Origin of the sequence: Bacteroides sp. 1_1_14, from assembly GCF_000162515.1 — a bacterium.
Classification (GTDB): domain Bacteria; phylum Bacteroidota; class Bacteroidia; order Bacteroidales; family Bacteroidaceae; genus Bacteroides; species Bacteroides thetaiotaomicron.
In genome coordinates, this window is the sequence record NZ_GG774708.1 from 197,943 (window position 1) to 255,613 (window position 57,671).

Annotated in this window: 30 protein-coding genes and 3 pseudogenes (1 of these 33 only partly in view); 25 read left to right on the forward strand and 8 right to left on the reverse strand. The window is 42.8% G+C overall.

Features of this window, described 5'->3' with window-relative positions:
- The 6 genes from HMPREF9007_RS27830 to HMPREF9007_RS07450 form a co-directional block, all read left to right on the forward strand.
- On the forward strand, positions 1 to 181 hold a 181-nt coding region (locus HMPREF9007_RS27830; RefSeq protein WP_277754691.1), incomplete at its 5' end, for a hypothetical protein.
- Between the two features lie 178 nt (positions 182 to 359).
- Positions 360 to 830, forward strand: a complete 471-nt coding sequence (locus tag HMPREF9007_RS07470) for a hypothetical protein (RefSeq protein WP_277754692.1) — start codon at positions 360 to 362, stop codon at positions 828 to 830.
- 296 nt (positions 831 to 1,126) lie between these two features.
- A complete protein-coding gene (locus tag HMPREF9007_RS07465; RefSeq protein WP_008762599.1) occupies positions 1,127 to 3,463 on the forward strand; it encodes a beta-galactosidase in 2,337 nt (778 codons plus the stop codon).
- 21 nt (positions 3,464 to 3,484) lie between these two features.
- Positions 3,485 to 4,456 (forward strand): glycoside hydrolase family 43 protein, encoded by a 972-nt coding sequence (locus tag HMPREF9007_RS07460; RefSeq protein WP_008762600.1) that lies wholly within the window; start codon positions 3,485 to 3,487, stop codon positions 4,454 to 4,456.
- A 40-nt stretch (positions 4,457 to 4,496) separates the two neighbouring features.
- Entirely contained in the window at positions 4,497 to 6,932 is a 2,436-nt protein-coding gene (locus HMPREF9007_RS07455; RefSeq protein ID WP_008762601.1) for a family 43 glycosylhydrolase, read from the forward strand.
- Between the two features lie 70 nt (positions 6,933 to 7,002).
- Entirely contained in the window at positions 7,003 to 9,480 is a 2,478-nt protein-coding gene (locus HMPREF9007_RS07450) for an alpha-L-arabinofuranosidase C-terminal domain-containing protein (protein ID WP_008762602.1), read from the forward strand.
- 906 nt (positions 9,481 to 10,386) lie between these two features.
- On the opposite strand, the gene HMPREF9007_RS07440 is transcribed toward HMPREF9007_RS07450, so the two are convergent.
- Entirely contained in the window at positions 10,387 to 12,855 is a 2,469-nt protein-coding gene (locus HMPREF9007_RS07440) for a glycoside hydrolase family 31 protein (protein ID WP_032850598.1), read from the reverse strand.
- A 90-nt stretch (positions 12,856 to 12,945) separates the two neighbouring features.
- Positions 12,946 to 15,660 carry a two-component regulator propeller domain-containing protein gene (locus tag HMPREF9007_RS07435; protein WP_032850580.1) on the reverse strand — a complete coding sequence of 905 codons (2,715 nt, stop codon included), beginning with the start codon at positions 15,658 to 15,660 and terminating at the stop codon, positions 12,946 to 12,948.
- 227 nt (positions 15,661 to 15,887) lie between these two features.
- Between HMPREF9007_RS07435 and HMPREF9007_RS07430 the strand changes: the two genes are divergently transcribed.
- The 4 genes and pseudogenes from HMPREF9007_RS07430 to HMPREF9007_RS07415 all read left to right on the forward strand — a co-directional run bounded on the left by HMPREF9007_RS07430 (position 15,888) and on the right by HMPREF9007_RS07415 (position 21,601).
- Complete coding sequence (locus HMPREF9007_RS07430) at positions 15,888 to 17,831, forward strand: glycoside hydrolase family 97 protein (RefSeq protein WP_008762607.1); 1,944 nt, start codon at positions 15,888 to 15,890, stop codon at positions 17,829 to 17,831.
- Between the two features lie 171 nt (positions 17,832 to 18,002).
- Positions 18,003 to 19,388, forward strand: a complete 1,386-nt coding sequence (locus HMPREF9007_RS07425) for a family 43 glycosylhydrolase (protein WP_008762608.1) — start codon at positions 18,003 to 18,005, stop codon at positions 19,386 to 19,388.
- Between the two features lie 169 nt (positions 19,389 to 19,557).
- Positions 19,558 to 21,200, forward strand: a pseudogene (locus HMPREF9007_RS07420) (alpha-L-fucosidase).
- Between the two features lie 11 nt (positions 21,201 to 21,211).
- Positions 21,212 to 21,601 (forward strand): L-rhamnose mutarotase, encoded by a 390-nt coding sequence (locus tag HMPREF9007_RS07415; protein ID WP_008762609.1) that lies wholly within the window; start codon positions 21,212 to 21,214, stop codon positions 21,599 to 21,601.
- Positions 21,602 to 21,674: 73 nt separating this feature from the next.
- Here HMPREF9007_RS07415 and HMPREF9007_RS07410 read toward each other — a convergent pair.
- Positions 21,675 to 22,536 (reverse strand): annotated as a pseudogene (locus tag HMPREF9007_RS07410) (AraC family transcriptional regulator).
- A 270-nt stretch (positions 22,537 to 22,806) separates the two neighbouring features.
- On the opposite strand from HMPREF9007_RS07410, the gene HMPREF9007_RS07405 reads away from it, so the two are divergent.
- The 3 genes from HMPREF9007_RS07405 to HMPREF9007_RS07395 all read left to right on the forward strand — a co-directional run bounded on the left by HMPREF9007_RS07405 (position 22,807) and on the right by HMPREF9007_RS07395 (position 27,278).
- Positions 22,807 to 24,390 carry a glycoside hydrolase 43 family protein gene (locus HMPREF9007_RS07405; protein ID WP_032850601.1) on the forward strand — a complete coding sequence of 528 codons (1,584 nt, stop codon included), beginning with the start codon at positions 22,807 to 22,809 and terminating at the stop codon, positions 24,388 to 24,390.
- Between the two features lie 11 nt (positions 24,391 to 24,401).
- Positions 24,402 to 26,318 (forward strand): glycoside hydrolase family 97 protein, encoded by a 1,917-nt coding sequence (locus HMPREF9007_RS07400; protein WP_008762611.1) that lies wholly within the window; start codon positions 24,402 to 24,404, stop codon positions 26,316 to 26,318.
- A gap of 108 nt (positions 26,319 to 26,426) precedes the next feature.
- Entirely contained in the window at positions 26,427 to 27,278 is an 852-nt protein-coding gene (locus HMPREF9007_RS07395) for a TonB family protein (protein ID WP_008762612.1), read from the forward strand.
- Positions 27,279 to 27,395: 117 nt separating this feature from the next.
- Here the strand turns inward: HMPREF9007_RS07395 and HMPREF9007_RS07390 are convergent, their stop codons facing one another.
- On the reverse strand, positions 27,396 to 29,402 hold the full coding sequence (locus tag HMPREF9007_RS07390; protein WP_008762613.1) for a glycoside hydrolase family 127 protein: 2,007 nt from the start codon (positions 29,400 to 29,402) through the stop codon (positions 27,396 to 27,398).
- A 36-nt stretch (positions 29,403 to 29,438) separates the two neighbouring features.
- Positions 29,439 to 30,440 (reverse strand): family 43 glycosylhydrolase, encoded by a 1,002-nt coding sequence (locus HMPREF9007_RS07385; RefSeq protein ID WP_008762614.1) that lies wholly within the window; start codon positions 30,438 to 30,440, stop codon positions 29,439 to 29,441.
- Between the two features lie 386 nt (positions 30,441 to 30,826).
- Between HMPREF9007_RS07385 and HMPREF9007_RS07380 the strand changes: the two genes are divergently transcribed.
- The 12 genes and pseudogenes from HMPREF9007_RS07380 to HMPREF9007_RS07320 all read left to right on the forward strand — a co-directional run bounded on the left by HMPREF9007_RS07380 (position 30,827) and on the right by HMPREF9007_RS07320 (position 55,064).
- On the forward strand, positions 30,827 to 32,242 hold the full coding sequence (locus tag HMPREF9007_RS07380; protein WP_129593475.1) for a DUF4419 domain-containing protein: 1,416 nt from the start codon (positions 30,827 to 30,829) through the stop codon (positions 32,240 to 32,242).
- A complete protein-coding gene (locus HMPREF9007_RS07375) occupies positions 32,239 to 34,263 on the forward strand; it encodes a DUF2264 domain-containing protein (protein WP_022472057.1) in 2,025 nt (674 codons plus the stop codon). The genes HMPREF9007_RS07380 and HMPREF9007_RS07375 overlap by 4 nt, the downstream gene beginning before the upstream one ends.
- A gap of 37 nt (positions 34,264 to 34,300) precedes the next feature.
- Positions 34,301 to 36,024 (forward strand): annotated as a pseudogene (locus tag HMPREF9007_RS07370) (BNR repeat-containing protein).
- Positions 36,025 to 36,262: 238 nt separating this feature from the next.
- A complete protein-coding gene (locus HMPREF9007_RS07365) occupies positions 36,263 to 40,411 on the forward strand; it encodes a hybrid sensor histidine kinase/response regulator transcription factor (RefSeq protein ID WP_008762617.1) in 4,149 nt (1,382 codons plus the stop codon).
- Between the two features lie 1,371 nt (positions 40,412 to 41,782).
- The gene (locus tag HMPREF9007_RS07360; protein ID WP_008762618.1) at positions 41,783 to 43,072 is read left to right on the forward strand and encodes an IPT/TIG domain-containing protein; all 1,290 of its coding nucleotides are present in this window, start codon (positions 41,783 to 41,785) and stop codon (positions 43,070 to 43,072) included.
- Between the two features lie 20 nt (positions 43,073 to 43,092).
- Positions 43,093 to 46,179 carry a TonB-dependent receptor gene (locus HMPREF9007_RS07355; RefSeq protein ID WP_008762619.1) on the forward strand — a complete coding sequence of 1,029 codons (3,087 nt, stop codon included), beginning with the start codon at positions 43,093 to 43,095 and terminating at the stop codon, positions 46,177 to 46,179.
- Between the two features lie 12 nt (positions 46,180 to 46,191).
- Complete coding sequence (locus HMPREF9007_RS07350; protein WP_055300757.1) at positions 46,192 to 48,222, forward strand: RagB/SusD family nutrient uptake outer membrane protein; 2,031 nt, start codon at positions 46,192 to 46,194, stop codon at positions 48,220 to 48,222.
- A gap of 22 nt (positions 48,223 to 48,244) precedes the next feature.
- The gene (locus HMPREF9007_RS07345) at positions 48,245 to 49,123 is read left to right on the forward strand and encodes a DUF4361 domain-containing protein (RefSeq protein ID WP_008762621.1); all 879 of its coding nucleotides are present in this window, start codon (positions 48,245 to 48,247) and stop codon (positions 49,121 to 49,123) included.
- Positions 49,124 to 49,416: 293 nt separating this feature from the next.
- Positions 49,417 to 51,312, forward strand: a complete 1,896-nt coding sequence (locus tag HMPREF9007_RS07340) for a family 16 glycosylhydrolase (protein ID WP_016269785.1) — start codon at positions 49,417 to 49,419, stop codon at positions 51,310 to 51,312.
- 253 nt (positions 51,313 to 51,565) lie between these two features.
- A complete protein-coding gene (locus tag HMPREF9007_RS07330; RefSeq protein ID WP_016269786.1) occupies positions 51,566 to 52,615 on the forward strand; it encodes a glycoside hydrolase family 43 protein in 1,050 nt (349 codons plus the stop codon).
- Between the two features lie 3 nt (positions 52,616 to 52,618).
- Positions 52,619 to 53,914, forward strand: coding sequence for a BNR repeat-containing protein (locus HMPREF9007_RS07325; RefSeq protein ID WP_008762625.1), 1,296 nt, complete (start codon positions 52,619 to 52,621; stop codon positions 53,912 to 53,914).
- Between the two features lie 4 nt (positions 53,915 to 53,918).
- Complete coding sequence (locus HMPREF9007_RS07320) at positions 53,919 to 55,064, forward strand: glycoside hydrolase family 88 protein (protein ID WP_008762626.1); 1,146 nt, start codon at positions 53,919 to 53,921, stop codon at positions 55,062 to 55,064.
- Here the strand turns inward: HMPREF9007_RS07320 and HMPREF9007_RS07315 are convergent.
- The 3 genes in view from HMPREF9007_RS07315 to HMPREF9007_RS07305 are tightly spaced (at most 55 nt apart) and all read right to left on the reverse strand, a layout consistent with a single transcriptional unit that may run on beyond the window.
- A complete protein-coding gene (locus tag HMPREF9007_RS07315) occupies positions 55,047 to 56,066 on the reverse strand; it encodes a GNAT family N-acetyltransferase (RefSeq protein ID WP_008762627.1) in 1,020 nt (339 codons plus the stop codon). The two genes, HMPREF9007_RS07320 and HMPREF9007_RS07315, sit on opposite strands and share 18 nt — an antisense overlap.
- Positions 56,067 to 56,079: 13 nt before the next feature.
- Complete coding sequence (locus HMPREF9007_RS07310; protein WP_008762628.1) at positions 56,080 to 56,997, reverse strand: DUF2156 domain-containing protein; 918 nt, start codon at positions 56,995 to 56,997, stop codon at positions 56,080 to 56,082.
- A gap of 55 nt (positions 56,998 to 57,052) precedes the next feature.
- Positions 57,053 to 57,671, reverse strand: partial view of an LrgB family protein gene (locus HMPREF9007_RS07305; protein WP_008762629.1) — the 3' portion only. Its footprint extends 77 nt past the window's final position; 619 of the gene's 696 nt are visible here — the last part of the coding sequence; its start codon lies beyond the right edge, outside the window; its stop codon occupies positions 57,053 to 57,055.

Here is a 57,671-nt window from a genome sequence, read left to right on the forward strand (position 1 = left end):
GCCGGCAGTGCTGTGTCCGTGTAACCCCAACATGGGCAAGGGTTATCCGACTGCTTACCTTTTGGTGAGAGCTAAAGTATCTTGCGCTCCTTCAAACCTTACGACGGCTAAAGTCAGTTCACTTACGTTAACCATGCTATCCAGCCTCGCCACTCAACGGTATGATACTAACCGTCCTTGACATTCCCTCACGGTTCAGTCTTGTCCTTTCGGAAAGTGTACTTTGTCCTATAAGCTTGGCACAACCCATCACTGGAGATGCACCTTATAGTAGGCTACCGCTGACGGAACAGCGGGTTAAATCATGCAATTAATATCACTGTCTAACAATCAATTACGTGACTTTACAGGTCACACCTGTGTTATATTTAGGTTTGGCCGTGGTAGGAGCCGTTCTGGCTATTTTTCCCGGTTTGCTTCCATTGGCAGGCTGGTTGGTGCGTACAGCCGGAATCATCATGACACTGGTTTGCCTGATAGCTGCCTATCTGAATAACTTTGATATATACAACTTTCAAAGTGGAGGAAAAGTCAAGAGTATGGGAGTCAAGAAGTTTAAGCGTGATGAGACAAACCCTGCGAAGATAGTGGAAGCTTTCTTATCCAGGAACTTTGAATATCTGGCAGACCTTCCCGGAGGAAGAAGTGAACCGGTACAACTTCATATTGAAGAAGACGCCACAGGACGTGAAATGTACTGTTTGCTGACCACTTATGATTCAGATTCGAATATTGTAGGTTTGGCAGATGTCATCACTTTATCGGGTAATGATTATGATGATAATATTGATCTAATTAAACAAATGTTTAAAGACGAAGAAGATAATTGATTCATCGGGGCTGGATTATAAAACAGCTCTGAGGAGAAGAAAACTCTTCTAAATGGAAGAAAAAACACAAGAAAGAAAAACATTCATACTATAAAGGAAATCGACCGGAGGGGCGGGTACAGACACAAGTAACCTGTCAACAAAAGGTCGTATTTCCTTTAAAAATAATCTGTCTCAGGGGATTTTGCTTTATTTCTAACCTTTTTTGAATGATAATTGGTACCTGCGGTTTAGGTGAATCGCCTATCTTTGCCGTATACTATATATAATTATAATTCTATATTGAGATAAAAGCCATGAGACACAGATTTATTGCTTTACTAGTACTTTTTACAGTCATCTTTTTCAGTAGTGCAGAGGCGCAGACTACTGCCCGTAAGTTTGAGGCAGGCAAGAATACTTTCTTGCTGGACGGGAAGCCGTTCGTAGTAAAAGCTGCCGAACTGCACTATACCCGTATTCCGCAAGCCTATTGGGATCATCGTATTGAGATGTGTAAGGCGTTGGGAATGAACACTATTTGTATTTATATCTTCTGGAATATACACGAACAGGAAGAAGGCAAGTTTGACTTTACAGGTCAGAATGATATCGCTGCCTTCTGTCGTGCCGCTCAGAAACACGGAATGTATGTCATCGTCCGCCCCGGTCCGTATGTGTGTGCGGAATGGGAAATGGGCGGCCTGCCCTGGTGGTTGTTGAAGAAGAAAGATGTGGCACTGCGCACGCTCGATCCTTATTATATGGAACGGGTAGGCATCTTCATGAAAGAAGTCGGTAAGCAACTGGCGCCGCTACAGGTAAATAAGGGCGGAAATATTATCATGGTGCAGGTGGAGAACGAATACGGTTCTTACGGCACTGACAAGCCTTATGTTTCTGCCGTACGCGACTTGGTGCGCGAATCCGGTTTTACCGATGTGCCTCTCTTCCAATGCGACTGGAGCAGTAACTTTACACGGAATGCACTTGACGACCTGATCTGGACCATCAACTTCGGAACAGGCGCCAATATAGACCAGCAATTCAAGAAACTGAAAGAACTTCGTCCGGAAACTCCGTTGATGTGCAGCGAGTTCTGGAGCGGATGGTTCGACCACTGGGGACGGAAACATGAAACACGTCCTGCCAAAGATATGGTACAGGGCATCAAAGAAATGCTCGACCGCAACATCTCCTTCAGCCTTTATATGACTCACGGAGGAACGACTTTCGGACATTGGGGTGGTGCCAACAATCCTGCCTACTCCGCTATGTGCAGTTCTTACGACTACGATGCCCCGATCAGCGAAGCCGGATGGACGACAGAGAAATACTATCTCCTCCGCGACCTGCTGAAAACGTATCTTCCTGCCGGTGAAGCACTGCCGGAAGTCCCTGCTGCAATGCCGGTCATTGAAGTACCCGAATTTCATTTTACCAAAGTAGCTCCGCTTTTCTCCAACTTGCCGGATGCCAAGCAGTCGGTGGATATCCAGCCGATGGAGCAATTCAACCAAGGGTGGGGAACAATCCTGTACCGTACCACATTGCCCGAAGCAGTAACCTCAGGCACTACATTGAAAATCACCGAAGTGCACGACTGGGCACAAATCTACGCTGATGGCAAGCTGCTGGCCCGTCTCGACCGCCGCAAAGGAGAATTTACCACTATCTTGCCGGCCTTGAAGAAAGGTACGCAACTGGATATTCTGGTAGAGGCAATGGGACGTGTCAACTTTGATAAGTCCATCCACGACCGGAAGGGAATCACCGAAAAGGTAGAACTCCTTTCGGGCAATCAGGTGAAAGAACTGAAGAACTGGACTGTATATAACTTCCCCGTAGACTACTCATTTATCAAGAACAAGAACTACAAGGATACGAAGATATTACCGACTATGCCCGCTTACTATCGATCATCTTTCAAACTCGATAAAGTAGGCGACACTTTCCTCGACATGAGCACATGGGGCAAAGGTATGGTATGGGTGAACGGTCATGCGATGGGACGTTTCTGGGAAATCGGTCCCCAACAGACACTTTTCATACCGGGCTGCTGGCTGAAAGAAGGCGAGAATGAAATCCTCGTCCTCGACCTGAAAGGTCCGACGAAATCATCAATCAAAGGTCTGAAGAAACCGATCCTCGACGTACTCCGCGAGAAAGCGCCGGAAACACACCGCAAGGATGGAGAAAAGTTGAAGCTGACAGGAGAAAAGGTTGCGCACGAAGGAGCCTTCACTCCGGGCAACGGCTGGCAGGAAGTACGTTTCGCCGCTCCGGTGAAAGGACGTTTCTTCTGTCTGGAAGCACTCTCTCCGCAAGCCAATAACAATATTGCCGCTATTGCAGAGTTCGATGTGCTGGGAGCCGACGGCAAACCCGTATCCCGCGAACATTGGAAAATCCGTTATGCCGATAGCGAAGAGACACGCAGCGGAAACCGTACGGCGGATAAGATATTCGACTTGCAGGAATCCACTTTCTGGATGACTGTTGACAATGTCGCTTATCCCCACCAACTGGTAATCGACCTGAGCAAAGTGGAAACAGTAACCGGCTTCCGTTATCTGCCCCGTGCCGAGAAGGACTATCCGGGCATGATCCGTGAATACCGCGTCTATGTGAAACCGTCTGATTTCAAGTATTAATAAATAAGCATTCGCTCTCAAATGAATATGAAAAAGTATACTTTACTCCTGGCATTCCTTTTAGTAGGAGTGCTGACAGGATACAGCCAGCAATCTGCCTACCTGTTTGTCTATTTCACCGGAAACAGGATGAGTGAGGAAGCCATCCGGATGGCTGTCAGCCCCGATGGATACAACTACTATGCATTAAACGGAAACCAACCGGTCATCGATTCCCGTGAAATCAGTTCTACGGGTGGAGTGCGTGACCCGCACATTCTTCGTTGTGAAGACGGAAAGACATTTTACATGGTCGTAACCGACATGGTCTCCGGCAACGGATGGAGTTCCAACCGTGCCATGGTACTGTTGAAATCGAAAGATCTCGTCAACTGGACCTCCAACATCGTGAATATCCAGAAGAAATACCCGAATCAGGAAGATTTGAAGCGGGTATGGGCACCGCAAACTATTTATGATAAAGAAGCGAAGAAATACATGGTCTACTGGTCAATGCAGCATGGTAATGGCCCGGACATTATTTATTACGCATACGCTAACAAAGATTTCACCGATATAGAAGGAGAACCCAAAACTTTGTTCCTCCCGAAGAATGGCAAATCCTGTATTGACGGAGACATCATTTATAAAGACGGACTTTACCACCTGTTCTATAAAACGGAAGGAGACGGCAATGGAATTAAAAAAGCAACCACCGCCTCCCTGACTTCCGGACAATGGACAGAATCGGAAGATTATAAGCAACAGACGAAAGAAGCTGTAGAAGGTGCCGGCATCTTCCCGCTGATAGGTACGGACAAGTACATCCTGATGTACGATGTATATATGAAAGGCAAGTATCAGTTTACGGAAAGCACCGATTTGGAGAATTTCAAAGTCATAGACAATGCCATTAGCATGGACTTCCATCCGCGCCACGGCACTGTAATGCCAATTACTGACAAGGAACTGAAACGCTTGTACAAGGCCTACGGCAAGCCCGACAAGATGTAAAGCCGTCAATGCACCATCTAATATCCCATAAATAAATACCATGAAAAAACTCCTGTTGTTCATTTTGCTTGTCTGTGCAACAGTACAGGCCTATTCGCAAGAATACCCGAAAGTCGTTTTATCGGGTGACTATCCGGACCCTTCTGTCATGCGCGATGGCGAGGATTATTACATGACTCATTCTCCTTTTTACTACGCTCCCGGATTCCTCATCTGGCACTCCCGTGACTTGATGAACTGGGAAACCGTCTGCCGCGTAATGCCCGAATACGAAGGCTCTGCAATGGCACCCGACTTATTGAAGTACAAAGGAAAATACTACATCTATTATCCGGCCAAAGGAACAAACTGGGTGATCTGGGCAAATGACATCAAGGGCCCGTGGAGCAAACCCATCGACCTGAAAGTGAGTGGCATCGACCCCGGACACATAGCCGATCAGGAGGGGAACAGATATTTATATGTTGACAAAGGAGAAGTCATCCGACTGACGGACGACGGACTGGCCACCATCGGCCAAAAACAGAAAGTGTACGAAGGCTGGCGATATCCCAATCACTGGGAAACGGAATGTATGTGTCTGGAATCGCCGAAACTGAATTACCATAACGGTTATTATTACCTGACTTCCGCACAGGGAGGAACGGCCGGTCCGGCAACAAGCCACATGGCAGTTGCCGCCCGTTCGAAGAGTGTCACCGGACCGTGGGAAAATTCTCCCTATAATCCGGTAGTGCATACCTATAGCGCTCATGACAACTGGTGGTCGAAAGGACACGGCACACTGATCGACGATGTGAACGGCAACTGGTGGATCGTATATCATGCCTATGCCAAAGACTATCACACCCTGGGACGCTCCACCCTCATCGAACCGATTGAATGGACCGCCGATGGATGGTATCGTACCAAATCCACCGCCACTCCCATCAAGACCGATCCGTCCATCAAACACGGACTCAGCCTCTCGGATGACTTCGAAGGACCGGAACCGGGACTCCAATGGACTTTCTGGAAAGAATATGCCCCTCAGTCGCTCAGCTTCAAGAAACAGACCTTATGGATAGATGCGAAAGGAAGTACCCCTTCCGATGCCCGCTTACTGCTGGCCACCGCCGAAGACAAGAATTACGAAACACAGGTGGAAGTCAACGTAGGCAAGGGTAACACAGCCGGACTTCTTCTATATTACAGCGAAAAGGCATACGCTGGAGTCGTGTCCGATGGAAAGAACTTCACTATCTACAGAAACGCGGAAAACAGCTTTACCCTCCCTAACAAGTTGGGCAAACGCTTCCTCGTCAAGATACAGAATCAGGGAAACAGTGTCCGGATGGCAGTCAGCAAGGACGGCAAGGAATGGACTACGCTGGTAGAAAACATGGATGTATCTCAGCTGCACCATAACAACTACGGCGGCTTCTACGCTTTACGCATCGGACTGCTTTCCTCCGGAAAAGGCAGCGCCGGCTTCCGTCAGTTTCGTTACCGTAACGCCATCCCGCAGGAAAAGGACATGGGGGCTTACTTGATGGTCTTCCATAAAGACGAGACGCACAGCCTTTATATGGCCGTCAGTGACGACGGATATACATTTACTGCCTTGAACGACGGCAAACCGGTGATCGCCGGAGATACCATCGCCCTGCAAAAAGGTATCCGTGACCCGCACATCTTCCGCGGACCGGACGGAGCTTTCTACCTTTCCATGACCGACCTGCACATCTATGCGCAGAAAGACGGCTTCCGTGATACCGAATGGGAACGTGACGGAAAAGAATACGGCTGGGGAAACAACCGCGGACTCGTACTGATGAAATCGTGGGACCTGATCAATTGGAAACGTACCAATGCCCGTTTCGACCTGTTATCGGCGGGTTTGGGTGAAATCGGCTGCGTATGGGCGCCCGAAGTGACTTACGATGACAAGAAAGGCAAACTGATGATTTACTTCACCATGCGTTTCAAGAACGAGGCGAACAAACTGTACTATGTCTATGTCAATGATGACTTCGACCGGATAGAGACACTCCCGCAAATCCTCTTCGAGTATCCCAACGAGAAAATATCGGCTATCGACGGTGACATCACCAAGGTAGGCGACCGGTATCGCATGTTCTACGTTTCGCACGACGGAGGCGCCGGAATCAAACAGGCCGTGTCAGACCGCATCAACGGTGATTACGAATATGACCCTCGCTGGTACGACTTCGAACCCAGGGCCTGCGAAGCTCCCAACCTCTGGAAGCGTATCGGCGAAGACAAATGGGTATTGATGTACGACGTCTACGGCATCAACCCCCATAACTTCGCTTTCATCGAGACTTCCGACTTCGTGAATTTCAAGAACCTGGGACGTTTCAACGAAGGAGTGATGAAGACGACTAATTTCTCGTCGCCCAAACACGGCGCGGTGATCCATTTGACAAAAGAAGAAGCCGCCAAACTGAGAAGTCATTGGGAAAACAGGAAATAACAGAGTATCAGATCTTTTTTAGTGAATACATACTCTTTTTTTGCAGAGATCTTATATTATAATTTATACCATGAAACATTTACTTCTAATATTTAGTGTATTATTACTATCATTGCAGCCGGCCGCATTTGCCGCAACGCATGAAACGACTGCTACTCCCGATTCAGTATCCCTTTTTGCCTACGCCACCCGAGGTGACGACGGCCGTAGCGGACTCCGCTTTGCATGGAGCATGGACGGAAAACATTGGTTTGAAATAGGACGAAACTACGGCTATCTTCGTTGCGATTACAGCCGTTGGGGATCGCAGAAGAAGATGCTCGACCCGAATCTGAAACAACTCCCCGGCGGGGAATGGCTCTGTGTCTGGAAGTTGAACGACCACGATGGATACGGTCAGGCCAGATCAAAAGACCTGATTTACTGGGAAGCCCAGCAATATCCCCGTACGACTTCCGATTTTGAAGGAACAAGAGTCAAAGCAAAGATTGCCGGACACGAAGAAACGGGAACTGTCAGCCAAGTGCCCTGGTCGGTAGTGGACGGACTGACCCAAACCTACGAACGGAACCAATACCGTAACTCCCTGTATGGCGAACGCCCTGTACAGGATAAAGAACGCTTTGCCGGACTGAAACCGGTCAAAGCCACCGTCACAGCACAACCGGAAGAAACAAAAGAAATCAGCGACTTATTGATGGGTATCTTCTTCGAAGACATCAACTACTCCGCCGACGGCGGCCTGTATGCCGAACTGATCCAGAACCGGGACTTCGAATACGAGCCGTCCGACCGTGAAGGGGACAAGAACTGGAACAGCACCCATTCATGGAAGCTGGAAGGAGAAAACGCCACCTTTACCATATCGACTTCGGACCCTATCCATCCGAACAACCCGCATTATGCCGTCTTGAAGACGAACCAGCCGGGAGCTGCCCTGACCAACACCGGTTTTGACGGAATCGCCTTGAAAGCAGGCGAGAAGTATGATTTCTCCTTGTTTGCCCGTATTCCGGAAGGCAGCAAGTCCGGAAAACTACTCGTACACCTCGTAGATGCTGACGGCACCGTACAGGGTGAAACGACAGTTACCGTCTCTTCCCGTTCGTGGAAAACGTATAAAGCAGTGCTGACAGCAAAAGCGTCCGCCGATACCCGTCTGGAACTTCGTCCGCAATCGGCAGGTGAAATCGAACTGGATATGATTTCTCTCTTCCCGCAGAATACATTCAAAGGCAGAAAGAACGGTTTGCGTCCCGACCTTGCCCAGACACTTGCCGATATGCACCCGCGCTTTGTCCGTTTCCCCGGAGGCTGCGTGGCTCATGGAGACGGTTTGAAGAACATCTATCAATGGAAAAATACTATCGGACCGCTGGAAGCCCGTAAACCTGCCCGTAACCTTTGGGGATATCATCAGAGCATGGGACTGGGTTATTATGAATACTTCCAGTTCTGCGAAGATATAGGTGCGGAACCGCTTCCGGTGCTGGCGGCAGGTGTACCTTGTCAGAATTCCGCCTGTCATGGCGATTTGAGAGGCGGTCAGCAAGGCGGTATCCCGATGAGCGAGATGGGTGCTTACATTCAGGATATCCTCGACCTGATAGAATGGGCGAACGGTGATGCAAAGAAAACCAAATGGGGCAAGATACGTGCCGAATCCGGTCATCCGAAGCCTTTCAATCTGAAATATATCGGCATCGGCAATGAAGACTTGATCACCGATGTCTTCGAAGAACGCTTCACGATGATATACCTTGCTATCAAAGAGAAATATCCGGAGATAATCGTTGTCGGCACAGTAGGTCCTTTCAATGAGGGAACAGACTATGTGGAAGGCTGGAAACTGGCGGACAAACTCGGTGTTCCGATGGTAGACGAACATTATTATCAGTCTCCGGGATGGTTCCTGCACAATCAGGACTTCTATGACAAGTACGACCGCTCTAAAAAGACGAAAGTATATCTGGGCGAATATGCCACTCACATCCCCGGACGCAGAGCGAATATGGAAACAGCTTTGACCGAAGCACTTTATCTGGCTGCTTTGGAACGGAATGGAGATGTAGTGCACATGAGTTCTTATGCTCCTCTGCTGGCAAAAGACGGACGGGCGCAGTGGAATCCGGACCTGATCTACTTCAACAATCGGGAAGTAAGACCGACAACGGGATACTATGTGCAGAAACTGTACGGTCAGAACGCAGGCGACCATTACATCCCTTCACAGATAAACCTTGATAATCAGGACGGTCGCGTAAAACTCCGTGTTGGTTCTTCCATCGTTCGTGACAGTAAGACGGGGGATGTGATTGTGAAACTGGTGAATCTGTTGCCCGTCAGCATAGAGACCGATGTCCGGTTGCCGGGAATGGATGGTATCCAGTCTTCCGCTACGCGGACTGTATTGGCAGGTGCACCCGAGGCAACTCCGCTTCCGGTGACGGATACGATAGAGGCAGGAACCAGCTTCAAACAGGAACTGCCGGCTTATTCGTTCACGGTCATCCGCTTGAAGACACAAAAGGGAAAAAATAAGCAATAAACAGGTTTTCAATAGGGGTTAGTTTATTTTGGGGAGGGGTGCTCACCTATCATCTCCCCCTGTGGGTAGGGGCTGACTAAAAAGTCAATAGTATCCTAAATCTCCTCCTTCGGGAAGGAAGAGTACCCGTAGGGGGAGGTGGTAGGTGAATACATAATCCTGTCATTTACAAAGAAATAGGAACAAACATTATTTTTCCTACCACCTCGGTCTTCGACCACTCCTCCTTCCCGAAGGAGGAGATTCGAGATAGAATCGACTTTTTAGTCAGTCCAGGTTTAGGTATTATTGACTTTTGTACCTTCTCTTTTCTTCTTCATAATAGAAAAGATGGTTTTCATCTTTCACCGAATGGGTAGTTCGTTTGCTGTCTATAGTGTAATCAGCCGTAAGATAGTACTAAAGTTCTCTTTAACCTCTTGCATCTTTGCTTTTTCCTATAGGGAAAGTAGGAATAAGACACCGATATCTTTAGTTGTTCACGGCCGTGAACAGGTCTGATCACATCCGTGAAGAGCATTGCTCACGGTCGTGATCAACTCTTGCCACGGCCGTGAACAACTAACAATATCAGTGTCTTAATGGAAGAATAAAGGCACTATAAGTGAAAGATACCGGTAGTATATGGTATTTGTTGTATAAGGTTAGGGGCTGGATATAGGGGAACGTAATAAGTAACAAGTAATAGGATGGGGAAAGGTGACAATAAAATGTGTGATGTATGGCTATTGTCACCCTATTATCACCACTTATTATCACCCAATGATGGCTAATAATCAGTAGGTTATCCTCAAAAGGTGATAAGTGACAATAAGAAGTATGTTTTTTACTAAGGAACACGAGTTCGATATACTCCAATAAGATGGACCATATCGAACTCGTGTTAGTTATCTGATTATCGTCAGTTTATAGCTTAGCAATCACTTTCTTACCTCTATAGGAGATGGATTTGTCAAAGGTGGTTGAGTCTCCGTCGCCACAGCCTTTTCCCGGTTCTACAACTATGAGGTTGAACTTGCGGCTTTTCAGCATTCCTTTGTAGCTGCCTTTCCGGTCGTCGATGGTCAGTGTACGGTCTTGGTCGTTCCATTTCAAGGTGATGGTGGAGTAAGCTCCCTTTTCGTAGTTATAATTGTCGAACTCATCTTCGTAAAGGGTAAATTCCGTGTTCGCTCCCGGATAGATACGGATGGTCAGATTGTCCCATTTCTTTTCCGTAGAGTATTGCACGGCGGGCCCCCAGGGGAGAATAGAGCCGGCACGGACGTAGATCGGCATAATGTCAATCGGGACTTCACGTTGCAGGGTCTGTCCGCCTTCCAGTGTTTGCCCGGTCCAGAAGTCGATCCAGCGGGCACCTTGGGGAAGGTAAACATCGGTCTTTCCGATTTTGCTCATGTCTTTCTGATGACCGTTTTGCTTCTTGTCTTGCCATGTATACAATGAGTCCGTCACCGGGCGAACCAGGAAGTTGCGTCCGAACATATATTCGGTGTCCATATCGAGCACTTTCTTGTCTTTCGGGAAGTCCATCATGAGAGGGCGCATGATGCTGCCTGCTTTGCTGGTCACTTCCCAGGAAGTGCTGTAGATGTATGGCAACAGGCGGTAACGTAAGTGAGTGTATTTCTCCAGTGCATCGTATGACCAGTCGCCTTTCTTGCCGAACTGGTAGATTTCTACGGCTACCGGACTAGAATTGTGTGAACGCATGATCGGCTGGAATACTCCCCACTGATACCAGCGGACGTGCAGTTCATGATAGGCGATGTTGTTTACGTTATTGTTATATCTCCATGCGAAGAAGCCACCTAGGTCTGTGTTCCAGTACGGGATGCCGCATAACGCATAGTTCAGTCCTGCCGCTAGTTGCTTGCGCATGACGGACCATTCGGAAGTTACGTCTCCGCTCCATGAATGGGAAGCATACCGTTGCTGTCCGAGGAAGGAGGAACGGGTAAGCAGGAATACGCGCTTGTCGGAAGTAGTGGCGCGTTGGTGTTCATATACGCCTTTGTTGGACATTAAGGGGAAGGCGTTGTGTACCCTGCGGAAAGAACCCAGATAGGTCTGCGTGTTGAAGTCCTGGTCTTTGATATCCATGTGGTCCGGTTCGGTGGAGTCGAGCCACCAGGCATCCATACCCAGGTCGAAGATGTTCTTTTTCATTGCTTCCCAGTAGATATCCCGTGCTGCCGGATTATACGGGTCGTAAGGTTTGACTCCGGCTTTGGGCGGCCACGTTTCGAAATGGAGCAGTGCTTTCAGACTGTCCATCTTCTGATACATTTCTGTCCACGGACCGAAGGAGGCCCATACGGAGATCATGATGTGGGCGTTCTGCTTGTGCACGTAGTCGATCATTTCTTTGGGGCTTTTGATGCGGGGAGTGCCGTAGTCGGCATTCTTGTCTTCTCCGTTCGGGAGGAATTTCATGTATTCCGGGTCACCCATCTTGTTGATGTAGCGTGGATTCTGGAATTTCATGGAGTTCCAGTTCTCGTTGCAGCCCCAGTATTGCCAGTCTTGGATGATTCCATCCAAAGGAACTTTCAGTTCCCGGTATTTGTCTACGACTTCGCACAGTTCGTCCGGACTTTTGTAGCGTTCACGGCATTGCCAGAAGCCCAGTGTCCAGAGAGGATACAACGGGGCTTGTCCGGTCAGATCGCGTACTCCGGCTATGACTCCGTCGGCGTTGCCGCCGTAGATGAAGTAGTAGTCGGCACAGTCGCCTACTTCCGAGTCGAAGGAGGTTTCTTGCGGATTGTCGAGGAAGGTGGTAGGAGAGTAATTGTCCCAGTAGAGGGCATAGCCTTTGATGGAGTGGATGAAGGGGATGCAGATACTCATGTTCTGGTTGCGGAGAAAGAGTTTCTGATTGCGTTGGTTCACTTTGCCGGTCTGCTGTTGCCCCAGACCGTAGATTACTTCGTCCTTATCCAGCAGGAAAGCCTGACGGACATTGTAGGAGGGGACGCCTGCGTCATTGAAAGGGGTAAACTGTGTACCGTAGTCTTTGTCGGTCAGCAGCCGTTGCCCTAGTTTGTCGAAGAAGTGGATGCCGCCTGTTTCGGGGTTCACTTCCACTTGTATCATCTGACTGCTCAATGTTACATTTTTCCCGTTTTCACCGAAGGAAACCGGGGTTTGTTCCGGTGCTTTGATGACAACGAGGCTTTCTTTGTCGGAAGCTGTCTCGCCGGGCGTTTTATATACCCGGATGATGGAAGGCGAATAAAATTCTACACTGACGTTCATCCCTTGTGCTGCATACTTGATGCCTTGAGAAGTGCGTTGTACGTTTTGTGCCGTACCGTTTGCGGCAATGATCATGGCCCATGCCAACAGGATGCCTGTTTTTCTTAGATTCATTTTCATGGTTTCTTTAAGTGCTTTATGATACGACAAAGGTAGGATGGAAGGACGTTTTGCGGACAATAGCTATGTTGAAACAAACAACAATCAGGTTGATTTCTTCGCTTTCTCCGTATATTCCGAGGGACGGCATCCATACATTTCTTGAAAACATTTGCTTAGGTAGCTGGAACTGCTGAAGCCGGTACGTTCCGCTATTTCGGTTACGCTCAGTTTGCCTTCGGCAAGTAGTTGCGCTGCCCGTTGGAGGCGGATGTTGCGGATAAAGAGGCTGGGGGACTGGTCGAGCAAAGTCACCAGCTTGCGGTAGAGTCCGGTACGTTCCATACAGAGGTCACGGCTTAGTTGCTCTACGGAGTAGCCGTTGACGTCAAGGTTCTTTTCTACCAGTTCTATCGCTTGCACTAAAAAGGCGGATTCTGCACTGTCCGGTTCTATGCCGTTTGGCTTTTCATTATCATCTGCCGTTTCGTTCCTGTCGCAGACGGAAGGGGGGCTTTTCTTCTCCGAACGGGCTTTCTGTTCGGCTTCATAGCTGTTGCATTGCTCTATCAGGTTGCGGATGCGGAGCAGCAGGATTTCTTCTTTATGCTGCTGTTTCATCTTTTTCTTGGTCTGATAGATATAGAGGCGGATGCTTGCTAAGACAATAAGTAACACGATGATCGTATACAGAACGTAGGCGGTAGTCGTTTTCCACCAGGGAGCGTGGATGATGACGTGTATCTTTGTGATGTTATCGTTCCATTGTAACTGGTTGTCGGATGCAGCGACTTTGAATGTATATTCTCCCGGCGGTAAATTGGTATAGGAGGCCTGTAGGATGCCGTTGCCGACTGTTGCATTCCCTTGTCCGCTGGCGAAAGCGTTCATCCATTGTTTGTCGATGCCTTCCAGTTGGTAGCGGTAGTAGGTGCGTTCGCTGTTCACGTAGTTCAGTGCCGAACATTCGAAGGTCAGAAAGTTCTGGTTATAGTCCAGTTCTAGCTCCTTTGTGTAAGGGGCGGCTTGTGGCAGGATGATGCGGTTTCCGTACTTTTCTCCCGTGTTTACTTTTTCACCGTAGAGATGTAAGTTGGTGAAAACCGGTTTGTAAGGCAGGCCCGGAGTGGCGGATTCATGGTCGGGACGGAAAATGGTAAAGCCGTCGATGCCTCCGAAATAGAGTGTACCATCCGAAGATTCAAAGATAGCTCCCTGTATATATTCCTCTTCTAAAGCCCCGTCCAGTTGATTGAAGTTGGTAAAGCCGATTTCCTGATTCTCCGGATTGATATGGATGCGTGAAATGCCATTGCTGGTAGTTACCCAGATATAGTTGTTTCTGTCTTCGATGATTGATTGTACGAAGTTATTGCTCAGTCCGTCTTCACGATAGAAAATGCGGTGGGCTTGGGTATTGGATGAGGCGGGGTGATTATCTGCTGTTTGTGTGGTCGGTTTGCTATCCGGTGTTTGCTCTTGATCGGTGAAGAGTTCCAGTCCGTCGGCTGTCCCTGCCCATGTCCAGCCACGTGTGTCGGTGCATAGAGCGGTGTATGATTGCCTTCTGTAATATTTGTTTCCACCTCTTTGATCTAATTCCTTTGCCAATTCTGCAGAGACCGATAAGGCTGGTACAGGTAGCAGAGTCCGTGAACCGTCCTGATTGACAGCTAGCTGATAGATTGTGGAATGGCTTTTCAGATAGATATTGCCGTTATCATCTTCTGCAAAAGCTTTGACGGCGATGTCCTCTTCCGGTGATGCGGGGAAAGCAGTGCGGCTGACGTGAATCAGTTTGTGTGTGGCAGGATGATGATAGAGTAATCCCCGATTGAGTGTGCCTACCCATAATCCGCCCTGGGCATCCTGAAAGATGGTGCTGACTTCGGTCGAAACGAGCTTTCCCTTCTTTGTTTCCAGTACGGGGATGTATTGCTGTTCCCTGCTTTGGAGGTCGATGATCCAGAAACCGTGAACACAACTGATATAAGCTTTATCGCCCTGTGGAGTGATGATCAGGGTGTTGAGCGTGTAGTTCTGTTCGAACAGCTTCTCCCATGTCCGGTTTTGGGGATTAAAGTAGAAGAATCCTCCTTTGCGGCCGTTGCGTAACTGGTAGAATCCTTTTGGGCTTTTGACAACGAGAGAAGTACGGTTGAAGTCCTCCTGTTCCGAGGCGGGATAAGCAGCTCTGTCATACAACTGCTTTCCGGCTTTCGGGTCGTAGCAAACGACTTCACCGGTATGATAGAATAGGTAAACCGCAAGTTCATCCGAATGTATGTCCTGTAGCTTTCGATGCTCATTTTCCGGCAGGGCGAGGCGGATGCCCGTTTCCAGTTCCCGCAACTCCTGAGAAGTAAGTAGCCAGATACGTCCCGAATTGTCGACGAAAAGGTCTTCTACCGGTTCGTGTATCTCTTTTCCCCGGAAATAGGAGTCAAGGTGAGGTATGTATTTTTCTTGATGGAGATCGATGCACATCAGTTTATGATAATCTTTAATCCATAGGAGTGAATCTCCGCATTGATAGATGCGGTAACATCCTTCATACTGTTTCAGCGGGGAAATGTCTTCTGCCGTGCGGTGAAGGTAGCTGAAATGTACACCGTCATACAGATTGACATTCCCGTTGGTGGTGAATACCATTCTTCCGTCGGGGAGTTGGAGTATGTAGCGTATCTGGTTGTCGCTCAATCCTTGTGCCGTGTTGATCGATGTAAACAGGAAGTCGTTGGCGTCCACCGTCAGTGTCATCCTGATACACAGGAGGAGGAATAGTAGTATTCGGGTGATTTTCTGGTTATTTGCCGCCATTGGGATAAGGATTATGATGTTCGATGATGCAAAGATAAAAAAAGTCGGGGTTATACTTGGATAAACTGTTCTTTTTGTAAAGGGTTTCGGGAGGGAATGTCTGCATATCAATCAAAAAAGGGGGGAAATCATGCAAACGATGAAAGTTTGTATGCGAATATAATTATATTCCCTATTTTTGCTTTTGTTACAATGAGGACATTTAATCATAAAAGAAAAATAATATTATGAAGAAACTTGTAAGCACTTTGACAGCGATTCTTGGTATAAGCACTCTTGCAGCACAGGATGTGGTTGTAAAAGGACCGGACGAAAAGTTGCAGTTGGCGGTATTTGTGCAGAACGAGACGAAGCCTTGTTATTCTGTGAGTTACAACGGAAAGACGATGTTGGAAAAGTCTCCTTTAGGCATGAATACCAATATCGGTGATTTTACGAAGAATCTTAAACTGACCGGACATTCCGTCGACAAGATCGATACTGTTTATCAACAGACACGTATCAAAGTTTCCAACGTACATTACCGTGCCAATGAACTGACTTGTCATTTAGAGAATGAGCAGGGACAAAAGCTGGGAGTTATTTTTCGGGTGAGTGATAATGATGTGGCTTTCCGCTATACTTTGCCGCATCAGGGAGGAAAAGCGAGTGTGACGGTGAAGGAAGAACAAACAGGTTTCCGCTTTCCGGAGCAGACTACTACTTTCTTGTGTCCGCAGAGCGATGCGATGATTGGCTGGAAACGTACGAAACCCAGTTATGAAGAAGAATATAAAGCGGATGCGCCGATGAGCGACCGTTCGCAGTACGGACATGGGTATACGTTCCCTTGTTTGTTTCGTATAGGAAATGACGGTTGGGTGCTGGTCAGCGAGACGGGTGTGGACAGTCGTTATTGCGGTTCACGTTTGAGTGATGTGAGTGAAGGGAATTTATATACGGTCGCCTTTCCGATGGCGGAAGAAAATAATGGAAACGGAACGGTCGCTCCTGCTTTTGCACTGCCCGGCGCTACTCCGTGGCGTACCATCACAGTGGGAGATCATCTGAAGCCGATTGTAGAAACAACCATTCCGTGGGATGTGGTAAGCCCGCTTTATGAAACAAAACATGATTATCGTTTCGGGCGTGGCACGTGGAGCTGGATTCTTTGGCAGGACGGTAGTATCAACTATGATGATCAGGTACGTTACATTGATTTTGCTTCGGCTATGGGATATGAGTATGCGTTGATCGATAACTGGTGGGATACCAGAATCGGGCATCAGCGTATGAAGTCGCTGGTTGAGTATGCACGCGATAAAGGTGTCGAGTTGTTCTTGTGGTATAGTTCTTCCGGCTATTGGAATGACATTGAACAGGGACCGGTGAACCGAATGGATAATGCAATCATTCGTAAACGTGAAATGAAATGGCTGCAAAGTCTCGGTGTGAAGGGAATCAAGGTTGATTTCTTCGGCGGTGACAAGCAGGAGACAATGCGGCTGTATGAAGATATTCTGAGTGATGCGGACGATCACGGATTGATGGTGATTTTCCACGGTTGCACATTACCTCGCGGATGGGAGCGTATGTATCCGAATTATGTGGGCAGTGAAGCAGTGCTGGCTTCGGAAAATATGGTGTTCAATCAGCATTTCTGTGATGAGGAAGCGTTCAATACTTGCCTGCATCCGTTTATCCGCAATACGGTGGGATCGATGGAGTTTGGCGGCTGCTTTCTGAATAAGCGCCTGAACCGTAATAACGACGGCGGTACGACACGCCGGACTACGGACGTGTTCCAGTTGGCGACTACCGTTCTCTTTCAGAATCCGGTTCAGAACTTTGCACTGGCTCCTAACAATCTGAAAGATGTTCCGGCTGTTTGCATGGACTTTATGAAGCGGGTGCCCACAACGTGGGATGAGACACGGTTTGTCGATGGCTATCCGGGGAAGTATGTGGTGTTGGCCCGTCGTCAGGGAGATACCTGGTATCTGGCGGCTGTAAATGCCGGCAAAGAACCGCTGAAACTAAAACTGGATTTGGAAATGTTTGCCGGAAAGACGGTGGCTCTTTATAAGGATGATAAAAAGGGAGAACCGGAGTTAACGTCACTGAAAGTGAAGGAAAACGGTAAGGTGCAGTTGGAAATCCGCCCTCAAGGAGGTATTCTTTGTATAAAGTAGCCTGTCAATATGGTTTATTTGTAAATGCTGTTACTTTAAATATCGGTATTGTCTTATCGTAAATCGTATTTATCCTATTAAACTTACCAGAAAAAAAGTACGTTTGCATTGTCTTATTCAACTGTAATTTTTGTATGAATCAGGCATTAACTTTGGATAATAGATAATAGTATGCAAAAACAGATCTTTTTTAGTTTTGTGCTGGTAATGATGTTGTTAGGGAAAGTGAAAGCTCAGCACAATAATCCTTTTGGCAATGCATTGATTCCGGATATGATTGCCGATGCGAGTATTCAGGAAATTAATGGTGTCTTTTATTGCTATGCCACTACTGATGGCTATGGGCAGGGACTTAAAACATCAGGCCCTCCGGTAGTATGGAAATCAAAAGACTTTGTACACTGGAGTTTTGATGGAACTTACTTCCCTTCGGCTGCAAAGGAGAAGTATTGGGCTCCTAGTAAAGCAATTTTTGCTAATGGTAAATATTATATATATCCCACTATCAATGGGTATATGTATCCTGCTGTAGCTGATAAGCCTGAAGGACCGTTTAAACTGGCACGTGGGAAAGACGAATTCTATAAGCCTTTTACTCCTTCTACTTTATTGCAGAGTAAGAATCCGGGCGGGATTGATGCTGAAATCTTTGTTGACGACGATGGGCAGGCTTATGTGTTTTGGGGACGAAGGCATGTAGCCAAACTCAACGAGGATATGATTACGGTGGATTCTGTAGTACAGGTAATTTCTACTCCTCGCAAGGAGTACTCTGAGGGACCTATCTTTTTCAAACGTAAAGGAATATATTATTATTTGTACACTATCGGAGGGGATGAGAAATATCAATATGCGTATGTAATGAGCCGGGTTTCCCCTATGGGACCTTTTGAAGCTCCTGAACAGGATATAATATCTACTACCAATTATGAACGGGGAATCTTCGGACCGGGACATGGTTGTGTCTTTCATCCTGAGGGTACGGATAATTATTATTTCGCATATTTAGAGTTTGGCAGGCGAAGTACAAACCGTCAGACATATGTGAATCAACTGAAATTTAATGAAGACGGTACGATTCGCCCTGTCGAACTAACAATGGATGGAGTGGGGGCATTGAAGAAGGTGAAATCAGATAAAAAAATGAAAATAGATACAGTTTATGCGTCTAGTATTGAAGTGCCGTTGAAGATTGAACCGATGAAAGACCCGACATGTCTGCGGACAGAATATTTTGTTCCTTCTTTTGCGGTGGACGGGGCAAATGGTTCCCGATGGATGGCTGCTGCCGAAGATAGTATTAATCCATGGATTGTGGCAGATTTGGGTACTGTAAAGAAGGTCAGACGCAGTGAAATTTATTTTGTACGCCCTACTGCCGGACATGCTTATGTTATTGAAGCATCGATAGATGGAAAAGTCTGGCAAGAGTTCGCTGTCCATCAAGATAGGAAGATGTGTTCACCACATACCGATGTCTTGAATAAAAGGTTCCGTTATCTGAGAATTAAAATCCTAAAAGGAGTCCCCGGTATCTGGGAATGGAATATTTATTAATAAGCCAAAGAGGAAGATGGCAATATGAGAACTGTATGGACAGTAATCAGCTATATGCTTTCCTGATTACGATAGATGTCGATATTGTCTTATCGTAGATCGTATTCATCCTATTAATGTCTACTAAAAAAGCAGTACGTTTGTAATCAATAATTCAATCGTAATATTTATGAAAACAAAAAAACTACTGTTACTGTCTTTATTGTTCGTGGCGGGGACTTTATCTGCTCAAAATTATCAAGTTCCTGTCTCGGAACAAGATGAACCTATGATGCAAGGAAAATTCCAACCTACTTGGGAGTCATTGTCTAATTATAAAGTACCGGAATGGTTCAGAAATGTAAAGTTTGGTATTTGGGCTCATTGGGGACCTCAATGCGTGGAAGGAAGCGGTGATTGGATGGCTCGTCATTTGTATATGGAAAATTCACGAGAATATCGGCATCATGTAGCGAATTACGGTCATCCTTCTGAATTTGGCTTTAAAGATATTATTCCGTTATGGAAGGCTGAAAAATGGAATCCTGATAAGTTGGTTGCATTCTATAAAAAAATAGGTGCTCAGTATTTTTTGCTTTGGGTAACCATCATGATAACATGGACCTTTGGGATAGTAAATACCAACCATGGAACTCTGTCAATATGGGACCAGAAAAAGATATATTGAAAGGATGGGAGAAAGCAGCGCGTAAACATGGACTTTATTTTGGCGTCAGCCTGCATGCTGATCATGCCTGGAGTTGGTATGAAACAGCTCAAAGACATGATACTCAAGGACCTAAAAAAGGTGTCCCATATGATGGGAAATTAACGAAAGCTGATGGCAAGGGAAAATGGTGGGAAGGATATGATCCTCAGGATTTGTATGCTCAGAATCATCCGTTGAGTCAGAATAGTTGGGATAATGGTGCAATTCACAGGCAATGGGCATGGGGAAATGGAGTTTGTTTGCCGACACAGGAGTATTGTACTAATTTCTATAACCGTACACTTGATGTAATAAACCGCTATAATCCGGATTTATTATATTTTGATGTAACAGTGGCACCTTTTTATCCTATAAGTGATGCAGGTTTAAAGATTGCTGCTCATTTCTATAATCATAATATGTCTACGCAAAAGGGTAAATTGAATGCTGTAATGTTTGGTAAGATGCTTGATGCTGATCAACGTAAAGCCTTGGTATGGGATGTAGAACGTGGAGCTCCAAATAAAATAATAGATGAATCCTGGCAGTCATGTTCGTGCCTTGGCGGATGGCACTACAGTACGTCTGTATATGATAATAACCAATATAAGTCAGCATCTGACGTTGTAAAATTATTAGTTGATATTGTCAGCAAAAATGGTAACTTGCTCTTAAGTGTTCCGTTGCGTGCAGATGGAACTTTTGATGAAAAAGAAGAAAAAATATTGAATGAATTTGGTGCTTGGATGAACATTAATAAAGAAGCAATCTATGATACACGTCCTTGGAAAGTATTTGGAGAGGGACCTATAGCGGAAGGAAATGTTCAACTTAAAGCACAGGGATTTAACGAAGGGGCCTATAGTAAAGCCGATGCAAAAGAAATACGTTTTACACAGACAGAGAAAAATCTGTATGCTACAGTCTTGGAATGGCCCGAAGATGGGAAAATATTAATTAAATCTTTAGCGGAAGGGAATGAACTATATCCCAATAAGATAAGTAAAGTTGAATTGCTTGGTTACGGAAAAGTACCTTTCTCACGTACAGATAAGGGACTTATTGTCAATATTCCAAATAAGTCATTGAAAAATATAGCTCCTGTTTTTAAGATTAGAAAATAGAAAGCACTGTCATGCCGCATATTCAGGGATACAAAATGAAAGAGTATGACATACCGACGAAGAGGTATTGCCAAACTTTAAGCTTGAAAAATGATCCGATGCTGATTGAAGAGTATCGTAAGATACATAGTGAAGAAAAAGCTTGGCCGGAAATTAGAGCGGGAATTCGTGCTGTAGGCATTTTGGAAATGGAAATTTATATATTGGGATCACAACTCTTTATGATTATAGAAACTCCGCTTGACTTTGACTGGGAGATAGCTATGGATAAATTATCTCATCTTCCGCGACAGGCTGACTGGGAAAAGTATGTATCCAGATTTCAAGAATGTTCGCCTTTGAACTCGTCTGCGGAGAAATGGAAATTGATGGAACGTATGTTTTATCTTTATGAAGATTAGTTGAGACTATGTAATCGTTTACTATTTGTTAATGAAAAAAGGAATAGCACCTTCTACGCTATTCCTTTTTTCATTAAGAATGATAAGAGGTACGATATTCTTGGGGAGTAACGCCGGTGATTTTTTTGAATAACCTGTTGAAGTATGAATAATCTTCAAATGCTAGATTTAATGCAACATTTTTGATTGACATATCATCGGTTATTAATATGAGCTGAGCTTTCTCTATTTTTTTTGCGGATAATATATCTTAAAGGTGTATCTCCTGTCTCTTTTTTGAATAGGCGAATAAAATGGTCTTTTGATAAGCCGGATTTCTCTGCTAATACTCCTAATTCAATAGTTTCATTTATGTGCTTACGGATGTAGTGGATGGCTTCTTCTATCCGGTTATCTTTTAATACCATTTTTATTTGAGCTCTTTGTAGAAATCGTGCTAGCAATTGGTATACAATACCTCTTGACTCTACTTTTTCGGATAATGTTCGTTGTTTGTTTTTTAGCAGATTCTGTATAAGTGTGTAATTGTTATCGTAAGAAGTAGGGTCTGACTTCTGTAAGGTCATATGTGGATTTATAGCGCAGAGCCGCTGAAATAATGCCAAATCTAGTTCGGTAGCAGGTATTTCTATTGGAAAATCCCAATTGTCCAGTAAGTTGTTGTCTGACTGGTGTTCTTCATAGATATGCAGATAATAGTGGGAGAAATAAGAGTTGCAGATATAGCTATGTTTGGTAAACGCTGGAATAAAATACATGTGGTTGGCTTTTAAAATCTGGATTTTACCTGATATTAAGATTTGTGCCGTACCTTCTGTCACATAGTATAAACGTGTGAAAGGACTACTGACATTTTTCCAGTTCCAGTCGGCATTATGAATAGCCAAACCTATGTTCAATACAAGCGGGTGCAATTTATCGACGAATGATGCCATAGTATACAGGTTTTATTAATGTAGAGATAAAGATAAATAAAAATAGATATTACTCTTTTGATATCGATAATTTTAAATAAAATGTCGATATTGTTTTATGATTAATTCCGCTATAGCTGTTTATGTCGATATTATATTATTCTAAATCGTATTAATCCTATAATATAAGCTATTGATTTGCTACATTTGTGGTATATTATTTGAAAGAGATTGAGAATAAAAAGAATTCAGGATAATCCTGTAACACAGTGTATGAATATAAGAAAGAATATGAAAACCAACACATGTATTGTAGTATTGATTTTTACTTTATTAACAGTAAATGTATTTGCACAGAATGATTACAAGTGGGGAGAATGGACAACTTGGGGCGATCAGGAAGATGGCACCTATTGTAATCCTGTCCTTCCTTCCGATTACAGTGACATTGATTGTATTCGTGTGGGGGATGATTATTATGCTATTTCTTCTACCTTTCAATATTCCCCAGGTATGGTGATCATACATTCCAAGGATTTGGTGAACTGGACGATTAAAGGTCATGTGGTTTCTGATCTGAGACAGATCAGTGAAGAAATGAACTGGACGCGTATGAATCGTTATGGCCGAGGTATTTGGGCAGGGGCAATTCGTTATTATCAGGGAAAATTCTATGTGTATTTCGGTACACCGGATGAAGGTTATTTTATGTCGACAGCTACCGATCCTGCGGGACCGTGGGAACCGTTGCACTGTGTAAAAGCAGAAAAGGGATGGGATGACTGTTGTCCTTTCTTTGACGATGACGGGCAACTATATTTTGTAGGTACCTATTTTGCTGATAAATACAAAACTTACCTGTATCGGATGACACCTGATGGGAAGACCTTGATCGAAAACTCTAAAATATTAATTAATGAGGGGTATGGTCGCGAGGCAAGTAAACTTTATAAAATCAACGGAACATATTATCATTTTTTCAGTGAAGTTAAAAATGGCGGTAGATATATCATGATGCAACGTTCTTCTTCAATTACAGGACCGTATCTTGAAAGGAAACAATTAAGTCATGTACAGCGTGAATATAATGAGCCTAATCAAGGCGGACTTGTTGAAGGTCCTGACAGGAAGTGGTATTTCTTTACCCACCATGGTACGGGTGACTGGGCAGGTCGGATTGCTAGTCTGCTACCGGTATATTGGGTCGATGGTTGGCCGATTATTGGTGAGGTTGGGCAGGATGGCATTGGCACAATGGTATGGCAAGCGGCCAAGCCTTCCAATGAGTATCCGGTTCGGACTCCACAATCATCTGATGATTTTAGCAAGTCGGTACTTTCTCCTCAATGGGAATGGAACTACCAGCCCCGGGACGAGATGTGGTCATTGACGGAAAGACCAGGCTATTTGCGGTTAAAAGCTTTTCGTCCATTAGTCACGGATAATTTGCTGAAAGCGGGAAATACCTTGACTCAGCGTTGTTTTCGTACAAACAAAAATGAAGTTATTGTAAAAATGAACATTGAGGGCATGGTTGACGGACAGAAAGCCGGACTGTGTCATTACTCTAAGAGTTATGCCATGGTGGGGGTACGCCAGTCCGGCAAAGACCGGAATCTGGAATTCCAGACCAATAAAGAGAAAATCACAGGTCCTGCGATAAAGGGAAACAAGGTGTGGATTAAATCTGTATGGGGGCTGGATGGAAAAAGCCAATTTTCATATAGTACAGATGGCAGGAAGTTTACCCCGTTCGGAGAGGTATATCAACTTGAATGGGGATATTACCGGGGAAGCCGCATTGGGATTTACTGTTTTAATAATATAGCGGATGCGGGGTATATCGATGTGGATGAGTTTATTTATTTATATTAACTGTTTAGTGTATGAAACATTCCTTTAATTGTTTAAGTTATGAATTACTGCTTTATGTGCTCATTTGTATTCCATTCTGTTCTTGTTCTCAAAAAGATACAGGTGTGATTTCTCCTAATGGGAAGATATGTCTTTCTGTTGAAATAAAGGAAGATACTGAAAAAGACGGTTTTGGCAAAGTCTTTTTTAATGTAGAGTACAAAGATGGTAAAACTTCCAGAAGGGTTCTATCTGATACCCGAATTGGCTTGGAAACCCAGCTTATGTCATTTACCGATAACATCAGGTTGAAATCTGTGTCCGGTACTAAACTAATTGAAGATGATTATGTGATGCTTACCGGTAAAAGAAGTCATTGTCAGAATAGAGGAAATGAAAGGATATTTCGGTTTGAGAATGAGAAGGCAGAAACCTTAGATATCGTTTTCAGGGCTTACGATGACGGGATTGTATTTCGATATAGCTTACCATCTGTTCAAGATAAGGATAGTCTGACATCTGAACATACAGCTTACTATATTCCAGAAGGAACGAAAAGATGGATACAGAATTATTCTGTTGGTTATGAAGGTTTCTATCCATTGAAAACCAGAGCAGAAAGAGGCAAAGACAATATGTGGGGCTATCCATTACTTTTGGAACCAGCCGATTCATTGTTTGTGTTGATAACTGAGGCCAATATACTTCGTGGACATAGTGGTTCCAGATTGTATAATGGAAATGATATGAATCAATATCAAGTGCGGATGACAGATGATAAATTAGCCTTGGGTGATTCATTCACATCGCCATGGAGAGTTCTTATGATAGGTTCTTTGTCTGATGTTGTAGAATCTACTTTAGTGACAGATGTCTCTGAACCTAACAAAATTTCTGATACAAGTTGGATTATGCCGGGCTCTGCATCATGGGTATACTGGGCGCATAATCATGGTTCCAAAAATTTCAAGATTGTAAAAGACTACATTGACTTGGCTGTTGATATGAAGTGGCCATATAGTCTGATAGATGCGGAATGGAATGAAATGTCAAACGGTGGAGATATTGAAGATTTGATAACCTATTCTCTTAGTCGAAATATAAAGCCTATGATTTGGTATAATTCGTCAACTGCTTGGATGGGGCCGGGTCCTCTTTACCGCTTGAATAGTAAGGAAAACAGAATAAAGGAATATACTTGGCTTCAAAAGTCAGGTGTAGTAGGGGTTAAGATTGATTTTTTTCCTGATGATTATTCGTCTAATATGGATTATTATATTGATTTGCTGGAAGATGCAGCTAAATATAAATTAATGGTCAATTTTCATGGAGCTACTATTCCTCGTGGATGGCAAAGGACTTATCCTCATCTGATGACTATGGAAGCCGTTTATGGGGCAGAGTGGTATAACAATAAGCCAATACTTACAGATCGTGCTGCTGAACATAATGTAACATTGCCATTTACCAGAAATGTCATTGGCTCAATGGATTATACACCTGGTACATTCTCTAATTCCCAACATCCTCATATCACTACTTGTGGGCATGAACTAGCTTTGTCTGTTGTGTTTGAGTCAGCATTGCAGCATATGCCTGATAGGCCGGAGGTGTACAGTTCATTACCTCGAAAAGTAAGAGAATTCCTTTCGGGATTACCTACTGCTTGGGATGATACAAAACTGTTGTGTGGCTATCCGGGTACTGACATCGTACTGGCACGACGTAAGGGAGATGTATGGTATATTGGAGGATTGAACGGAACTAACGAGAATAAAACTCTTTCTTTTTCATTGGTTCCTCTGCAAGTTGAAGGAAAAACGATGGATGTATTTAAGGATGGGGTGGACGATAAGAGTTTTGCCATCGAAGAAAACATCCAGTTATCAAACGATAAAATGGATATGTCATGTCTTCCTCGTGGAGGATTTGTGGCAGTAATAAAGTAAGGATAATAAGTAAATAGACATCTGTGAAAAAGAAATAGACAAATCATGCTGTGTTTCAATAAAAATGCACTATCTTGCGGTATTGTTTAACCTTAAAATATGATAGCCATGAACACAAAATTATTCGGTTTGTTTATCGCATTGTTGGTATGCCTGCCTTCGCTTGCCCAACAAAAGCCTGTAGAGAAGGTAGATAGTGATGGAGTTTATCTGATGCCCGATCAAATGCCGGAGTTTCCGGGCGGGATGCAGGCGATGATGAAGTTTTTGACTACAAATATTAAGTATCCTGTAGAAGCACAGAAGAAAGGCGTTTCCGGTCGTGTGATCGTACAGTTTGTCATAATGGAAGACGGAACATTGGATCAGGCTAAAGTTGTAAGAGGAGTCGATCCCTTGCTGGACGAAGAAGCCTTGCGCGTAGTGAAATTAATGCCGAAATGGAAACCGGGAATAGATAGAGGCGAGGCAGTGAAAGTACGTTTTACAGCTCCGATAATGTTTAATCTGTCCAGACCGGATGCACAGAGACCTACTTTTCCCGAACTTGTAGTACCTATCGGACAAGAAGTGGAAAACAGGTCTTTGCAAGGAGTATGGCAGAGTTGTGTTGTGCAACCGGGCGAACATGGATATAAAATTCTGTTATTGCCTGTTATAAAGATCATATCGCCTGATCAGACATTCATGAATATAATGACAGCCGGTATGAACGGCAGGTCAAATGCCATCATCTATTGTCAGGGAGAGTACAGTTTGCCATCGGATGGCACTTACGTGGAGATGGTGGAAAAATCGGTTGATCCGGTTTTTATACAAGGAGTAAAGAATGAAATCAGTGTGGAACGATTGCATGATAATCTGATTAAGTTGTCTTTTACGGTTCCGGGACAGGGAAGAAAAGTGACGGAATATTGGTTCCGGGCCCCTTCGCCGGATGTGAAGATAATGGCTAATTGATATTTTAGGCACGGATTTCACGGATTACACGGTCTTAATGAATAAAAGCCGTGTTCATCCGTGAAATCCGTGCCTAAAAAGCTCTCTGTACTTTCTTATCTTCGACTCAGCTTATTATTAATTCTTAAAGAATCCGTTATCTTCCCATTGTCCCGCTTTCTGTGGCTGTGCCGACGTGGCGCTTACATCGATAGGCAGCCATACTTCCATGTCGCCTTCGCCCCGATGTGCCCAGGCATAATAGGGTATCAATGTGAGTTCTACGTCTTTAGTTACCAGTTTTCCTGCTTTGTCATAACTTAATGCCTGCGCATCGGTCGTTATCTGACGGATGCCGTAAAGTAACTCCGGTTTGTCTGTTACCTTGAATTGCGGATGTTGGTTGAGAAGTATGCTGTGGACGTTGAATCTGTTGTCCGGCCATTCTGCGCAATAAACGATGGGGCCGCGTTCAACGGCAACACGTCCGTGATCGGCTTCTACTTTGGGATTTGCCTTTACTATTCGGGGGATCATGTCGAAATGTACTTCTACCACATCTCCCTTTTTCCATTTGCGGGCGATGCTGAGGTAGCCATCATTGACATCGCTTTCTACTGTCTGTCCGTTTACGGATACTTGGTAGGCAGGTTTCTGATTGTCGGCGTAAGAATACAGGTCACTGGGAAGTACATTGCCACGTACCCAGCCGGGGATACGGAGTTTCATGGTGAAGTCCTGATTGCCCTGCGTTATTTTCAGGCGGATGTCCCCATTCCAGGGATAGCCGGTTTCTTGTTCCAGCAGAATCTTTTTCTTGTCTACCTTTAGCTCGGCTTTGTTGGAAAGATAAAGGTTCACGTATACCTGATCGTTCTTCACGGCATATACATATCCCGGTAATGACGGAATGAAACGGCTGACGTTTGAAGGGCAGCAGGCGCAGCCGAACCAAGGTTTGCGGCTGTATTTTCCGTTAGAAGACAGCGGGTTGGGGTAGAAGAAAGAACCTCCGTCCAGTGATACGCCCGATATCAGACCGTTGTATAGTGTGCGTTCCAAGACATCGAAATATTTGGCGTCTCCGTGCAGCAGGAAAAGACGGTAGTTCATGTATACATTGCCGATAGCGGCGCAGGTTTCACAATAAGCGGACTGGTTGGGCAGCTCGTAGTTGTTGCCGAATGCTTCGCCTGCATGGCGTGCACCGATACCTCCGGTTATATAAATCTTTTTAGAAACAATGTTGTCCCAAATCTTGTCTATCGCTTTGATGTAGCTGCTATCTCCAGTGATGGCTGCCACATCTGCCATGCCGGAGTACATATATACGGCACGTACGGCATGTCCTACGGCTTCATCCTGTTCTACCACAGGTTTGTGTGCCTGACTATAGGCGTCTTTCCGGCTGGTATATCCACGGGTATCCAGGAAGAACTTTGCCTGATCAAGATACTTTTTGTCTCCCGTCACCATGTATAGTTTGACTAAAGCCATTTCGGCTATCTGATGCCCTGGTACGTATTTCTTCTGTTGAGGGCCGTTGCCGATTTCGCGGCAGACACAGTCGGCATATTTAATGGCAATATTGAGGAAGTTTCGTTTTCCGGTAGCTTGATAATGTGCTACAGCTCCTTCTATCATGTGCCCGAGATTGTAGAACTCATGACTTAGGTTCTTTACCGCTACCCAACGCTCTTTTCCTGCCCAGTTGTGCGGGTGCTTCGGATTCATGGTGCGGGCTGTATAAAGGTAACCGTCCGGTTCCTGTGCTCCGGCAACGATGACGAGTACGCTGTCAATGTACTTTTGCAGTTTCTTGTCCGGATAGGTTTGCAGAGAGTAACTGGCTCCTTCTATTGTTTTGTATACATCGGTATCGTCGAAAGAGAAGCCCTCTACTTTGTAGGTATCGCTGGGATGTGCTGCCTTTACAAAGTTTTCGTAACGTCCCGTCTCTTCACATTTGCTGAATGCCAGAGGGATGGTTACTTCACGGCTTGCTTGAAGGCGCTGTCCCCAAAAGTTGTCCGTCACTTTAACGGAAGTAAAGGGAACAGGGTTTATAGGATATCCATGATTTATTTGCGCGCTGCCTGTTATGCAGATGCAGGTCAGGAATGTCGCAGTCAGAACGTTTTTCATCTTGGTATTATTTTAGTATGAATCTTTGTTGTGGTGTTATGGTGTCGGGATTACCTGTTTGATTGTTCCGTCCGGATTGAATTCCATCCGGTCAATACATACTTCGCGGTGCCAGCCCGGTCCGTCATTCAGATGGTTCTTGTTGATACGGTGGTATACGATATACCATTTGTCTTTTCCCGGTACTTGCAGGATAGAGTTGTGGGCAGGTCCGTAGATTTCTTCTTTTGGATTTTGAATGAGTACTATCGGGGCTTTGGCTACTTCGATCGGACCGAGTGGTGACTGGGCGGTACCATAAACAACGTGGTAGTTGGGGGAACCGGTGTCGTCTACAGACCAGAAGAAGTAGTAAACTCCTTTTCTATAAATAACGTAAGGAGCTTCACGGTATGCGTAAGTCTGCAAAGTCCCTCCTTTGGGAGTTAATACTACCGTTGTCTCTTCTTTGACGGACAGCATGTCGTCGTTGAGCTCGGCTCCTGCCATGTAACCGTTACCCCAATAGAGGTAGCTTTTGCCGGATACGGGGTCGGTGAATACATCCACATCAATCTGCTGTCCCCGTCCTGTGGGAGAAGAGGTGATGATAGGTTTGCCCAAATCAGTGAAAGGTCCGGTGGGGGAGTCGGCTACGGCAACTCCTATCTGCTTGCCTTTGTTGGTCGTCGGGTTGGCACTATAATAAAAGAAGTATTTATACTTCCCGTCTATCTTCTTTTCTTCAATGCAGGGAGCCCATGCGTTTCCGTTTGCCCAAGACACATTTTTGCCCATCTCCAGAATCACAGTCTCTTCTTTCCATGTCTTTAAATTCTTCGATGAAAAGACCTTAAAATAACTTCCGCCCCATCCCGGAAATCCGTCACTGGTGGGGTAAATATAATAGCGTTTTGTCTGATGAGAATACAGAACTTCGGGGTCGGCATGGAACCCCGGCAGAATAGGGTTACCGGATTTCTTATTTTGTGCCGTTACTTGTACTGCTCCGATGAGTAATAAGTGGAATAGAAAGATTTTGGTAAATAAATGCTTCATGATATTTATAATTAGATTTTTATTATAAGTACGACAAAGATAGAGGATCTACCTAAATAAAAAGATTATATATCCGTCAAATAGGGTTATATATCATTCAAACGGAAATGAAAATAAGAAAATACCTTTAAATAGACCTTGATGAATGAATATTGGAGCTTGTTTATTGCTTTCTTTAAAAAAGAATACTTACGTTTGGGAAAATGGTTGGAGAGTATGTTGGTATTAAATAAATTTGTTTTTCGAAAATAGGTTATTTTGAGATAAAAAGGTCATTATGAATTAAAATTAGATTTTAATGAATGAATATCAGACATACTTTTAGTTATTAGGCTTTACCTTTGCAAGACATAAAAACACACGATTACCATGAGAATCAAACTTGTATTATTTTTTGTTTTATCAGCATAACTGCGTTTGCTCAGAACGGAATAACCTTTGAAGTGGAAGAACTTTCAAAGCCGGAAATTTGGCTTTCGACAAGGTCATGCGATGATATTTATAAAGAGCTTATATTATCGGATGTCAAGTTATGGCTTGGCAAGGTAAAAAGAGAGAATATTAATATCATAGCAAAAAGTGAGGCTCCCGAATATTTAGTATCTTACAATTATAACTCCTTTTTCAATGGTATGTATCGGGCTTATGCAGATCATAGGCCGTTTGTTTTGTCACCGGACATGATTTGGTTGTTAATCAGTCAAGGTTTTGCACGGCATGTAGAAGCTAATAAAGAATCTATGAGGCATTATTTTGTAGATTATTCAGGTCAACAATCCCTGATAGTAATGGCAGATAAGCAATTGGATGATCCGACTGTAAAGTGGGAAGGAATTGTATCCGACTTTACCCAACAGATAAAAGAACAGGTAGGAGATGACTTGGTAGACTTGCTGACCTGTAACTTCTCGACAACAACCTCTCTGGAGAAAATGGTTTCCGAAGTAACAATCATGGAGACAATGAAACCTTATTTTGAGTTTTTGGTGATGCGTATTGTTTGCGGAATCCCACAAATAACGCTCGAAGGGACTCCCGAAGACTGGAAGAAGGTGCTGAAGAAAGCAAGGAAGCTAAAGAAATATGAACTGGAATGGTGGATATCCGAACTGGAACCTCTTTTAGAGGAGTTTGTAAAAGCGTCAAAAGGAAAAGTGGATAAGGACTTTTGGCGGAATATGTTTAAATATCACTCACAAAAACAATATGGAGCTCCTAATATAATAGATGGATGGATTGTCAAATTCTTCCCTTACGATAAGGATGGAGGACGAAACACATTGAAACAACTGGAAGGCACTAATTGTCTGCCGCAGGAGATAGTAAAGGTTGACATGACATACAAGGAAGTATATAATGATACCATCATAGAGACTCCTTTGGAACTTTGGGCTGGTTTTATAGGGTTGAAGCAAAACTTTGATAATTATGCTTTGCGACCCCAGATCGGTTGGATGGTGAGAAAGAAGGATGTGGGTGATAAAGAGTTTATGAAGAAGCTGGAAGCAGATGCGCAAACTGAAGGTATGGGGGCTGGTATTAGGATTAAGGTGAAAGAGTTTCCTGCGATCTTATTAAAACTCAAAGAAATAAAACAGTTAGAGATTTATTTTATAGATGAGATTGATATACCGGACGAATTCTCAAAAGTGAAAGTTGATGATTTGGAACTATACGGAAAGATAACTGAGGAGGGGATAGACCGCATTAAGAAAATGTTCCCCGGGATAGGACTTAAAATAAATAATACTGTGATAAATCGTAACCCTAATAGAAAACCTCTAATTATTTTCGAGGAATGAAAAGAAGAATTTTACAAGTTTTAGTGACAGGACTTCTGTCATTGTTTATTGTCCCGTCATTGGGATTATCAATCGCTGTTGCACAGGAAAACACTTTTACTGTTCAGCAGCCGGACTATCAGAAAAGCCCTTATACGGGAATGACACGGCATCATTGGATACAGGCAGGTGAATACCTGCTAAGAGGTGCGTTCAATTATATCCATTCTTTGGATGATCAAATGTATTTCCCGAAACAATTGGATAAAACATATCCAAAAAATGAAGGGCAAATCCCAGTAGCAAAACTGGAGGGACTGGCACGAACCTTGTTTGTAGCTGCTCCCCTTTTAAAAGAGAATCCGGAACTGGAAATGAATGGAGTGAAAGTGGCGGATTATTATCGCCATCAATTAATAAATATCTCCAACCCGAAAAGCAAGAGCTTTATTTCACATCGCCAGGGAGGACCGAGTCAAACGCTTCTGGAACTGGGCTCTTTGGCAATTTCTATGAAAGCTGCACAGGCTGTTTTGTGGGACCCGCTGACAAAAGCACAGAAAGATTCCCTTGCCGCTACCATGTTGAGTTATGGAGAAGGGCCGACTATCGGTTCTAACTGGATGTTCTTTAATGTGTTTATTTTGAGTTTTCTGAAAGATCAGGGATATGTGGTGAATGAGGGCTATCTGGAATCGAATCTGAAGAAACTTCTGGCACGTTATCGGGGCGAAGGTTGGTACAATGATGCGCCGGCTTATGATTATTACAGTGCATGGGCGTATCAGATCTATGGACCTATTTGGGCGGAAATGTTCGGAAAAAAGCAGTATCCTCAGTATGCCGCACAATTTCTGAAGAACCAACACGATATGGTTGACAATTATCCCTATATGTTTAGTGGAGAGGGTAAAATGAATATGTGGGGGCGAAGTATCTGTTATCGCTTTGCTGCCACTGCCCCTTTATCTTTGTATGAATACGGTGAAAGTGATGACGTAAATTACGGTTGGATGAGAAGAATTGCCTCTTCCACCTTGTTGCAATTCATGGAGAATCCGGAGTTCTTGGAGGATGGTATTCCGACAATGGGATTTTACGGGCCTTTTGCTCCGGCTGTTCAGATATACAGTTGCCGGGGAAGCGTTTATTGGTGTGGAAAGGCTTTTTTAAGTTTACTGTTGCCGGAGAGTGCGGATTTTTGGTCGGCTACAGAAAATAACGGCCCTTGGGAGAAAGTGTTTAAGAAAGGACAGGTATATAATAAGTTCCAGCCGGCAACAAATTTATTGATTACCAATTATCCGAACTGCGGGGGATCTGAAATGCGTTCGTGGTGTCATGAGACTGTGGCAAAAGACTGGCAGAAGTTCCGTAGTACGGAGAATTATAATAAACTGGCCTATCATACGGAGTTTCCCTGGATGGCTGACGGTAAGAATGGAGAAATCTCAATGAATTATGGGACGAAGAACAAGAACGGAGAATGGGAAGTGTTAAGACTTTATACGTTCAGAAGTTTTGAGGATGGAATTTATCGTCGTGATGCCGTACTCGAAACAGATAGTACTGTGAATTATCAGTTGGCAGACATTCCATTGCCGAATGGTATATTGCGGGTAGATAAGGTTTTGGTACCCGATTCGACGGAGATTTGTTTGGGGCATTACTCCCTGCCGTCTCTTGATGCGGAGATTCGTGAAACAGATCGCAAGGTAAACAAACAAAATGTTCCGGTACTTTCTAACGGCAAATATGAATTGGTGATGATACCATTAGCAGGCTGGAATAATAAGATAAATACTGTATATCCGGAGGGGGTGCATCCTGTTAGTAAGAAGTGTGCTTTGAGCATGATTACAGATCGGCTGGATGGTAGTAAAATCTACGTAACACTTCAGTTGTGGAAAAAAAAGATTGGAGAAAAAGGCTTTACTAAAAAAGAACTGAATCCGGTGAAGTCAGTCGAAGTGTCGGATGATAAAAAGCATGTTACCATTCGTTTGGCTACGGGAGAAACTAAGAAGATTTCGTTCGAGTAACTAACACAAAAACATTAAATATATTATCACTATTACCATGAAAAAAAGCTTTGTCTTATTTTTGACTATCTTATATGTATCCAGTATTCACTTAAGTGCGCAAAAAACTGAAAACGTTCCTGTCGGCGGAGGATATCCCGTTACAGCCGAAGGTGCCTGGTGTTGGTTTGCCGATCCTCGCGCATTACATTATGAAAATGAAAGTGGGACTATAAATAAAACATATATAGGCTATATTGATATACATGGTAATATTAAAGCCATGCAGTATGACTTTAAGAAGAAAAACAAGAGGAAGTACTTATTCGCTCATATTTTCAGCCGGACGACCACAATAATCCTACCTTTTTAGTATTGCCTGATGAACGGATTATGATTTTTTACTCCAGGCATACGGATGAGGCTTGTTTTTATTACAGAATTTCGCAGATTCCGGGAGATATAACGATGTTGGGGGAAGAGAAGGTTATTAAAACCAGAAACAATACAACTTATCCCTCTCCATTTATTCTGTCGGATGATCCGGAACATATTTATTTGTGTTGGCGGGGGATCGGCTGGCATCCCACTATTGCCAAATTATCATTGCCGGATGAGAAAGATGATGTCAGTATTGTATGGGGAGCTTATCAGATAGTGAAGTCCACCGGAGCACGACCTTATGCAAAATATGTGTCTAATGGAAAAGATAAGATTTATTTGACTTATACCACTGGGCATCCGGATAATGAAAATCCCAATTTCCTTTACTTTAATTACATCGACATTCATACGATGCAATTGAAAGATGTGAAAGGAAATACTCTTTCAACTATTGCCGATGGTACATTTAGGGTGAACAAGACTCCTGACTATGTAGCCCGATATCCATATACTGTGGTAGACAATCCTATTGAACGCGATTGGGTATGGCAGGTCGCTTTAGATAAGAAAGGATATCCGGTGATTGCGATGGTACGTATCAGTAGTGATAAAAGTTCTCACGATTATTACTATGCCGGATGGGATGGACATGAATGGAAGAAGACTTTCCTGGCTAATGCGGGCGGACATTTTCATCAGACACCGAATTTGGAGAAATGTTATAGTGCCGGTATGGCTATAGATCCGGCAAATACCAGCCTCATATATTGTTCGTTGCCTATAGAAGGTAAGTATGGCAAAGTCTATGAGATTATGAAATATACGCTGGATGAGGACGGGAAAATTATTTCTACAGAAGCGATCACTCGAAATTCGCAGCTGAATAATGTGCGTCCTTACATAATTTCCAGTTCAGAGAATACCCCCTTAAGGCTGGCATGGATGTACGGCAATTATTATGACTGGATTGTGAGTTCGCAATATCCGCAGGGCTATTGTACAGGGATCGCTTGCGATTTTAAAGGTTTTGCGGCTATAAAAAAGAAAGCGAAAGTAGGAAAGAACTTTAGCTTCAATCCCCGGAAAGACTTTACCTTGGAAGAGACGGTTCCTTTAGATGTGAATAATTATGAAGGTTGCCTGTTGCAACTGGGTGACCTTGAATATTATCTGGATGGGCAGACGATGAAACCGGAAGTAAGATATAAAGGAAAAGTGTATCACAGTACGAATATACTCGGTACGGCTGACTGCTGGAAAATGACGTCTCGCAGCACAGGAGGGAACTGGTATGCTCCGCAGAAGTATGAAAATGTCCGTCTGAGAATAGAATATAAAAGAGGGACTTTATGTATCTATATTAATGACTTGCTTGATCAGAAAATTAAAATTCGATAATCTGTAATTGACTCATTATCTTAGAATATTTGTTTTATGAAAAAACTTATATAACTCGTCGGTCTGTTCTAAAATCATATTTATCTGATGAATTAATCTTCAAAAAGTTCTACTTATCGGTATATCTATATTGATGACATGATCTAGTCGTTGTTTATTAAATATTTTATTCATAAATTTGGTCGTATATATAATGGTAAGTTATTATATTTGCATATAACGAACAAAATATGATCGTATGAAAAACACAAGAATTATTGTTCCTTATTATAGGTTGTGCTGTTTTATTCTGTATTTGCTTTTGAGGTCCACTTTGCTGTCGGCAACAGAAGATGTCATTTGTAATCTAAAGTTTAGACAACTTTCTGCCCCACACTCGTTACCGACTAACGAAGTACAAAAAGTATATCAGGATAAAGATGGATTTATTTGGTTCGCTACCCGTAATGGGCTTTGTAAGTACAATGGATACGAAACCACTCTTTATAAGTCTAACCTTTATTCTCCGGGTTTATTGACTAATAATAGCATCACCTGTCTGGTTGATGATAACAATAACCACCTATGGATTGGTACATCAGAAGGATTGAATGTGATGGACAAGAGAACGGGGGAAATAAAAAAATATAAAGTACCTTCTATTTCTAATAATGTAGTATCAGCCTTGTGTGTCACTCGTGATAATACCGTTTGGGTGGGGACGGACAACGGTTTATGTCGTTATGTTGCAGAGAAAGATACTTTTGTAGTTTGTGGAGATAATATGGGAGATAGTAGGCTGAGGTATGTGACAATAAAATCTTTATTGGAAGATTCGGACGGAGACCTCTGGATTGGAACTTGGGCACAAGGTTTATTCCGTTATTCTCCATCTACGGATAAGCTGGAAGTATATCCGAAAATCAATGATCAATATTCTTCTCATGTCATTTATGAGGATAGTAATAAAGACATTTGGGTAGGAAGCTGGGGATACGGACTTTTTAAATTACGAAATCCTAAAGATATGCAACAAGTGTCTTATCAATGTTTTTTACATGAAAATGGAGATGATTCCAGTTTGTCCGATAATATCGTGTATGATGTAAACGAAGATTTGAATACCCATACGCTATGGGTCGGGACGCGAAGTGGACTTAGTATCTTAAAACTTGACGAGCCAGATGGTTTTGTTAATTATAAATCCGGCAAATCTGATTATCGCATTCCTTCTGACGAGGTTAACTCAATTATGCGTGATAATCAAAAGAATATGTGGATAGGGGCTATTGGTGGTGGCGTTCTGATGGCCGATACACGCCAGCCGGCATTTACTCTACATACACTGAATTTTGGAGACGAAGACATTCCGGTGACTTCTGTCCGTACGTTATTTGCCGATTCTGATCAGAACTTATGGATTGGAGTAGGAACATACGGATTAGCCTGTAAAGATTATATGACGGGAGAATTAAAAATGTATTCGCACATACCGGAGTTCTCCGGTATAAAGGATTTGCCCTCTCTTTTTGCTGTTATCCAACGTAAGAAGAGTGGTGAAATATGGTTCGGCATGTATAATGGAGGAATTTATGTCTATCGGAAAGGTGAAAAGGTGAAACATCTGACTACACAAAATAGCGGCTTTCTTACTTCCGATTGTGTATCGGCTTTGTACGAAGATTATGAGGGAAATTGTTGGGTTGGTACGCGCGGAGGAATAGGAGTTCGATTATCTGATGGCACTGACTATCGTTTTGAAACGATGAACTTTGCTGATAGTCTGTCTGCCGACTGGATATACGTAAGAGATATCGTAAAGGATATGGATAATAGCGTTTGGTTGGCAACGTCTAATTTGGGTGTGATTCATATAACAGGAGATATCCGGCAACCTTCTACATTGAAGTATGAGAATTACAGTTTCCATAATCGTAAATTAATCACCAATACGGTTCTGTGTATACATCTTGATCGTTTTGGACGATTGTGGGCAGGAACTGAGGGAGGAGGATTATACCTTTATAATCGTAACAAAGGAGAATTTGAAGAAAAGACGCGTGCGTATAGTATTCCGGGAGATGTAATCGTTAGTATAGAAGAAGATAGAAGTGGAAATTTATGGTTGGGAACAATATCCGGATTAGTGAAGCTTTATGTGGCTGCTATTGGAAATGATTTCTCGACTCGCATTTATACTTCTGCCGATGGGCTGCAGGATAATTTTATTGTCAATTCATCGTGCAGCCGGAATGGAGAGCTGTTTTTTGGAGGACATAAAGGCTACAACAGCTTTTTCCCCGATAAAATGGAAATACCTTCTCAGGAAACCAATTTCCTGATAACAGATATTAAAATATTCAATCATTCTTTCAGTAAATTGCCGGTCGAACTGCAACAAAAGATTTCACCGGTAATGCCTACCTATACCAGTAAGATTGAACTTCCTCATAAATACAATAATTTTAGTATTGAATTTGCCGCCCTTACCTATAAGAATCCCGAACTAAACAGATATGCTTACCGGCTACAGAACTTTGACAGGGATTGGCAGTATACGGATGCAGACCGCCGCTTTGCTTATTATAACAATCTGCCGAGCGGGACATATACTTTTCAGTTGAAAGCAACCAATGAGAACGGAGAATGGAGTGGCTATGTGCGTGAATTGACAGTGGTAGTCCTTCCTCCCTTCTGGGCTACCTGGTGGGCATATCTGTTATATATAATATGGGTGTTGGTCGTAGGAATTTTGATTTACCGTACAACAAAGAACCGTATGTTGCTTCGGAATGCATTGCGCCTGCGTGAAATAGAAAAAGCAAAAGCAGAAGAATTGAATCATGCGAAATTACAGTTCTTTACTAATATTACGCATGAGCTATTAACTCCGTTGACTATTATTTCGGCTACGGTGGATGAATTGAAGACACAGGCACCTAGTCATAATGATTTATATACGGTGATGAATAGCAATATACAGCGATTAATACGATTGTTGCAGCAGATTCTTGAATTCCGTAAAGCAGAGACAGGAAATCTGAAATTGCGTGTTTCTCCGGGAGATATAGCGGATTTTGTGAAAAGAGAGACTGAAAGTTTTCAACCGCTGGTGAAGAAACGAAAGATACATTTCTCTGTACTTTGCGACCCGGAAGCTATTATCGGCTATTTCGATACAGATAAATTGGATAAGATATTATATAATCTGTTGTCTAACGCCGCTAAATACAATAAGGAAGGCGGATTTATCCAAGTAACTTTGTCTTATGATGAAAATAAAGATTTTGTGCTCTTGAAAGTGAAGGATAACGGGAAAGGCATTTCAAAAGAGAAACAGAAAATGCTGTTCAAACGCTTTTACGAAGGAGATTATCGAAAGTTCAATACTATCGGCACCGGTATCGGACTTTCCCTGACAAAAGATTTGGTGGAGTTGCACGGAGGAACCATTTCAGTAGAGAGTGAAGTCGATCAGGGAACAGAGTTCATCGTGAGGATTCCTATTGACCGTTCTTATTATGAAGAAGAGCAAATAGATAATGAAGCAATCTTGCCGATACAGAAGACGGTGACTTATGAAGTCACGCAAGTGGAAGCTGCCAATGAAGTAGAAGAAGTGGCGGAGAAAGCCAATTCTATCTTACTGGTCGAAGACAATGAGGAGTTGCTGCAATTGATGACTAAACTTCTGAACCGTGATTACAACGTCTTTACTGCCGAAAATGGGAAAGAGGGAATTACGGTATTGGAGAATGAGGATATTGACCTGATTGTATCGGATGTGATGATGCCCGAAATGAATGGCATCGAATTCTGTAAGTACGTAAAAGGTCATTTGGAAATCAGCCATATTCCGGTGATTCTATTGACTGCCAAGAATAAGGAAGAAGACCGTGCGGAAGCATACGAAGCTGGTGCGGAAGCTTTTATTAGCAAACCTTTTAACCTGACGGTGTTGCATGCCCGTATCCGTAACCTGCTGAAGTATAAGGAACGTACGGCACGCGACTTCAAGAATCAATTGGTGTTTGAAGTAAAGGACTTGAATTATACAAGTCTGGATGAAGACTTTATAAAGCGTGCCATTGAATGCGTGAATAATCATTTGGCAGATGCTGCATTTGACCAGACACAATTTGCCGAAGAAATGATTACCAGTAAATCGACTCTATATAAGAAACTGAAATCCTTGGCAGGTTTGAATACTTCTGCTTTTATTCGCAATGTGCGTTTGAAAGCTGCCTGCCGGATCATGGAAGAAAAGGGAAATAATATTCGTGTTTCAGAATTGGCATATATAGTTGGTTTTAATGATCCGAAGTATTTCAGTGTGTGTTTTAAGAAAGAGTTCGGGATGCTGCCGACTGATTATATTGAACGGTTTATTCAAGATGTAGAGAAGTAGATAAAGTCTGGTTCATAATAGCCTCTGTCATTCAGAGGAGTATAACGACGAAGAATCTTTTTTCCTGTACACAAAAAATGAGATTCTTTCTCTCGTTGGTCGTCTGAATGACAAAAATACATTTAATGCATTTCTGCTTTGATTTGAATCAACGGCTGATTCGCATTAATAGCTAATAAAGCGAAAATAAAAATTAAGTCCGAAGATTATTCTTCTCCTTACCTCGTAAGGTATTCAGTTCAATGACACAAAAAGAGAAAGGGAGTAGTGTATTAATAATTCATCGATTTACTTAGAAGATACAGAACTTTTCAAAATCAGCACCCATATCTATACGAAAGACTTTGACTAATTATGCAGTAACCGCCAATCATTTATTAATAAATTCTTTCATCGTTTATTATAAACGTCCTCCAAGTTTATTATAAACTCTAATTTCGTTATTCCTGCAATAAACATCCATTTTAAGCAACAAAAAAGGCCGCAATTCCCATGAAGAATCTCAGCCCTTAGCTTATATCAGACTATCCAACAAGCATTACCCGGAGTGGGAATGCCTGCAATCTGTTATTATATTATACTTATTATTGCTCATTTTTCATCTATATTATCAATGTTATTGAATTTGCTTCCGGTTTACACTTACAAATATACAACATTAAAAGCGGTTTGTCAAGTCCTCCATGCTTCTTTCATACATCTGATTACAAATCATACGGATTTGAGCCAAATGATAGTCAGTAGTATCTTGAATCATTTTTAAACCGTTATGAATCTGCTACCCTATTATTACAATCATTGCAGTCGAATACAATAATCCTTTTCTCTATAAAAAATAATACCTGCGAGTGCATGAATTAATTCGTCCGCCTATGGGCAACGTTTCATCCGGCTATAGGCAAACGCAACGTCGCCTATAGGCAAACTTGCGTCCGACTATAGGCGGACGAATTAATTTATGCACTGAAAGGAATTATTTATAGCATAAGCCGGAACTAAATTTAGCATAGAAATTCTTTATTCAATATGGACGGTTTAGCTCATTTTTGCATGGAGAAGCATTAAATACAGCATTTGACAGGTAGAATTATCATTCATAAAGGAGGAAAATAAGTTAATCATTATAATTCTCCCTATAAAAGCGATTATTAGCCTTTGTTGACATTGAATCGGTCTATATTTGCATTCGTTAATAACTCGACAAATAAGTTGGTGAAACAATTGATAACTCTAAATATATACTAATAGGATGAAAAATGAAACATTAATAAAGAAAACAACTAGTTCAAAGTCCGGAGCTATAAATGGCATACTGCCCGGACATAATCTTAAGACTAATCATTATTTATAAATTCACTAATATTTATTGCTATGAAAAATTGCATTTTCTATTTTTTAATGCTTGCGCTTCTTTTTTTGGTAGGAAGCTGTAAAGATAGCGATGACAACAAAAGCACTGGGGCGACTTATGATCCTAATCAACCCGTTACAGTGGAGAGCTTTATGCCGGCAGGTGGAAAGCTACGAGAAAAGGTTATCGTTAAAGGTTCTAACTTCGGTACAGACAAGTCGAAAGTAAAGGTTTATTTTGTGGATGGAACTGCCGAACGCCAATCTACAGTCATTAATGTGGACGATGAGACAATTTATTGTCTTGCACCTCGACAGCTCCCAGGGGGTAATCACATAAAGGTGGTAGTGGAAGATAAAGAGGTAATAACAGATGCCACTTTTGAGTATGAACAAGCACAAAATGTTTCTACTATTGCCGGATCGCAAAATGTGCGAAAATCTGAGGACGGAACATTAGCAGAGGCTTCTTTCGAGTATACCTGGGGAATTGGTGCTGTAGGAAATAATACAGTGCTTGTTTTTCAACGGGATAATCCGCGTGTTCGTTTAGTCTCTGTAGATGACAATAAAGTGACTACTATTCATCCGGGATTTAAAGCTGGTAAGCCTGCTGTGACTAAGGATCGGCAAAAGGTCTATGCTGCCGGATGGGAAGGTGGACATACTATATATATGTATACCAAAGGAACTGGTTGGGCTCCTACTCGCATCGGACAACTTGGTACGCAATATGCTGGCAGAGTACTTAGTGTTGCTCTGGATAAATCCGAAGAGTGGCTTTATTTTGTGGATGCTAACAAAAAATTTGCTCGTTTCAATGTAACAACTCAGGAAATTGTAGATATTGCTACACTAGAAATTTCGGGAAGTTTGCATAGTAATGGCGTTTACCTTGTTTATCATCCTCTTTATGACTGTTTCTTTATGTCGAATCAATTGACTTACTCAGTTTATAGACTAGAGAAAGACGGAACGTGTGAAGTCTTTGCAGGATCATCTACACAAGCGCGGGTTCAGGATGGCTACAGAGAAGAAGCTTATTTTGCGCAACCTAACGGAATGGCGATAGATGAGGACGGAAATTTCTTCATAGTAGAAGGTTTTAAAGCATATGTATTACGGAAAATCAGTGTCGAAGATGGTTATGTTTCCACAGTGGCTGGAATGGTTGATGTGGCTAGTCAGATAGATGGTACTCCCTTAGAAGCTACATTCAACTATCCTTATGATATTTGTTACGATGGCGAAGGCGGCTTCTGGATAGCCGAAGGCTGGGGACAAGCAGTTAGAAAATATGCAGTAGAATAATAACTAAGAAAAACATATTTATGAAACGAAGTATTTTATTACTATTTGGGATATTTATGTCAATCGGGATGTTTGCACAGGATAAAATAGATGTGGCAGGTCTCGTTTTTGATGAACAGGGAACGGAACTTATTGGCGTGTCTGTTCAAGTGAAAGGTAGTCAAGGGATAGGAGTCGTTACAGATATTGATGGTCGGTTTAAACTGTCCGGTATCCCCGTGGGAAGTAAACTTGTATTCTCGTATATAGGATATATGCCGCAGGAAGTTAAGTATGTATCAACAAAACTAAAAGAACGAATCACTCTTAAAGAACAGGTTAATGAGTTTGATGAGGTTGTGATTACCGGCCGTACCGCTCAACGTAAAATTTCGGTAGTAGGGGCTATCACAAATGTAGATCCTGCAGGAATTCAATCTCCTGCTGTTTCGGTAAGTAACATGTTGGGAGGTCGTGTTCCAGGTATCATTGCTGTGACACGAAGTGGTGAACCGGGTAATAGTTTTTCAGAGTTTTGGATTCGTGGTATCAGCACGTTTGGAGCAAGTCAGAGTGCATTAGTATTGATAGACGGGATTGAAGGAAATATTAATGATCTTGATCCTGCTGATATTGAAAGTTTTAGTATTTTGAAGGATGCTTCAGCCACAGCTGTTTATGGAACCCGAGGGGCAAATGGTGTGGTAGTGGTCACTACTAAACGTGGAAAAGCAGGTAAATTGCATGTTAATTTCAAAACGAATGCTACCTATTCATATTCACCTCGTATGCCGGAGTATGCTGATGGATACGATTATGCAAGATTAGCAAATGAAGCTCGTGTAGTGCGCGGTGATGATCCGATTTATACAGATACTGAACTTGAATTGTTTAGAACAGGACTAGATCCGGATTTGTATCCGAATGTGGACTGGCGTGATGTTATTTTAAAGGATCATGTCATTAATAACCAGCATCATCTGAGTATCTCTGGCGGTGGACAAAATGCTCGTTATTATATGAGTTTGGGAATTTTGAATCAGGAAGCTATTTTTAAGCAGGATAAATCGGCATCTAAGCATGATGTCAATGTAAATTATCACAAATATAATTTCCGTGCTAATATAGATGCCAATCTGACAAAGACCACTGTGCTGAGTATGAATTTGGAAGCAGTTGTCAAGACGCAAAATGCTCCGGGTACGGCTTCAAGTACTAAGGTGTTATGGGAGTCACAAGCGAATCTTCCTCCAGTAGTTGTTCCTGTACGTTACTCTAACGGGCAGTTACCTGCGTATGGAAGCACTGCCACAGATAAATCACCGTATGTACGTTTGAACTATTTAGGTTATACTACTACAGAGACATATTCGTCGAAAGTAAATGTGGGATTGAATCAAGACTTGAGTCTAATAACCAAAGGATTGTCAGTGCGTGGATTGTTTTCTTTTAAAATAAACGGTCAACATGTTGTTGATAGGCACATGAACCCAGAACAATATTATGCAGACCCTAGGGACGGACGAAATTTAGATGGAAGCTTAAAAACAAAACGTACTGTAGATAAGGAAGATATGAAAGCTACACAGTTTTCCTTATCAAATAGAGAACTGTATTTCGAAGCGGCAGCTGACTATAGCCGTGTATTTAATGTAGATCATCGTGTGACTGGCTTGGTGCACTTTTATCGTCAGGAGTTAAAGGATGTAAATTGGGGAAATGGTGTATTGGTCAGTATACCTAAACGTTATCAGGCCGTTTCTTCTCGTTTAACCTATTCATATAAAGATACTTATTTTGTAGAAGGAAATTTGGGATATACCGGTTCGGAAAATTTCAATAAAGAACGTCGTTACGGTTGGTTCCCATCTATTTCCGGTGGTTGGGTACCTACACAGTATAAGTGGTATCAGGATTTATTGCCATTTAATAATTTTTTAAAATTTCGTGCTTCATGGGGAAAAGTCGGCAATGATCGTTTGAAAGATAGTGCTAATAATGATATTCGTTTTCCCTATTTGACCACAGTAGGATCTACTTCCAGTACTTGGGGGAGCGGACTTGCGGAAAGTCAGATTGGCTCATTGTACTTGCAGTGGGAAACCAGCACAAAAACTAATTTTGGTATTGATGCTCGTTTCTTTAATGACAAAGTTGATTTAACAGTCGATTTCTTCCGTACAAAAACAGATAATATATTTCAAAGACGTGCTAATATTCCCGATGAAAGCGGATTGAGCAATGTACTTCCTTATGTTAACATCGGTGCGATGAAGTCTTGGGGTATAGATGGTACATTGGCTTATACGCATATATTTAACAAAGATATGTCTCTTACAGCACGTGGTAACTTTACACATGCCAAAAACAAGGTTCTTTATTGGGAGCAAAATGGTGTAAATTATCCATATCAGGCATACGCTGGTGTCCCTTATGGGGTGCAGAGAGGATTGATCGCTTTGGGATTGTTTGCTGATGAAGATGATATAAAGAGCAGCCCAAAACAGACCTTCATGGACAATGTGATGCCCGGTGATATCAAATATAAAGATATCAATGGGGATGGTAAAATTGATGATGATGATGAAGTGCCTTTGAGTTATTCGAATGTTCCACGTATTCAGTATGGTTTTGCATTAGACTGGAATTATAAGGCATTCCGCGTTAGTATATTATTTGAAGGAGTTAGTAAGGTTCAATATTTTCAAGGTGGTATAGGTTATTATCCATTTGCAAATGAGGCAAGGGGAAATTTATTGGCAATGACTGTTAATCAGAAAAATCGTTGGACACCGGCTTCTTATTCAGGTGATCCGTCAACGGAGAATCCTAATGCAAAATTTCCGAGACTGACTTATGGAGAAAATAAAAATAATAATCGGGCATCCACTTTTTGGTTGGCAGACGGACGTTATCTTCGTTTGAAAAATGTGGATATTTCCTATCGATTTACTAATAACTGGTTGAAAACGCGTGTTGGAGTAGAAGGTGCTACTATCAGCCTTATAGGCGAGAATCTTCATGTCTGGGATAAAGTGAAGCTTTTTGACCCAACGCAAGCTTCTAGTAATGGAGCGGCATATCCATTGCAACGTATGTATACGTTACAGTTAAATCTAACTTTTTAAAAAGATAATAGTATGAAAAAGATAAATAAACTCATGAGAATATGGTTACTGGCATGTGTCAGTACGTTGACTATCGGCTTCCAGTCGTGTGGGGATTATCTGGATGTTGATGACTATATTGACCAGATGACTTCACTGGACTCCGTTTTTTCCCGCAAAAGTTTGTTGGAACAATATATTAATGGAGCGGCACAATATCTCCCCAATGAAGGTAATTTGTGGACAGATTCGCCTACTCCTTTTCAAGGGGCATCTGATGAGAATTTTACTTCTTGGAATGATGATCGTCATGCGGCAATCAAATTCTTACTTGATGAAATCACTCCTTATTCTGTCGACAATAATAATCGTCCTTATTATAATAACTATCCGAGGTATTATCAAGGAATCCGTATGGCGTTGACATCTCTGCAAAGAATGCATGAAGTTCCTGATGTAACGGACATTGAACGTCGTGAATTAATGGGGCGCTGTTATTTCTTGGTAGGTTATTATTACTATCAATTGATGTTACAATACGGACCTGTTCCTGTTGTACCTGAGATGCCCTTTAATGTAGAAACACCAGTAGAAGAAATGTCTCTGGAACGTGGCACATACGATGAATGTATTGCTGAAATAAAAAAATATATGTTACTTGCTGCTCAATATCTTCCTTTAGAGTCTGAAAGTTCGGTAACTGCAACTATGCCTACCCGTTGGGCAGCGATAGCTACATTATCTCGGATTACGTTGTATGCCGCTAGTCCATGGTATAATGGCAATGGATTCTATTCTGACTGGACACGGAAAAGTGATGGAGCTCATTTTATACCACAAGAGAAAGATAATACAAAATGGGGAGTAGCAGCTGCCTATGCTAAGTATATCATTAATTCGGATAAATATAGTTTGTATTGGACACCTAAAGAACCGGATAGCCGTGGTTTACCAGAAGGAGTGACCTCTGATCCGGATTATTATGAACCATACCCTGAAGGAGCGGCTGGTATTGATCATTACCGTTCGTTGACCTATCCGTTTAATGGTGAACTTCCTGTCATGATCAACCCTGAGTTTATCTATGCTTGCGCTCCAAGGACAACAGGCGATTCTCCTTTGTGGATTTCATCACCTTATTTATTAGGAGGTGGTAATGGTTTGAATTTGGTGCAAGACTTGGTGGATGCATTTAGTATGGTAGATGGACAAGATATTAATCATTCCAGTACAAATTATCCTTATCCGGATATGGATAATAATTACCTGGAAATCGGTGGAAGCAATCAAGCATTCTCGGGATATACACTGCTGGCAAAGACTGCTCGTATGTATGATAACCGCGAACCTCGTTTTTATGCGACTGTAGGCTATTGTCACTCTTTTTGGGCAGGGACATCATCTACAGATAACAATTTCCGCAACAAGGAAGTGACATACTATTCCGACGGATACGCTGCAGCTAGTCCGGATCATCCTGAAGATTATAACCGTTCAGGTTATACATGTATCAAGTACAATCATCCGGAAGATAATATGAAAGCAACTAGTGCCGTCCGTGTTAAATACTTTCCCATCTTTCGTTATGCAGAAGTTCTGTTGAATTACGTAGAGGCTATCAATGAATTAGAGAATCCTTATACGATGGAAATAATTAATGGTGATCAGGTGACGGTGGAACGTAATACTACAGAAATAGTGAAGTATTTTAATTTGGTTCGTCATCGCGCTGGACTACCGGGTATCACTGAAGCAGATGCAAGGGATCGTGATGAAGTCAGAGACTTGATTAAACGTGAGCGTCGGGTGGAGTTTGCTTGTGAAGGACATCGCTATCACGATCTGCGTCGTTGGGGAAATGATGCTATGACAGCATATAATCGTCCGATTACAGGCATGAATGTGAAAGCTAGAAGTAACGATCGAAAGTCTTTTTATACGGTAACACAATTGAATGATAAGTTGACTCGCCGTACATTCTCTTATAAGAACTATTTCTATCCGATACCAAAATCAGTATTAGATAAGAATAAGAATCTGGTGCAAAATCCCGAATGGAACTAAAACTTTAAATTAGTAGAATGTTATGAAACTAAATAAAATAATTTATCTAATAGGTGTGATAGCTATGATGCTAACATCTTGTGACGAAGAAAATCCTCTTGAAAATGAGCAATACATTAAACAAGTATATATAGTAGGGGCTTATGACATAGTACAAAAATTTGATGTACCTTATGGAGACGAACCACAAAATACATACATTGCTGTTGCTACGGGCGGTAGTTTGAATATCGATCAGGATGTTGATGTAACTTTAACGCACAATGATCTTACCATTGACTGGTATAACAATAAGTATATGATTGACGCTCCGGTAAAATATAGAAAATTGGAGAATGAGTTTTGTGTATTCCCGTCAATGACTACTACTATTGAGGCTGGGCAAGTATATGGTCGTTTACCTTTCTCTATAAAATCTTCAGGGTTGCATTGTGACTCGTTGTATGCATTGACGTTCAAGATTGAATCTGTATCTACCTTTACAAAACATCCTAAGGATACTGTGCTTATCATGAACCTTAATTTTGTAAATGAATTCTCGGGTAATTATCAGTTGACAGCAACGAAATATACCATAGATGGTAATGGAGATGAAGTAATGCCGACCTCTATGAATATGACACGTGTTGTTAAGGCTGTTGATAAAGACCGGGTTCGCTTTATCAATGAAGCTATCTCTGAACCTGCAACTACGCTTAGTCGTGAGGCGTATTTTGAGGCTATTAATAATAATTCTGTAGTGTTCGCAAGGCAATCTGATGGAACTTTCAATGTATCCAGTTGGAAGAATCTTCCGGTTTCTAACGGGACCGTTAGTTTTGAGGATGGCACATTTACATTTTGTTACGATTATGAGTCTGGTGGAAAGAGGTATCGCTTGAGGGGTACAATGACGAAGTAATCGATAGGTATTTTTTATATAGGTAGTAAATGCAGGGGATGAGATGATTGAACTTGTCTCCTGCGTTTGATTATATGACTTCAGATGTGTTCTATTCGGTATAAAATCGTGCAAAGATGCTCATTATTGAGTCATTTCAATGAATATGATCTAAAGTTCGACCTAATTGCACGATTTCTAGTCCTTTATTTTTTATTGAAGTCTTATTTTTGCTGATGTAAATATGAATCATTTTATTTATTAGGGATAAATAGTTCAATAGGTTTGGATATACCAAAGAAAAACAAATTAGTATGAAGATAAAGAAGATTGTAAATTTAATGATGGGCTTGTCATTTTCACTATGCATATTTGCCCAGGACGACTGGCAACTTGTTTGGAGTGATGAATTTAATGCAGATGGTCCTTTGAACTCTTCTGTATGGAACTTTGAGCAAGGATATGCGCGTAATGAAGAGGCTCAATGGTACCAATCCGACAATGCAGTTTGCAAGAATGGGCTGTTGATAATAGAAGCCCGGAAAGAGCAGAACCGTAAAAATCCTCTTTATGTATCCGGAAGTAATGATTGGCGGAAGAAGAGAGAATTTATTGACTATACCTCTTCTTCAGTAACTACTGCCGGAAAGAAAGAGTTTCTGTATGGGCGTTTTGAGATAAAGGCTCGTATTCCTGTGGCAAAAGGAGCATGGCCTGCTATCTGGACATTGGGAAGTAATATGGAATGGCCTTCATGTGGTGAGATAGATATCATGGAATATTATCAGATTAAAGGAACACCACATATCTTAGCCAATGCTGCTTGGGGAACAGACCGTCAATGGCATGCAAAATGGGACAGTCAGGCTACTCCTTATTCGCATTTCACTGACAAAGATCCCGATTGGGCATCTAAGTTCCATATCTGGCGCATGGACTGGGATGAAGAGGCTATCAAACTATATTTGGACGATGAACTGCTAAATGAAATTCCTTTGAGCAGCACAAGGAATGGAAGTATCGGTAAAGGTACCAATCCTTTTACAAAACCACAATACCTGTTACTGAATCTCGCCATTGGCGGAATTAACGGTGGCCCGATTGATGAGGCCGCCCTGCCGATGAAGTATGAAATAGATTATGTAAGAGTCTATCAGAAAGAAAAGGGAATCGCTTCCGGAAAGGTCTGGAGAGATACGGATGGCAATGTAATCAATGCGCACGGTGGCGGAATACTTTTCCATGAAGGAAAATATTATTGGTTTGGAGAACACCGTCCTGCATCCGGTTTTGTCACAGAGAAGGGAATCAACTGCTATTCATCAACAGACCTGTATAACTGGAAATCTGAAGGTATTGCCTTAGCTGTCTCTGAGGAAGAAGGGCATGACATTGAGAAAGGATGCATCATGGAACGCCCCAAGGTGATCTATAATGCGAAAACCGGGAAATTTGTCATGTGGCTTCATTTAGAACTGAAAGGACAAGGTTATGGACCTGCGCGTGCAGCCGTTGCAGTGAGTGATTCTCCTGCCGGTCCCTATCGTTTCATTCGCTCCGGCAGGGTCAATCCGGGAGCTTACCCCTTGAACATGACCCGAAAAGAACGGAAAATGAAGTGGAATCCGGAAGAGTATAAGGAATGGTGGACACCGAAGTGGTATGAAGCTATTGCAAAAGGTATGTTCGTAAAGCGTGATCTGAAAGACGGACAAATGTCCCGTGATATGACTTTATTTGTGGACGATGACGGAAAGGCTTATCATATCTATTCCTCAGAAGATAACCTGACATTGCAGATTGCAGAACTGGCCGATGATTATCTCAGTCATACAGGAAAATATATCCGTATTTTCCCTGGTGGACACAATGAGGCTCCTGCTATATTCAAGAAAGAGGGAACTTATTGGATGATAACTTCCGGCTGCACGGGATGGGATCCTAATAAAGCCCGTTTGCTAACCGCTGATTCTATGTTGGGCGAATGGAAGCAACTGCCGAACCCTTGTGTTGGTGAAGATGCGGATAAGACATTTGGAGGACAAAGTACTTATATATTGCCTTTGCCGGAGAAAGGGCAATTTGTCTTTATGGCGGATATGTGGCGTCCGAAGAGCCTGGCGGATTCACGCTACATCTGGCTGCCTGTTCAGTTCGATGATAAAGGAGTCCCCTTTATAAAATGGATGGATAGGTGGAATTTTGATTAATATCGTATATATAGAAGCCGGCGGATATACTTTTCATCTTTATTGCTTTCAGCAATAAAGATTCTCTATGAGAAAGGGGAAAATTCCGGAAGATTATACATTTTGCGAAGAATGGTCTTTTTATATCCCTTTTTTGACGGATATTTGAACTCTTTTCTTTATGGTATAGGTTATCTTTGTGAGCGAATGATTTCACTGCGAGGTGATATGTCGGCAGAGAACAATGAGAAACATCAAAAATAATGAAATATATATGGTAAGAATGTTATTACTGGTAGTGGTTTGTATAGGGTTACTGCCAATACAAATGCGAGCTCAGAAGAATAGTTATATTATTCCCGGGGAAGTGTGGAAGGATACGGACGGTAACCCTATCAATGCGCATGGCGGGGGACTTCTTTACCACGACGGTACTTACTACTGGTATGGAGAATATAAAAAGGGCAAAACGATTTTGCCTGATTGGGCTACATGGGAGTGTTATCGTACAGATGTGACGGGAGTAGGCTGCTATTCTTCCAAAGATTTACTGAACTGGAAGTTTGAGGGCATTGTGCTTCCGGCAGTCAAAGAGGACCCGAACCATGACCTGCATCCGTCGAAGGTTTTGGAACGTCCGAAAGTGATTTATAATAAAAAGACAGGTAAGTTCGTGATGTGGGCACATGTAGAGAGTGCCGATTACAGCAAAGCGTGTGCGGGTGTAGCTGTCTCTGATTTTCCAAACGGACCATTCACTTACTTGGGAAGTTTCCGACCGAATAATGCGATGAGCCGTGACCAGACAGTTTTTGTCGATGATGACGGACGTGCCTATCAATTCTATTCTTCAGAAAATAACGAAACCATGTATATCAGTCTCCTGACAGACGATTACCTGAAACCAAGCGGACGCTTTACACGCAATTTCATCAAAGAATCCCGTGAAGCTCCGGCAGTGTTTAAGCATAAGGGCAAATATTATATGTTAAGTTCCGGCTGCACCGGCTGGGACCCGAATGTGGCGGAAATCGCAGTGGCGGATTCCATCATGGGTACATGGAAAACGATAGGTAATCCTTGTACAGGTCCGGATGCAGACAAGACTTTCTATGCGCAGAGTACATACGTACAACCGGTTATCGGAAAGAAGAATGCATATATTGCCATGTTTGACCGCTGGAAAAAGAAAGACCTCGAAGATTCACGCTATGTATGGCTTCCTGTATTGATAAAAGACGGAGCTATTACCATCCCATGGCATGAAAAGTGGGATTTGACCGTCTTTGACAAACAGAAGAAATCTGATAAACAGAAGAAATAGATCATGAAACGGATACTGCTGCTTACTTTTTTACTACTATCTGTTTCTGCCTTGTGCTTTTCGCAAAAACTGGTGGAAGTTGCCAAAGGATATAGTTGTACATCTGTCAATACAACGATATTCCGCAATAATTCATTGGTAACGCATGGGGATGAGCAATATATCAGCTATTATGATGCCGACGGCTATCTTGTGTTGGGCAAACGGAAACTAAATTCGAAGCAATGGACATTGCATCGTACTCAATATCGTGGAAATGTAAAAGATGCCCACAATATCATCAGTATAATGGTGGACGGAGAAGGGTATCTGCACGTTTCTTTTGACCACCATGGACATAAGTTGAATTACTGCCGCAGTATCGCCCCCGGTTCTTTGGAACTGGGCGATAAAATGCCGATGACCGGAGTGGACGAAGGAAATGTTACTTATCCGGAATTTTACCCTCTGACAGACGGGGATTTGTTGTTTGTCTACCGTTCCGGTTCTTCCGGACGTGGAAATCTGGTGATGAACCGTTATTCATTGAAAGACCATAAATGGGCCCGTGTACAGGATGTCCTGATTGATGGTGAAGACAAACGAAATGCTTACTGGCAGCTATATGTAGACGAGAAAGGTACGATTCATCTCTCATGGGTATGGCGTGAAACCTGGCAGGTGGAGACCAACCATGATCTTTGCTACGCGCGTTCTTTTGATAACGGAGTGACTTGGTATAAGTCGGATGGTGAACAATATAAACTTCCGATTACAGCTTCGAATGCAGAGTATGCTTGTCGTATTCCACAAAACTCGGAATTGATAAACCAGACAAGTATGAGTGCAGACGCTGGTGGCAATCCTTATATTGCCACTTATTGGAGGAGTTCGGACAGTGAAGTCCCTCAATATCGCATTGTCTGGAATGACGGGAAGACATGGCATAATCGTCAGGTGACAGACCGCAAGACTCCGTTTACACTGAAGGGAGGAGGCACTAAGATGATTCCTGTTGCCCGTCCGCGTATTGTGGTAGAGGATGGAGAAATCTTCTATATTTTCCGTGACGAAGAGCGGGGCAGCCGTGTCTCAATGGCGCATACTGCTGATGTTGCCAACGGTAAGTGGATAGTCACCGACCTGACGGATTTTTCCGTAGATGCCTGGGAACCGTCCCATGACACGGAATTGTGGAAGAAGCAGCGGAAACTCAATCTCTTTGTACAGCACACTTGTCAAGGCGATGGTGAACGCACGGCGGAGATTGAACCTCAAATGATATATGTACTGGAAGCGAATACGAATACAAAAAAATAAAGATATGAAGAAATTGTATGCAACTCTTTTTTCCGCACTGGTGGTAGGCTGTGCGGTGTGTGCCGGTTGCACAACCAAGAAAGTTTCATCTTCGGCAGAAGTGGTTGACATTATTCATAAAGTCAATGGCTACTGGCAGACAAACCATCCGGAACACGGGCGTTCTTTCTGGGACAATGCCGCTTATCATACCGGAAACATGGAGGCTTACTTCCTGACCAACAAACCGGAATACTTGGAATACTCAAAAGGATGGGCGGAACATAATGAGTGGAAAGGCGCTAAATCGGATCATAAAGCCAACTGGAAGTACAGTTATGGCGAAAGCAATGATTATGTACTGTTCGGCGATTATCAGATCTGTTTTCAGACGTATGCCGATTTATATAATCTGGAACCGGATACACATAAGATAGCCCGTGCCCGTGAGGTGATGGAGTATCAGATGAGTACACCCAACAATGATTATTGGTGGTGGGCGGATGGTTTATATATGGTAATGCCTGTGATGACCAAACTATATAATATCACTAAAAATCCACTTTACCTGGAGAAACTGCATGAATACCTCGCTTATGCAGACAGTATCATGTATGATGAAGAAGCCGGACTTTACTATCGCGATGGAAAATACGTATACCCCAAGCACAAAAGTGTGAATGGTAAAAAGGATTTCTGGGCACGTGGTGATGGCTGGGTACTGGCGGGGCTGGCGAAAGTCTTGAAAGACCTTCCGGAAACAGATAAGTATCGTCAGGAATATATAGACCGTTTCCGTACATTGGCAAAATCTGTTGCGGCCTGTCAGCAACCTGAAGGGTATTGGACGCGTAGTATGCTCGATGCGCAGCATGCACCGGGACCCGAAACAAGTGGTACGGCATTCTTTACGTACGGTCTGCAATGGGGGCTCAATAACGGTTTCCTTGACTCCGCCCATTATCAACCTGTAGTTGAGAAGGCATGGAAATATTTGTCAACAGTTGCTTTACAGCCCGACGGAAAGATCGGTTATGTGCAACCCATCGGCGAGAAAGCCATACCGGGGCAAGTCGTAGATGCTAATTCTACTTCAAACTTCGGAGTCGGTGCTTTCCTGCTGGCAGCTTGTGAAAGGGTACGTTATCTGGAATCACTTATTCAGCATTAAACTCATATAAGGTTGTAGTGCCTGAAATATTCTTCCTGTCAGCTCACTGATATTCATTGGTATATGTGCGCCGGGCAAACGCTCGGTGCTATACATACATTTGCCATTACACAGATAGTAATAGCCATTATTTACTGACAATTGTTTATCTGATACTTCCAGTTGCATTTCGTCCTCAGGAAAAGCGGAGGCATACAGTTGCAGCACTTCTTTGGCATTGATGATTCGCGCCATCCCCAACGGATATTGCGTCTGTTCTTTCTCCGGAGGAAGCAACTGAGTCATGTGCCTGCATCCAGTAAATTGCTTGATATGGTGCAACAAACTGTGCTCGGCATCTTTGGTTTCTGCAAAAAGCTCGCTGATAATTAATTGCTTATCTCTTCTGTATACAATAGCCAATCCATTGATTTGATTCTCTGATCTGGCAGTAACCAAAATTCCGTCACTGAGGATAAGGTCCGCCATGACTACTTGAAAATCCTCAAAGGAGTGCTGGATGCAGCAAGTGCGTCCGGAAAGTTTGCTGTTTAGATATTCGTAAACTTCTTTCTGACATCCGATTTCAGAGGTGACTGTTATTTCTTTAGACGGAATAAATTCCGGTACGGTAATCTCTTTAACCGAATATTGGAATACGGAAGCATATCCCATCCGGGTGTAATAGTCGAATAACCAAGGTTCGGCAGGAATCAATGTACTGAAATACGTTCCGTTACGAAGCATCTTTGCAAAGGCTTGGGAGAGTAATTCGCGCATCACTCCGTTTCCGCGAAAATCCGGATGAGTGCAGGCTCCTGAAATGTAAGAGGTCTGTACGGTATCTCCGCAGAAAGTCATCGGATAAGGAATCATCTGAAGAGCGGAAACAATCTCATCCCCACTTTCGATAGCAATGTTTATTTCGTTTTTATAGCGCAGCTTGAAGTACATTTCAACGAACTCTTCATTGTCGTCGAAACATAACTGCCATAATGCCTTAACCTTTTCTTTTGTCGTCATACCTTATATATTATTACCATCTGACCATATCCATAGGATGGTCTTTCAGACAAGCCATATACTTTTCGAGAATAGTTACCGGTTGATAAGACAGCTTTGCTTTGCGTAAGCCTTCAATACCTAAATCTTCTTCCCGGTTGATATAGATATACTGTTCGGGAATGCGATTGGCAAACTCGTAATTAATCATGGCGTAAGCACCGTCAATGCTGGTATCTGCTTTTTCTACATGTACCCCGAATGTTTCATGGTTGATAGGCATCCCGAAAGTAAATGCCACAATTTTCCCGTTGACGTGGAGAATGCCTCCGGTCAGACCGAGTGCTTCGAAATTATGTAATGCATAAATGAGGGCACGACGTTCATTTCCCGTTCCTTCCTGCTGGTCGCAGTTGTTCACTTTGCACCATTCGGCTTCCAGGTTCAGACATTCTTGAATACGGTCGGGCGTAATCGGTGTATATTCGTAATCGGGATACGTATTACGGAACCGGTTGATATGATTTCTCTTTGCCTGAAATTTCTTTCCTTTTAAGGTAGCCAGATCACTCCTTAAATATATATAGTCGGCATAGGCACGGTCTTCCGTGAAAATGAACCGTTCGGGTAAAATCGCTTCGAGGTCGGCGCGCATATTGCTGCAAACTCCCAACATACAGAAATTATGCTTCTCCTTATCCGCATCTTCGATTAATTTCCGTAATACAGCTTTCAGATCGCCGTTTCCTACAGGCATCATGTATGCCAGTTGTTCGCCGGCCCAAAATTTGAATACCAGAAAATCGTCGATGACTGCAAATTGAGTATCGTACAAGAATCTCCAGCTACAGAGGTTGGAAAATGAAAGATCGCAGTTTCGGCGGTCACTTTTCATGGTGAATGCAGTTATTGTGTCTCTATCAGCTAGTGTAATGTCTTTAAATGGAATCATAAAATGCTTTTTGCGTTTAACTCTTTATATAACGGAAAATGAAAGAATTTTGTTTTTACAAAACACCTAATAATCGCAAGATAGTCGGTGTCAGTAATGCGGTGAATATTCCATTCAGTGTCAATCCCAGGCTGGCATACGCCCCGTATTTGCTGCTGATGTCCATGGCGGTGGAAGTGCCGACAGCGTGGGCGGCTGTTCCCATCGAAAGCCCTTGGGCTATCGGACTGCCTACGTGCATGATTTTCATTGTCTTAAATCCGCAGATGGCTCCCAGTAAACCTACCGCTACTACAACGGCTGCCGTCAGTGACGGGATACCTCCGATAGCTTTGGTCACTTCCATGGCAATCGGAGTCGTTACGGATTTAGGTGCTAACGAAAGAATGACTTCTTGTGAAGCTCCCATAAACTTGGCGATTAATACCACAGAGATCACTCCGACGATGCACCCTGCCAGTTGAGACAAGAGGATAGGCAGCAATTGTTTCTTAATCATTTCCAGCTGAAGATATAAAGGGACCCCCAAAGCTACCACAGCCGGGCGTAACCAGAATTCGATGAGATGCCCTCCCTGATTGTAAGTCTCGTAAGAGATATTTGCCATTTTGAGGAAGATAATCAGAACGGCAATGGTGAGTAAGATCGGGTTCAGCAATACCAGCCCCGTTTTC

Coding starts and splice junctions, on each gene's coding strand:
- HMPREF9007_RS07325 (WP_008762625.1), top strand. CDS start 52,619: ATGAAACGGATACTGCTGCTTACTTTTTTACTACTATCTGTTTCTGCC.
- HMPREF9007_RS07430 (WP_008762607.1), top strand. CDS start 15,888: ATGAAGAAACTTGTAAGCACTTTGACAGCGATTCTTGGTATAAGCACT.
- HMPREF9007_RS07405 (WP_032850601.1), top strand. CDS start 22,807: ATGAAAACCAACACATGTATTGTAGTATTGATTTTTACTTTATTAACA.
- HMPREF9007_RS07340 (WP_016269785.1), top strand. CDS start 49,417: ATGAAGATAAAGAAGATTGTAAATTTAATGATGGGCTTGTCATTTTCA.
- HMPREF9007_RS07345 (WP_008762621.1), top strand. CDS start 48,245: ATGAAACTAAATAAAATAATTTATCTAATAGGTGTGATAGCTATGATG.
- HMPREF9007_RS07310 (WP_008762628.1), bottom strand. CDS start 56,997: ATGATTCCATTTAAAGACATTACACTAGCTGATAGAGACACAATAACT.
- HMPREF9007_RS07425 (WP_008762608.1), top strand. CDS start 18,003: ATGCAAAAACAGATCTTTTTTAGTTTTGTGCTGGTAATGATGTTGTTA.
- HMPREF9007_RS07350 (WP_055300757.1), top strand. CDS start 46,192: ATGAAAAAGATAAATAAACTCATGAGAATATGGTTACTGGCATGTGTC.
- HMPREF9007_RS07395 (WP_008762612.1), top strand. CDS start 26,427: ATGAACACAAAATTATTCGGTTTGTTTATCGCATTGTTGGTATGCCTG.
- HMPREF9007_RS07415 (WP_008762609.1), top strand. CDS start 21,212: ATGCCGCATATTCAGGGATACAAAATGAAAGAGTATGACATACCGACG.
- HMPREF9007_RS07330 (WP_016269786.1), top strand. CDS start 51,566: ATGGTAAGAATGTTATTACTGGTAGTGGTTTGTATAGGGTTACTGCCA.
- HMPREF9007_RS07360 (WP_008762618.1), top strand. CDS start 41,783: ATGAAAAATTGCATTTTCTATTTTTTAATGCTTGCGCTTCTTTTTTTG.
- HMPREF9007_RS07440 (WP_032850598.1), bottom strand. CDS start 12,855: ATGAATCTAAGAAAAACAGGCATCCTGTTGGCATGGGCCATGATCATT.
- HMPREF9007_RS07450 (WP_008762602.1), top strand. CDS start 7,003: ATGAAACATTTACTTCTAATATTTAGTGTATTATTACTATCATTGCAG.
- HMPREF9007_RS07375 (WP_022472057.1), top strand. CDS start 32,239: ATGAAAAGAAGAATTTTACAAGTTTTAGTGACAGGACTTCTGTCATTG.
- HMPREF9007_RS07320 (WP_008762626.1), top strand. CDS start 53,919: ATGAAGAAATTGTATGCAACTCTTTTTTCCGCACTGGTGGTAGGCTGT.
- HMPREF9007_RS07435 (WP_032850580.1), bottom strand. CDS start 15,660: ATGGCGGCAAATAACCAGAAAATCACCCGAATACTACTATTCCTCCTC.
- HMPREF9007_RS07390 (WP_008762613.1), bottom strand. CDS start 29,402: ATGAAAAACGTTCTGACTGCGACATTCCTGACCTGCATCTGCATAACA.
- HMPREF9007_RS07455 (WP_008762601.1), top strand. CDS start 4,497: ATGAAAAAACTCCTGTTGTTCATTTTGCTTGTCTGTGCAACAGTACAG.
- HMPREF9007_RS07365 (WP_008762617.1), top strand. CDS start 36,263: ATGAAAAACACAAGAATTATTGTTCCTTATTATAGGTTGTGCTGTTTT.
- HMPREF9007_RS07315 (WP_008762627.1), bottom strand. CDS start 56,066: ATGACGACAAAAGAAAAGGTTAAGGCATTATGGCAGTTATGTTTCGAC.
- HMPREF9007_RS07355 (WP_008762619.1), top strand. CDS start 43,093: ATGAAACGAAGTATTTTATTACTATTTGGGATATTTATGTCAATCGGG.
- HMPREF9007_RS07460 (WP_008762600.1), top strand. CDS start 3,485: ATGAATATGAAAAAGTATACTTTACTCCTGGCATTCCTTTTAGTAGGA.
- HMPREF9007_RS07385 (WP_008762614.1), bottom strand. CDS start 30,440: ATGAAGCATTTATTTACCAAAATCTTTCTATTCCACTTATTACTCATC.
- HMPREF9007_RS07400 (WP_008762611.1), top strand. CDS start 24,402: ATGAAACATTCCTTTAATTGTTTAAGTTATGAATTACTGCTTTATGTG.
- HMPREF9007_RS07465 (WP_008762599.1), top strand. CDS start 1,127: ATGAGACACAGATTTATTGCTTTACTAGTACTTTTTACAGTCATCTTT.